At 62.4% G+C, this 43,726-nt stretch carries 35 protein-coding genes (1 of these 35 only partly in view); 13 read left to right on the top strand and 22 right to left on the bottom strand.

The features are described 5' to 3' along the window. Positions 1-107 precede the first annotated feature (107 nt). From GA615_RS16075 to GA615_RS16065, 3 genes are all read right to left on the bottom strand, one after another. Positions 108-1,472 (bottom strand): alpha-amylase family glycosyl hydrolase, encoded by a 1,365-nt coding sequence (locus GA615_RS16075; protein WP_152052330.1) that lies wholly within the window; start codon positions 1,470-1,472, stop codon positions 108-110. A gap of 67 nt (positions 1,473-1,539) precedes the next feature. Continuing rightward, entirely contained in the window at positions 1,540-2,271 is a 732-nt protein-coding gene (locus GA615_RS16070; protein ID WP_152052329.1) for an RNA polymerase sigma factor, read from the bottom strand. Positions 2,272-2,358: 87 nt separating this feature from the next. Beyond that, positions 2,359-3,816 carry a sulfatase-like hydrolase/transferase gene (locus tag GA615_RS16065; protein WP_152052328.1) on the bottom strand — a complete coding sequence of 486 codons (1,458 nt, stop codon included), beginning with the start codon at positions 3,814-3,816 and terminating at the stop codon, positions 2,359-2,361. A 199-nt stretch (positions 3,817-4,015) separates the two neighbouring features. On the opposite strand from GA615_RS16065, the gene GA615_RS16060 reads away from it, so the two are divergent. After that, entirely contained in the window at positions 4,016-4,444 is a 429-nt protein-coding gene (locus GA615_RS16060) for a nucleotide pyrophosphohydrolase (protein ID WP_152052327.1), read from the top strand. Between the two features lie 40 nt (positions 4,445-4,484). Here GA615_RS16060 and GA615_RS16055 read toward each other — a convergent pair whose 3' ends face one another. The 7 genes from GA615_RS16055 to GA615_RS16025 all read right to left on the bottom strand — a co-directional run bounded on the left by GA615_RS16055 (position 4,485) and on the right by GA615_RS16025 (position 12,538). Next, positions 4,485-5,426: a prenyltransferase/squalene oxidase repeat-containing protein gene (locus tag GA615_RS16055; RefSeq protein ID WP_235905507.1), complete on the bottom strand. Its 942-nt coding sequence runs from the start codon at positions 5,424-5,426 to the stop codon at positions 4,485-4,487. Positions 5,427-5,493: 67 nt separating this feature from the next. Next, positions 5,494-7,008: a sulfatase family protein gene (locus GA615_RS16050; protein ID WP_152052325.1), complete on the bottom strand. Its 1,515-nt coding sequence runs from the start codon at positions 7,006-7,008 to the stop codon at positions 5,494-5,496. Between the two features lie 52 nt (positions 7,009-7,060). Further along, the gene (locus GA615_RS16045; protein WP_235905499.1) at positions 7,061-9,214 is read right to left on the bottom strand and encodes a DUF1549 and DUF1553 domain-containing protein; all 2,154 of its coding nucleotides are present in this window, start codon (positions 9,212-9,214) and stop codon (positions 7,061-7,063) included. A 143-nt stretch (positions 9,215-9,357) separates the two neighbouring features. After that, on the bottom strand, positions 9,358-10,002 hold the full coding sequence (locus GA615_RS16040; protein WP_152052323.1) for a hypothetical protein: 645 nt from the start codon (positions 10,000-10,002) through the stop codon (positions 9,358-9,360). Positions 10,003-10,156: 154 nt separating this feature from the next. After that, the gene (locus GA615_RS16035) at positions 10,157-10,609 is read right to left on the bottom strand and encodes a HEAT repeat domain-containing protein (protein WP_161602375.1); all 453 of its coding nucleotides are present in this window, start codon (positions 10,607-10,609) and stop codon (positions 10,157-10,159) included. A 101-nt stretch (positions 10,610-10,710) separates the two neighbouring features. Then, complete coding sequence (locus GA615_RS16030; protein ID WP_152052321.1) at positions 10,711-11,025, bottom strand: hypothetical protein; 315 nt, start codon at positions 11,023-11,025, stop codon at positions 10,711-10,713. Between the two features lie 49 nt (positions 11,026-11,074). Then, positions 11,075-12,538: a DUF1501 domain-containing protein gene (locus GA615_RS16025; protein ID WP_152052320.1), complete on the bottom strand. Its 1,464-nt coding sequence runs from the start codon at positions 12,536-12,538 to the stop codon at positions 11,075-11,077. Positions 12,539-12,833: 295 nt separating this feature from the next. Between GA615_RS16025 and GA615_RS16020 the strand changes: the two genes are divergently transcribed. From GA615_RS16020 to GA615_RS16005, 4 genes are all read left to right on the top strand, one after another. Then, a complete protein-coding gene (locus GA615_RS16020) occupies positions 12,834-15,290 on the top strand; it encodes a DUF1549 and DUF1553 domain-containing protein (protein WP_235905497.1) in 2,457 nt (818 codons plus the stop codon). A gap of 80 nt (positions 15,291-15,370) precedes the next feature. Continuing rightward, entirely contained in the window at positions 15,371-16,693 is a 1,323-nt protein-coding gene (locus tag GA615_RS16015; protein ID WP_152052319.1) for a DUF1501 domain-containing protein, read from the top strand. A gap of 23 nt (positions 16,694-16,716) precedes the next feature. After that, positions 16,717-18,327, top strand: coding sequence for a PPC domain-containing protein (locus GA615_RS16010; protein ID WP_152052318.1), 1,611 nt, complete (start codon positions 16,717-16,719; stop codon positions 18,325-18,327). Between the two features lie 160 nt (positions 18,328-18,487). Beyond that, complete coding sequence (locus tag GA615_RS16005) at positions 18,488-20,539, top strand: alpha/beta hydrolase domain-containing protein (RefSeq protein WP_161602374.1); 2,052 nt, start codon at positions 18,488-18,490, stop codon at positions 20,537-20,539. 73 nt (positions 20,540-20,612) lie between these two features. Here GA615_RS16005 and GA615_RS16000 read toward each other — a convergent pair whose 3' ends face one another. Together GA615_RS16000 and GA615_RS15995 are read right to left on the bottom strand one after the other, a co-directional pair. After that, positions 20,613-22,067 carry a DUF1501 domain-containing protein gene (locus GA615_RS16000; protein WP_152052338.1) on the bottom strand — a complete coding sequence of 485 codons (1,455 nt, stop codon included), beginning with the start codon at positions 22,065-22,067 and terminating at the stop codon, positions 20,613-20,615. Positions 22,068-22,090: 23 nt separating this feature from the next. After that, positions 22,091-24,562 (bottom strand): PSD1 and planctomycete cytochrome C domain-containing protein, encoded by a 2,472-nt coding sequence (locus tag GA615_RS15995; protein WP_152052316.1) that lies wholly within the window; start codon positions 24,560-24,562, stop codon positions 22,091-22,093. A gap of 383 nt (positions 24,563-24,945) precedes the next feature. On the opposite strand from GA615_RS15995, the gene GA615_RS15990 reads away from it, so the two are divergent. From GA615_RS15990 to GA615_RS15980, 3 genes are all read left to right on the top strand, one after another. Next, complete coding sequence (locus tag GA615_RS15990; protein ID WP_152052315.1) at positions 24,946-26,190, top strand: GTPase; 1,245 nt, start codon at positions 24,946-24,948, stop codon at positions 26,188-26,190. 108 nt (positions 26,191-26,298) lie between these two features. Then, positions 26,299-27,765 (top strand): neutral/alkaline non-lysosomal ceramidase N-terminal domain-containing protein, encoded by a 1,467-nt coding sequence (locus GA615_RS15985; RefSeq protein WP_152052314.1) that lies wholly within the window; start codon positions 26,299-26,301, stop codon positions 27,763-27,765. Positions 27,766-27,898: 133 nt separating this feature from the next. Next, positions 27,899-29,839: a CocE/NonD family hydrolase gene (locus GA615_RS15980; protein WP_201750207.1), complete on the top strand. Its 1,941-nt coding sequence runs from the start codon at positions 27,899-27,901 to the stop codon at positions 29,837-29,839. A 13-nt stretch (positions 29,840-29,852) separates the two neighbouring features. Here GA615_RS15980 and GA615_RS15975 read toward each other — a convergent pair whose 3' ends face one another. From GA615_RS15975 to GA615_RS15965, 3 genes are read right to left on the bottom strand one after another with little or no spacing between them, the layout of a single operon-like run. Further along, positions 29,853-30,083 carry a hypothetical protein gene (locus GA615_RS15975; RefSeq protein WP_152052313.1) on the bottom strand — a complete coding sequence of 77 codons (231 nt, stop codon included), beginning with the start codon at positions 30,081-30,083 and terminating at the stop codon, positions 29,853-29,855. A 23-nt stretch (positions 30,084-30,106) separates the two neighbouring features. After that, positions 30,107-30,664, bottom strand: a complete 558-nt coding sequence (locus GA615_RS15970; protein ID WP_152052312.1) for a hypothetical protein — start codon at positions 30,662-30,664, stop codon at positions 30,107-30,109. 17 nt (positions 30,665-30,681) lie between these two features. Then, the gene (locus GA615_RS15965) at positions 30,682-30,954 is read right to left on the bottom strand and encodes a WXG100 family type VII secretion target (protein ID WP_152052311.1); all 273 of its coding nucleotides are present in this window, start codon (positions 30,952-30,954) and stop codon (positions 30,682-30,684) included. Positions 30,955-31,206: 252 nt separating this feature from the next. Here GA615_RS15965 and rpmA point away from each other — a divergent pair, with 252 nt between their 5' ends. From rpmA to GA615_RS15945, 4 genes are all read left to right on the top strand, one after another. Then, complete coding sequence (gene rpmA / locus GA615_RS15960; protein WP_152052310.1) at positions 31,207-31,479, top strand: 50S ribosomal protein L27; 273 nt, start codon at positions 31,207-31,209, stop codon at positions 31,477-31,479. A 119-nt stretch (positions 31,480-31,598) separates the two neighbouring features. Then, entirely contained in the window at positions 31,599-32,642 is a 1,044-nt protein-coding gene (obgE, locus tag GA615_RS15955; RefSeq protein WP_152052309.1) for a GTPase ObgE, read from the top strand. A 73-nt stretch (positions 32,643-32,715) separates the two neighbouring features. Then, the gene (locus tag GA615_RS15950; protein ID WP_152052308.1) at positions 32,716-33,498 is read left to right on the top strand and encodes a type III pantothenate kinase; all 783 of its coding nucleotides are present in this window, start codon (positions 32,716-32,718) and stop codon (positions 33,496-33,498) included. Between the two features lie 136 nt (positions 33,499-33,634). After that, positions 33,635-34,189 carry a YqgE/AlgH family protein gene (locus tag GA615_RS15945; protein ID WP_152052307.1) on the top strand — a complete coding sequence of 185 codons (555 nt, stop codon included), beginning with the start codon at positions 33,635-33,637 and terminating at the stop codon, positions 34,187-34,189. Positions 34,190-34,307: 118 nt separating this feature from the next. Here the strand turns inward: GA615_RS15945 and GA615_RS15940 are convergent, their stop codons facing one another. The 3 genes from GA615_RS15940 to GA615_RS15930 all read right to left on the bottom strand — a co-directional run bounded on the left by GA615_RS15940 (position 34,308) and on the right by GA615_RS15930 (position 38,097). Continuing rightward, positions 34,308-34,766 carry a response regulator gene (locus tag GA615_RS15940; RefSeq protein WP_152052306.1) on the bottom strand — a complete coding sequence of 153 codons (459 nt, stop codon included), beginning with the start codon at positions 34,764-34,766 and terminating at the stop codon, positions 34,308-34,310. Then, positions 34,756-36,843, bottom strand: coding sequence for a sensor histidine kinase (locus GA615_RS15935; RefSeq protein WP_161602373.1), 2,088 nt, complete (start codon positions 36,841-36,843; stop codon positions 34,756-34,758). The genes GA615_RS15940 and GA615_RS15935 overlap by 11 nt, the downstream gene beginning before the upstream one ends. A 123-nt stretch (positions 36,844-36,966) precedes the next feature. After that, on the bottom strand, positions 36,967-38,097 hold the full coding sequence (locus GA615_RS15930; RefSeq protein WP_152052304.1) for an ATP-binding response regulator: 1,131 nt from the start codon (positions 38,095-38,097) through the stop codon (positions 36,967-36,969). Between the two features lie 343 nt (positions 38,098-38,440). Between GA615_RS15930 and glgB the strand changes: the two genes are divergently transcribed. After that, positions 38,441-40,702 (top strand): 1,4-alpha-glucan branching protein GlgB, encoded by a 2,262-nt coding sequence (glgB, locus tag GA615_RS15925; protein ID WP_152052303.1) that lies wholly within the window; start codon positions 38,441-38,443, stop codon positions 40,700-40,702. A 218-nt stretch (positions 40,703-40,920) separates the two neighbouring features. Here glgB and GA615_RS15920 read toward each other — a convergent pair whose 3' ends face one another. The 4 genes from GA615_RS15920 to folK all read right to left on the bottom strand — a co-directional run. Then, on the bottom strand, positions 40,921-41,424 hold the full coding sequence (locus GA615_RS15920; protein WP_152052302.1) for a hypothetical protein: 504 nt from the start codon (positions 41,422-41,424) through the stop codon (positions 40,921-40,923). 165 nt (positions 41,425-41,589) lie between these two features. Continuing rightward, on the bottom strand, positions 41,590-42,675 hold the full coding sequence (locus GA615_RS15915) for a DnaA/Hda family protein (RefSeq protein WP_152052301.1): 1,086 nt from the start codon (positions 42,673-42,675) through the stop codon (positions 41,590-41,592). A 19-nt stretch (positions 42,676-42,694) separates the two neighbouring features. Continuing rightward, a complete protein-coding gene (gene smpB / locus GA615_RS15910; RefSeq protein ID WP_152052300.1) occupies positions 42,695-43,189 on the bottom strand; it encodes an SsrA-binding protein SmpB in 495 nt (164 codons plus the stop codon). 104 nt (positions 43,190-43,293) lie between these two features. After that, positions 43,294-43,726, bottom strand: the final stretch of a protein-coding gene (gene folK, locus GA615_RS15905; protein ID WP_152052299.1) for a 2-amino-4-hydroxy-6-hydroxymethyldihydropteridine diphosphokinase. The gene runs 584 nt beyond the window's last position; only the last 433 of its 1,017 coding nucleotides appear in the window; its start codon lies beyond the right edge, outside the window; it ends in the stop codon at positions 43,294-43,296.

Raw genomic sequence — 43,726 nt, 5'->3', positions numbered from 1 at the left:
TCACTTTTTGATCGGGTCGGCGCGAAAAAAAGGGACGATTGGGCCTGGCGAGCGGTGAGGATTGGAGCGGAATCCCTTCGCCGGGGCTGAGGCCACGCGCGTTCCCATCAACGTCGGGAGAGGATTCGACCCCAGCGAGGGGGGACGTCGAGGGTCAGGTGCCCATTGCGCACCGAGAAGAGAGCGCCGGGGGCGAGTTGATCCTCGAATTCTTCCCCCTCGGCGGCCGAGAGGGGTAGATCGAGCGTTGCCGAGGTTTCGGAGGCATTGGACGCGACGATCACGCGGTCGTTCTCAAGGGATCGCTCGAACGCCAGGTGTTCGGAGGCAACGAACACTTGCCGATAGGTGCCTTGGCGCAACGCGGGCAATCGCCGACGGATGGCGGCGAGCTGGGCGATGACCGGAGCGAGGTCGGGATGGCGGCCAAGGGCCTGGGCTGCCTCGGGAGTGGGCAAGGGAGGCCGAAGCGGCCGGTCGTCGCCGTGGACCCGAACCCCTTCGATCCCCCACTCGCTGCCCGCGTAAAGGGACGGTACGCCGGGCATGGTGAACAGCAACAGGTGAACAGGTTTCAGGTGCGCCGGTTCCCGGAGCGTGCTGGCGATGCGGTTGACATCGTGGTTATCGACGAAGTTGTAGGTCGTCAGATCTCGATAAAGGCCGCCGTCGCCAAACTGGCGGTCGAGGGAATGGGCGATCTCAAAGAGATTGCGGTCGTTGTGGCTAGAGTAGAGCCCCTTGTAGCACTCGTAGTTGGTGACGGCGTCGAGCAGGCCGGGGCCGGCGATGCGGCGGTAGTCGCCGTGAATGGCCTCGCCGAGCAACCAGAACTCGGAGTGGATCCCTCGGCAGAACTCGGCCAGAGCGCGGAGGAAGTCGGGATCGAGGGCGTAGGCGACATCGAGGCGGAGGCCGTCAATGGCGAAGCGATCGATCCAGGATCGGATGGTGTCGAACAGGTGGTCCCGCACGGCAGGGTTGGAGAGGTTGAGCTTGACCAGGTCGAAATGCCCCTCCCAGGCATCGTAGGAGAAGGGATCGCCGAGGGGGCTGCGCTGGGAGAAATCGACACCGGAGAACCAGTCGCGATAGGAGGATTGCTCGCCCTGCTGCTGGAGGTCGCGGAAGGCCCAGAAGTCTCGACCGACGTGGTGAAAGACGCCGTCGAGGATGACGCGGATGCCTTGGTCGTGAAGCGCGGCGGTCAGTCCAGCCAGGGTATCATCGGTGCCGAGGCGGCGATCGACGAGGCGGTAGTCGGCTGTGTCGTAGCCGTGCGAGGAGGACTCGAAGACCGGCCCGAGGTACAGCGCATCCACCCCGAGCCATTGGAAGTGGCCGATCCATTGTCGAAGCTGATCGAGGCGGGGATTCGGCGGGGATTGGAAGTCGTTGACCGGATCGGCTCCGCACTGGCCGAGGGGGTAGATGTGAGCGAAGACGGCATCCTGGGCCCAAGATCCTGGCATGATCGTCACCGTGGCAGCGGGGAAATCGGTGATAGGTCAGCAATTGCGATGCCGGACGCGGGAACGTTCACCGCGCGATCCGGGAATCGACGGGCACCAGGGCGGTGAACAGGTCTCTGAGTTCCTCATCAACGGTTGCAGGGTCATCGACGGTTGCGGCGATGAGGGCTCGGATGGCGTCTCGGTAGCGTTTGCGGAGGCGATGGGCGGCAACCTGAACGGCCCCCTCGCTCATGCCGAGGGATTCGGCCACCGCGAGGAAGCCGCCGGGAAGCGACTCGCCAGCGAGGGTCGGCTCCAGCCGGTCAAACAACTCGGTCTTGCCTGAACGGTGATAGTCGTCGCGGAGAGCGTTGAGGGCACCTTCCAGAATCGAGAGTGCCCATCGTCGGTCGAAGATCTGTTCGGGAGTCAGTGTGTCGGTCGGTTCGATGGTGTAGCGGCGTTCGGCGTCGATGGCGTCGATCGAGAAGGGGGCCGGACCTCGAACGGCCTTGTGGCGACGATCCTTGCAGAGGTAGTTTCGGCAGCAGGCGAGCAGGAACGAGCGAAATCGCCCGCGGGAGGGGTCAATCGATTGGAAATCGTTGCGGCGGAGGAGTTCGGTGAAGAAGCCCTGGGTCAGGTCGGCGGCGTCGTCGGGCGTGTGGCCCCAACGACGGATAAAGGTGTAAACGGGAAACCAGTAGGTTTTGCAGAGGGTGGCAAGGGCTTCCTCGGCCCGATCGGAATTGCTACCGGCGGCCAGGACGACACTCCAGCAGGTCGTCTCGAATCGAGGGTTGCCTTCAATCAGCATCGGTCAACCTCGGGAGAGGGCATTCGATCAATAAAAACGCACGCGAGATGGAGTGGCTGCTGGGATGGACAGCCTTTGTAAAGCTGTTCAAGGATGAGGATGAAAGGATGTTCCGAACACAGCGGTCAGATCGAGCGGGTCGTCGAGGGATTTCTGTTGGCGGAGGAGTGCGGTGTAGAGGGTGTTGAGCGTGTCGCGGTGATCGGGAGATGCGGCCAGATCGTGGAGTTGGTGCGGGTCATCGGAGAGGTGGTACAGGCGAGCGATGCGGGCATTGGGATAAAGAATGAGGGAGTAGCCGTTTTGGGTGATCGATCGCTGGAAGTTGATGTAAGCGCCATAAATTGCGCGGTCGGGGGAGGCGGGAGACGCTGAGTTTAGGAGGGGCAGGAGACTGGTAAAGCCCACGTGTTCGGGCACGGAGACGCCCGCCAGTTCGAGGGTTGTGGGCATGATGTCTTGAAGATAAATGGGAGTGGATCGTTGAGCGCCCGAGGGGATTCCGGGGCCGGTGAGGACGAAGGGAACGCGGGTGCTGTGTTCGTAGAGGTTTTGTTTGCCCAGGAATCCGTGGCGGCCGACCGCGAGGCCGTGGTCGGCGGTGAAGATGATGAGCGTGTTGTCGGCCTTGCCGGAGGCTTCGAGGGCGTCGAGGATGCGGCCGATTTGCTGATCCATGTGCGCGATCAGGGCGAAGTATTCTCCCCGGTGGACCTTGACCGCGTGTTCGGTGCGAGGGAAGGGCGCGAGGGCTTCATCGCGGAGTTTCGGGTCGCAGCCGATGGCATCCTTGTAGGGGTATTCGGGCAAGAAATTCTCAGGGAGCGCGACGCGATCGGGGGGGAAGCGATCGACGAACTCCTGGGGAGACTGACGGGGGTCGTGGGGAGCATTGAAGGCGACATACATGAAGAAGGGCGCGTCTCGACCGGAGGCGCGTTCGAGATAATCGAGGGCGTCGTTGGCGGTGACTTCGCTCCAGTGAGTGCCGCCTTCCCAGAAGCCGCCGAAGCGAGGGTCGGAGGGGTCCCAGGGGTCGTCGCCGTTGGGGAGCGGGCGGTTGTAGCCCTGAGGGGTCTGGGCGGGCATGCCGGGTCGGACGTGTCGGGCCACGTCGAAGACCTCGTCGGCCTGGGCGCGGATGTGCCATTTGCCGGTGAAATAGGTTTCGTATCCGGCCTGCTTTAGGAGAAGGGGCCAGAGGCGACCCTCCTGGCCTTCCTGGGCGGTCGATTCGTAGATGGACCGAGCGTCCCAGAGGGTTCGGCCGGTGATGAGCATGCAACGGCTCGCCACGCAAATCGCGCCGTTCCAGCCCCCCATGTTATAGGCGCGGTCGAAGGAGGTTCCTTGCTCGTAGAGGCGGTCGATGTTCGGGGTTTCCACGTCGAGGAGGCCACGGGCGCCGATGGCTTCAAACGAGTGATCATCTGCGAACAGGAATAAAATGTTTGGAGGTTCGCTTGAAGGGTTGCCCCAGGAGCGTTCCCCAAAGGTGATGAGCAAGGTGGCGGTGATCAGAGCGGAAAGCCAGGAGCGATGCATGCCGAAAACCCCGGTTCGAGTGCGAAAGGAGAGGCGGGTTTCGACTGTTACTCTATCGCAGGACGTCCCTTGACTGAACATGGTTTCGCAACGATTCTTGAATCTCTTCAGGAGATGCCGGGGCCGAGGCGGATCGTCTCGGGGGAGGGCAAGCGAGTCTGCCGTTGCTCCTGTCGTCATCAAGGTGGGTCATTTTTTGATGGATGATCGTTCGACAACGGTTCGGGAGTTGATGGATCTCGTCCTCCACTTTTCGAGGGATCGAGACTGGGAACAGTTTCACCACCCCAAGGACCTGGGGCTTTGCCTGGCCATTGAGGTGGGGGAGGTTCTGGAACACTTTCGGTTTCGGACGGATGAGGCGATTCGCAACGATCTGAACGACCCGGAACGCAAACGGGCCATTGCCCATGAGCTGGCGGATAGCCTCTGGGCCTTGCTTCGGCTAGCGGATGTTTGCGAGATCGACCTGGCCGCGGCGCTCAAAGAAAAAATCGGGCTCGCCGCCGAGAAATATCCGGTCGATCGCTCCTCTGGGCGAGCGGATAAGTACACCGCCTATGTTCGTGCCGGCGAGAATGACGCAACCGAGCGGAGCAGATCGCAGGATACTGGTCCGAAGAAATGACCGCGTAAGGATGTCAGATTGGAGATGAGGATTCGGGCTGTCATTGCTTCGTTGCGAGCAGCGCGAGGGTGGCCCAGGCGGTGGTGGAATAGTGCTGCGCGTCGCTTTCGCTGCCGGACGGTCGGGTGGTTTCGGGCCAGCCGCCGGAGGGAAGCTGGGTGGCGATGAGGTAGGAACGACCGCGCTGCAGGTGTTCTCGGGTGTCCGTTGAGGGGGCGGCTGCAAGGGCAAGGACCGCCAGGGCCGTGTCGAAGACCTCGGGAGGGGAGGTTTCGTAGGGGCCCCAACCGCCGTCGGGGGATTGAGCGCGGAGGAGGAGGTCGAGGGCCTGGCGACGGCGATCGGGAGAGGTTTCTGTTCCCAGGTCATGCTCATGAAGGAGCGCAACGGAGGCGTCGAGCGTGGTGCGGATGGGACGAGCGCGGAGCCAGTGATCGGCGGCGGCGATCGGGTCGCGGTAGCGGTCGGGGTCGGTCGTGGCCAGGATCCGACGGGCGGTGAGGGCGGTGAGGGACCAGCCGTACGTGGCGGGAGATCCGAGGGTGTCGGGGCCGTCGATCGGCCAGGAGCCGTCGGGCTGCTGATCGGCCGCCAGTTGATCGGCGGCGGTGGTCAGGGCGGATCGGGGATTCGGTGCGAGGTCGGCCGCGACCGCCTCGGTGAGTGCCCTGGCGAACTGAAGGCGGGCCAGGCGTTTATCGCTGAAGGTGCCCTGGCCGCCGTTGTCGTCCCAGAGGTCAGGCTGAAGGAGCCATTGAATGGAGTCGGTCGTGGCCTCCGGCGGAACCTCGAACCCGAGGGAGGCGGCGCGGAATAGAGCGTGCGCGCCGTCGCCGTTGTGATGACACGAGGCGCAGCCGTTCTCAGGACGCCAGCGGGGGACCTCCTGAGCGAGGTAGCGGATGGCACGCACTTCAGGAGGATCGGCCGGCGCGGGGGCGGTCGGGGCGAGGAGAAGGGCGAGAACCGAAAGGGGAATCATGGCCACGGGTCGCACTCAATCAATAGGGTTTGAAGGGTCCGCGCCGGATTGGGATTGCAACGTCGTCTCAGGAGCCGCGGGACAGGAACGAGGGCCGGGGGAGCCGCGGGCGCTGGCGGTTGGGTAACGGGGTGCCGGTTTCTCGATCGAATTCATCACCGCTGAGAACGGCGGGGGAGAGATCGTTGGTCTGTTGCTTCCAGGTCTTCAGGGTGTCCCGCATCGCTTGAAGCAGGGGTTCATGCTGAGGATTGGATGCAAGATTGTTCAGTTCGTGGGGATCGGTTTGCAGGTCATACAATTCTTCGGTGGGCTTTGGCGCGGTGAAGCAGGCGAGTTGATGGGGGGTGAGCTGACCCGCGTCGCGGAGGCGTTTCATGGCGTCGAAGGTGGGGCTGCGAACGGCGTCGGCGGGGGGAGTCAGCGGCATGGGGGCGTCTTCGTTAAGGATGTACTTGTAGCGATCGGAGCGAACGGCACGCTTGCGGGCGGCGTAGTCGTGCCAGTTGTGCTCGGCAAAGGCGTGGGAGCGGGGTGTCGCCTGCGGTTTCTGAAAAAGGATCGAAATGTCGACACCTTGAAAGGATGGCCCCGGCTCGATGCCTGCGAGGGAAAGGAACGTGGGGGCCAGGTCGATCGAACTGACGAGCGATGCGGTGACGCTGCCGGGAGCGATCCGGCCGGGCCATCGGGCAATCAGGGGGGTGCGGATGCCGTCGTCGTAGACGGTAGTCTTGCAGCGGGGGAAGGGACGGCCGTTGTCGCTCATGAAGAGGACGAGGGTCTGGTCGGCGACCCCCTGGCGTTCCAGTTCGTCGAGAACGAGGCCGACGAAGTGGTCGAGGCGGGTGACCTCGTCGGCGTAGCGGGCCAGGTCGGCGCGGACCTCGGGGCAGTCGGGCAGGAAGGGGGGGACGACCATGGCGGCGGGGTCGTGCGGATCGGGGATGGTGTCATCCTGGTAGTCGCGGTGGGGGTCGAGGGCGGCGAGCCAGAGGAAGAAGGGGCGATCGCGCGGGCGGTCTTGCAGGACGGGGACCCATTGATCGCAGCCGGCCTGGGCGGCTCCGGCTCCTTCAAAGGCGAGAGCGTTTGGATCAACCTTCTCTGCCTCGTCGCCTGAGGGGAGCTGAAAGCCGCGGGGGTTGGCCTCGCGGACCTCGTCGAAGCGGTCCTTGACGGCGTTGCCGAGGTGCCACTTGCCGGCGGCAGCGGTGTAATAGCCTGCTTGCTTGAGCAATTCCACAAAGGTGATTTGATCGGCGGGGAGGGGCCAGTGCAGTTCCTCGGCGCCGGTGTTGTGGGGGTAGCGGCCGGTGATGAGGCTCGACCGGCTGGGGCTGCACGAGCTGCAGGTCAGGAAGGCGCGATCGAACCGCATGCCTTCGCGGGCGAGGCGGTCGAGGTTCGGCGTGCGGATGGTCGGGTGGCCGTAGGGGCCGGTGTCGTCCCAGGAGAGGTCATCGGCGATCATCAGGACGATGTTCGGGGGGGAAGGGGTGTCGTCGGGGGGGCTTGCGAATGCCGGAGCGGCGAGCAGCACGGGGAGGACCAGCGGAAGGCATCGAACGCGCCGGATCATGACGGATGTCTCTCGATGGGGTTCCGGTGAGCGGGAGAGGTCTCGATCGGATTCAATCAAGGAACACGAATTCGTTGAGGTTAAGCAAGGCGAGGCAGAAGGAGTGCCAGGCTGCCTCATTGTGATCGTTCACATAACGCGATGCCAGTTCGCGTTCCGAAGGGGCGGGCTCGCGGCCGAGGGTGAGCAGGAAGGCGAGGCGGATGCGAGCTGCGGGATCGGGCCCGGTGCTGCGATCGAGGCGCTCTGCCAGGGCTGAGGCGGCGTCGTGCGCCAGGCGATCATTGAGCAGGGCGAGGGCCTGGGGGGCGATGGTGGTGACGTCGCGGCGGGGGCAAGAGGCGTTGGTGTCGGGACGATCGAAGGCCTCGAAGAACGGATAGCGGAGATTGCGGCGGATGAAAACGTAAAGGCTTCGGCGGTTACGCTCGTCGGGCGTAGGGGAGACGGGCCAGATGGCCCCCTGGCTGCTGAGCTTGGTCAGTTCCTCGGGAAGCTCGGGGAAGATGGGGGGGCCGCCCTGGGCGGGGTTGAGCAGTCCGGAGGAGGAAAGCAGGGCGTCGCGGATGGCCTCGCCGTCGAGGCGGCGGCGGTTCTGGCGCCAGAAGAGTTCGTTGTCGGGGTCGATGGCGTGGGAGTCGGGGTCGAATTGCGAGGACATCCGGTAGGCCGCGCTGGTGACGATCAGGCGCTGCATGCGTTTGATGCTCCACCCCTGGTTCGGAAGCTCGGTGGCGAGCCAGTCGAGCAGTTCCGGGTGGGAGGGGTACGTCCCCATGACGCCGAAGTCGCTGGGGGTGGCGACGATGCCGCGGCCGAAGTGGAGCTGCCAGAGGCGGTTGACGAACACGCGGGCGGTGAGGGGGTGGTCGGGTTGCGTCAGCCAGGCAGCCAGGGCCGAGCGGCGGCCGGTGGAGTGGTCGGTGGGATTGATGCGGGGAGCGTTCGGGTCGAGTTGGCTCGGGAAACCGGGTTCGACTTCGGGGCCGGGCTTACCGTACTGGCCGCGGAGGAGGAGGTGGGTGGGGGCGGCGTCGGGGCTGTCCTCGACCAGGACGCGGGCGACGGGCAGGGGGGGAGGGCCGGCGTCGTTGAGGGCGTCGAGTTGGGTGCGGAGGGTGTTGCGCTCGGCGAGGCGATCCGGGCCGAGGGCGGCGTCGAGCTGGTCGGGGTCGATCCGGGGGTCCTTGGCGAGGGCGTCGTAGACAATGCGAATCTGATCGGGGGTGCGGTCCTCGGCGGGGGTGGCGAAGGCGTTTTGGGTGTTGGGCCTCGGGTCGCGGGGGGGGCCGGGGGCGAGTGTTTCGCGGGGGTCGGCTTCGAGCCGGAGGATAGCCGCGCGGAGTGCGGCGAGTTCGCCTTGCCAGGAGCGGACGGCGGCGTCGTGGCTGCGTTCCTGGGCGGGGGTGGAGACGGGGTAGGCGTCGTCGAAGCGAGCGGGAGTGAAGAAGGCCTGGAGGCGGTAGAAATCGACCTGGGAGAGGGGGTCGAACTTGTGGTCGTGGCAGCGGGCGCAGCCGATCGTGAGGCCGAGGACGGCGAGGCCGGTCGTCTCGGTGATGTCGTCGAGGGCGATCTGGCGCCGCTCGCCCTGGTCGTTCATGTCGACCATGTCGGGGTAGCAACGGTGGAAGCCGGTGGCGACGGCGGCGGCGGGGTTGTCGGGCTCCAGCTCGTCGGCGGCCATCTGGAGGGCGAGGAAGCGGTCGTAAGGGAGGTCGTCGTTGAAGGCCGAGACGACCCAGTCGCGGTAGCGCCACATGTCGGGCCGGGTGTGGTCGAACTCGAAGCCGTCGGTGTCGGCGTAGCGGGCCAGGTCGAGCCAGTGCTGGGCCATCCGCTCGCCGTACCGGGGGGAGGCGAGGAGGCGGTCGACCTGGGCTTCGTAGGCGAAGGGGGACGGGTCGTCGAGGAACGCCTCGACCTCCTCGGGCGTCGGCGGCAGGCCGGTCAGGTCGAACGTCAGGCGGCGGAGGAGGGTGGCGCGATCGGCCTCGGGGGCGGGCGGGATGTCGAACGCCTCCAGCTCGGCGAGGAGGAAGTGGTCGATCGGGTTGCGGGGCCAGGAGGCGTCGGCGACGGCGGGGATTTCGGGGCGAGTGGGGGGGAGGAAGGACCAGTGATCCGTTTCATCGGCGGCGGTAATTGCCGAGAAGGAGGAGAATGCCATGAGGATCGCGGCGAGGTGCGTTGCTGGCCTAAGCATGAGACGTCCTCTCCGAATCAATGGCCGGGGTGGGCTGAAGTGATTCATTGGGCGAAGGGAAGGCGCGAGGAGCAACGGAGTATGACTTGCCAGGAGTGCGTCAGACGAGTGTAAAGATATAGATTTATATGAATGTTAATGGGTCATGTGATCCGTTGTATCACACTGTAGTTATTGTCGTCTCGCCATGCTTCCACCCAAGGCTCGGAGTCCGCAAAAGTCCAAACGATGAGTTGTTTCTCTACCATCTCGTCCCAATCGCCCTCGGGCCACGGCATATGCCACCCACCCAATACGGCGTAGGCATCGCCGCTGAAAAGCGGCAGTTGGCTCTGATATTTACGCTCATATATGCCTGTGGCAGTGCGGTCGGGAAAGTTATCGTTGTAGCCCCATTCGGGCTCCCAGTTGTTCGATGTTAGCCAACGCCTTACTTCAGATGAGCCGAACTTGAAGACGGCCTCAAGTGGGGGTAGCGAGGAGTCGGGATGGGCATACAACCTAAGACCTTCGGAGGCTTCAGAGAGAATCCGTTCGTCATCGATAGCCACAATGCCCGACGTGCAGTCGTCCTCATTCGTGTAGATGCTGAGACAGCCCGGAGACTTGCTCCTGCCGTCTGGGATGTACTGAGTGCCGATGCTGAGCCAGTGGCGATACGGGCCGTCTCCGCACGGGATAATCCCGTCGCCTCCCCAGATGCCTGCGAGATGTTCGCCCGTCGAGCGGAGGTACACACAGGGCCGGGCCAATCGCCGCCCTTCGTCGATCAGTTGGTCACCAGTCATCTTATCTGTCCCTGTCCACCTGCAAGGTCAACTCTGCCAACTGAAAATCATGACATCGAGCTTTCAGTCGTATAGGGTGTGTCGAATCCACGAAGACGCACCCTATCTCCTACCCACTCGCCGGTGCGTCTTCGCGGACTCGACGCACCCTACATCACTCACGTTGTGAGATTGCTACTATCGCGTCCGTGGCCGCTTGTCGGAGCTCCTCCTCCCCATGCTCGATGATCATGTTCAGTGCTGGGACCGCAACCTTTGCCTCAGGCCCGAGCAATTCGAGTGTGTGCACAGAATTGAGTCGAACTTGGGGTGAATCATCTTCCAAGGCATCAACAAGAGGAATCACGGTTTGCTTTAATAGGAGATGTAAGCTTTTGTCGAATGCGAGATCATAGAGAGCATGGGCCGCGAGTGCTCGGGTACGCCAATAATTGTCTCTCAATGCCTCAATGAAGAGAGGAATCGTATCAATCGGGGGAAGATTGTGCCGCAACGCATCAATCGCTTGCCACCTGATCTCTCCGTCAGGATGTTGCAGCATCTCCACCCAATGAGAGGTTGGCTGACCGTTCCATAAGGGATCCGTATTTCCCATATTCTTCTCCATGATTTTGTTTTTGGCGCTGTGTCCTGAGAATCTCGTTTGGCTCCGTGGAACCCAGGCGGGCCGCCTGGGGCCAAGATGGCCCCAGCCACCCCGGGGAGGGATCATCGCCACTGCGAAGGCAGCGGCATGATTGGGATGGGCATCGTCGCGACGGGTAAGTTGCCCCGAATCAGCATGGGGTCCAGGTCGCCCGGGACAAGGATGGGCATTCCATCAATTGCGGAAACCTCGATCTCGCCCCGGTGCGGCTGGGGGGCAATGGGGAAAACCGGGTCGTTCGCCGCCAGGGCGGTTCGTGACGAAGGAGAGGGGGCTTCGGCGTCAGGAGGCATCGCTTCCTGAACCGGGACCCCTGCGACCATCGGCAACGGGATCAGGATTCCCAGGCAGGCGACGAGTCTGAGGTGACGTGACACGGGAGGGTCCTCCACGAAGAGAAGGTGTCATTGTTTCCCCGTTGGCCGATCACGCCAGGATGGGCGTGACGACGGTGCCGGCGACGTCGGTCAGGCGGTGCTCGCGGCCGTTGTGGAAGTAGGTGAGGCGGGTGTGGTCGAGGCCGAGGAGGTGGAGGATCGTGGCGTGCAGGTCGTGGACGTGCACGCGGTCCTGCTCGGCGCGGAGGCCGACGGGGTCGGTGGTGCCGAGGAGGGTGCCGCCCTTGATGCCGCCGCCGGCGAGCCAGGTGGTGAAGCCGTGGGGGTTGTGGTCGCGGCCGGTGCCGCTCTCGGACATGGGCATGCGGCCGAACTCGCCGCCCCAGATGACGAGCGTGCGCTCGAGCAGGCCGCGGCGCTTCAGGTCGGTGAGCAGGGCGGCGACGGGTTTGTCGGTTTTGGCGCACATGGAGGCGTGGTTCGTTTCGACGTCGTTGTGGGCATCCCAGCCGGTGAAGTCGCCGGAGTAGAGCTGGACGAAGCGGACCCCGCGCTCGACGAGGCGGCGGGCGAGGAGGCATCGGGTGCCGAAGTCGGCGGTGACGGGGTCGTCGAGGCCGTAGAGGCGGCGGGTGGCGGTGGTCTCTCGGGAGAGGTCGACGGCCTCGGGGGCGGCGGATTGCATCCGGTAGGCGAGTTCGTACGTCTGGATGCGGGCGGCGAGGTCGGAGTCGTCGGCGCGGGGTTCGAGGTGGCGGGCGTTGAGGGCGCCGATCAGGTCGAGCATCCGGCGCTGTTCGGATCGGGTGAGGGTGCCCTCGGGGGGGCGGAGGTTGAGCAAGGGGTCGTCGCCGGATCGGACGACGGTCCCCTGATAACTCGCGGGAAGGAAGCCGTTGCCGTAGGCGGGGGGACCCCCTTTGAGGCCGCCGGCGGGGTCGGGCATGACGACGAAGGCGGGGAGGTCGCGGTTCTCGGAGCCCAATCCGTAGCCGACCCACGAGCCGAGGCTGGGCCGGCCCATGAGGATCGAGCCGGTGTTCATCTGGTAGACGGCCTGCGGGTGGTTGACGCTGTCGGCCCAGCAGGAGCGGACGACGGCGAGGTCGTCGACGCATCGGGCGGTGTGGGGCAAAAAGTCGGAGACGGGGATGCCGCTGTCGCCGTGCGGGCGGAAGGTCCGCTTCGTGCCGAGCAGGGGGTTCTGGCCGACCTTGCGGCGGGTGGCGACGGGGCCGAAGCTCTCGGGGAGGGGATTACCGTGCAGGCGCTGGAGGTCGGGCTTGGGGTCGAAGGTTTCGAGGTGGCTCGGGCCGCCGTGCATGAAGAGATAGATGACGGCATCGGCCTTCGGGGAGAAGTGGGGGGCTTTCGGGGCGAGGGGGTCGGGAGAGGGGTCGGAATTCGCCTGCGCGAGGTCCTGTTGCAGCATCCAGGCCAGGGCGAGGAGGCCGAATCCGCCGCCGGAGTCGCGGAGGAAGGCGCGGCGGGAGGTGGCGGGGGCGATCGGGATCGGATTCGCGTTTGCGTTCGCGCCGAAAGGCCGGATCATGGCGGACCTCGTCGAGAGGAGAGGAACAAGAGGCGAAGGACGGGCGACCGCTTCGAATCACGTTACCAGGTGGTTTGACGAGGGGACATCATCTTTTTGAGCCGAAGCCGCGATCGGGCGATGGCTTTCGGGAGCGGATTTTGAGGGCCGGATCGCGCCAGGCAGCCCATTTCAGGACCGATCTCGTTTGATTGTTGTTGGATTTCGGTTGCCAACTGGTTAAGATCATGGTGTGGCATTCGGCCCACGCTCGTTGTTGCTTTTTGACGACCGAAAGAAGAAGAGGGGCGATCTCGTGAGGGTACGACGATCGATTATCGCGGTCATCGCCGTGATCACGATGGGGTGGAGTGGGATCGCCCTCGCGGAAACTCGGACGATCACCGATCTTCGGATCGTTCCGGACACCATCACGCTCAACGACGCCAGCGCCCGGCAACGTCTCGTGGTGATGGGGACGGTTGACGGCCGTTCGGTCGATTTGACCCGAGAGGCGGAGATCGAGGTTGGTGACTCGGCTCTCGTGACGGTCACGCGCGACCGCGTGGCCCGACCGCAAGCGAATGGTGAGACGAACCTTGTCGCCGTGGTGGACGGGCAGAAGGCCAGCGCGACCGTTCGCGTGTCCGGAATGGAGGCTGAGCGGCCGATCACGTTTGAGCACGATGTGATGCCGATGCTGACCCGGTTCGGTTGCAACTCGGGCCCTTGCCACGGGAAACAGCGGGGGCAGAACGGCTTTCAGCTCTCGCTGCTCGGGTTTGATCCGAATTTCGACCACAACGCCATGACCAAGGAGGCCAGGGGGCGTCGCGTGTTCCCGGCCGCTCCGGAACAAAGTCTCTTGCTGCTGAAGGCGACCGCCACGCTCCCCCACGGCGGCGGCAAGCCGATCGAGGCGGGCAGCGAGGAGTACGAGGTACTTAGGCGCTGGATTGCCGAGGGAATGGCCCGCGATCCGGAAGGGTCCCCCTCGGTCGTCGGCCTGGAGATCTCGCCGACCGAGCGGAGCATCGCGGCCGGAGATCAGCAGCAAGCGATCGTGACGGCGCATTATTCCGACGGATCGACCGCCGATGTGACCCATCTGGCCGATTTCCAGTCGAACGAATCGGCAGTGGTCGCGGTGGATGAGTCGGGCCTGATTCAGGCAGGCGACCGACCCGGCGAGGCGGCGATTAGTGCCCGGTTCGAGGGGCAGTTTGCGACCTGCGGCGTGACGATTCCGCTGGAAGGATCGGTGCCGTCCGAACTCTATGAGAACCTTCCCCGATCAAACGTCATCGACGGTCTGGTCTGGAACAAGCTCCAAAAGTTGGGGTTGACTCCTTCGACCCCGACGGATGATGCCACGTTCCTCCGACGTGCCCATCTCGACATCATTGGTCGGTTGCCGACCCCCGAGGAGTCGCGGGCGTTTCTCGATGATCCGTCTCCGGAGAAGCGGACCGTCTTGATTGATCGCTTGCTGGAGCGTCCGGAATACGCGGACCACTGGGCCACGAAGTGGATGGACCTGCTCCGGCCGAACCCGTACCGGGTGGGGATCAAGGCGGTCTGGAATCTGGATGCCTGGATTCGGCGGGCCTTCCGCGAGAATATGCCGTACGACGAGTTCGTTCGGACGATCGTTGCGGCCGAGGGGAGCACCTTTCAGGAAGGACCGGCCACTATTTTCCGCGATCGTCGCGATCCGGAAGAACTGACGACGATGGTGAGCCAGCTTTTCCTCGGCATTCGGCTCGATTGCGCGCGGTGTCACCACCACCCGTTCGAGGTCTGGGGGCAGGAGGATTTCTACGGCTTTGCTGCCTATTTCGCCGAGGTTGGCCGCAAAGGGACCGGCCTCTCGCCGCCGATCAGCGGAGGGGAGGAAATCATCTTCGCCTCGGGTAAGGGGTCGGTCGCTCACCCCTTGACCGGAGAGACGATGAAGCCGGCTCCGCTGTTCGGTGAGGCGCCGGAAGCCGAGAACGATCCCCGAGAATCGCTCGCGTACTGGATGACCGACGCGGACAATCCGTACTTCGCGCAGGTGATCGCCAACCGGGTCTGGGCGGACCTGATGGGGATCGGCCTGGTGGAGCCGGTCGACGACCTGCGGGCGACGAATCCGCCGACCAACCCGGAATTGCTCGATGCGTTGGCGAAGGAGTTCGTCGCGGGTGGATATGACCTGAAACACTTGATCCGGACGATCATGACCTCTCAGGTGTATGGGCTCGACGCGCGGCCGAATGACCGCAATGTGGTGGATGTGAGAAACTACGCCCGCCATTATCGCAAGCGGCTCGGTGCCGAGGTCTTGCTCGACGCGGTCTGTGACATCACGGAAGTTCCCGAGTCGTACGATGCCGCCGCTCCCGGAACGCGGGCCTCGCAGATCTGGACGCACCGGGTTCCCTCGACCTTCCTTGACACCTTCGGAAGGCCGGACCCGAATCAGGACCCCCCTTGCGAGCGGGTTCCGGATACATCGGTCACTCAGGTCTTGCACCTGATGAATGCCCCGGCGCTGCACTCCAAGATTACCAACGACGACGGGGTCGCCGCCAAACTGGCCGCGAGCGACCGCTCGGATGAGGAGATTGTGGAGGAGCTTTACCTTCGCGTCTTCTGCCGATTGCCGTCGGAGGAGGAGAAGGCCATCGCGCTGGCGGTCTTCAACGAGCCGGAAGTTGATCGACGCAAGGCGACCGAGGATGTTCTCTGGGCCTTGATCAACTCGGCGGAATTCATTTTTATCAACTGATTTTGACCGGACGGGACATCGATTTTCCGCCGGTCACGCCGTGGCGAGGCCGGCCCGTACCAGACCGAGGAGCTTTGAACATGAGCCGATCCCGGAACTGCGAGGGGACGACCCGACGCGATTGCCTGAAGCTGGGGCTGACGAGCTTGATCGGCGGTGGTCTGGTCGATGCCTTGAGGCTGCGAGGCCAGTCGGCGATGTCCTCTCCCGGGCGACCGACCAGCTGCATCCTGGTCTGGATGGACGGCGGTCCGAGCCATTACGAGACGTTCGACCCTAAGCCCGACGCCCCCGCGGAGATTCGAGGCGATTACGACCCAATCGCCACGAGCGTGCCGGGGATGCATTTCTCCAAGCACATGACCGAGATGGCGAAGATCGCCGATCGGCTCGCGGTTGTTCGATCGATCCAGCACAACCAGGGGAACCACGGGGCCGGCAATCACTACATGATGACCGGCGCACCGACCCGAATTCCCGTCGGCTGTGGTGCCTTCGTCAGCTTCCACCCGAGTCTCGGTTCGGTCACGGCGTACGAGCGGGGAACGCAAGGGGGCTTGCCCCCGTACTTCTCGATCCCCCGGATGTCTCGCTCGGGAGGACCGAACTTCCTGGGTGCCCGGTACGCCCCGTTCGTTGTGCCCGACGATCCGAACCGCGACAACTTCCGGGTCCGGGACGTCTCGCCGCCCCGCGATCTGGACCTCGGCCGGTTCGACAACCGGAAGGACCTTCGGGCCCAGCTCGATCGGCTCGAGCGGATTTCTCATGAAGCCGCCGGCGATCCCGTCCGATCGCTCGATGAATATTATGAGCAAGGGTACGACCTGATGTCCTCTCGGGACGCGCAACGCGCCTTCGAGGTTCAGGCCGAACCGGACGCGATCCGGGACCTGTATGGTCGGAATCGGTTCGGGCAGAGCTGCCTGCTGGCCCGTCGGCTGGTCGAGGCGGGGGTCCCCTTCATTACGCTGTATGAGGGCGGGTGGGATCACCACGTCGAGATCTTTGACGCTCTGGATAAGAAGTTGCCACCGTTCGACAGGGCTCTGGCGGCCTTGATCCTCGACCTGGAACAGCGCGGGTTGCTGGAATCGACGCTGGTGATTGCCCTCGGGGAGTTCGGGCGAACGCCGAAGATCAACGGTCGAGGCGGGCGCGACCACTGGTCGAACGCCATGTCCGTGGTCTTCGCCGGCTGCGGCACGCCGGGAGGCCAGGTGGTGGGGGCGACCGACGCCCGCGGTTATGCGGCCGTCGATCGCATTCTCTCGCCGGAGAACTTCGCGTCGACCGTGTATCGGAAGCTCGGCATTGATCCGAATACGATCTACTACACGCCGCAAGGACGCCCGGCCCACCTGGTGAGCGACCCGAACCCGATCGCCGAACTGATGGGCTGAACCTCTCCCCTGGATTTGCTTCGATGCGACACCTCCGCCCTACCAAGTTGATCGTGGCCTTGCTCCTGCTTCCGACCTGGGCGCAGGCCGATCCGCCGAAGGTCTCCTCCTTTTTTCCAGGAGGAGGCCGGCTGGGCGAATCGGTTCGGGTCGAGGCCAAGGGGACCTTCAAACCCTGGCCGGTTCAGATTCAGGTCGATCGGCCAGGGATCTGCTTCACTCCTGAGGAAGAGGAAGGGGTCTTCACCGTCTCGATCGCGGACGATGCGGCCCCTGGCCTCGCCTGGGTGCGGTTGTTCAACGAAGAAGGGGCCGCGACGCTCCGGCCGTTCCAGATCGGTACGGTGTCGGAAGTCGTGGAGGTCGAGCCCAACAACGCGGACCACCAGGCTCAGGAGGTTGATCCGCAAGGGGTCGTAGTGAATGGTCGGCTGGAACGATCGGGCGATGTCGATTCGTTCGCGGTTACCCTGGAATCGGGACAAACGCTGGTGGTCGCCCTGGAAGCGAACAACCGGCTCGGCTCGCCCATGGACGGCAAGATTCAGGTTGTTTCGCCGGAAGGCTTTGTGGTGGATCATGCTGATGATTCGCCATTGCTTGATCCCAGTCTGGCGTTCACGGCCCCGACCTCCGGGACGTACGTGGTGCGTGCTTTCGCCTTTCCGGCACAGCCGGATAGCTCGATCCGATTTTCGGGAAGTGATGATTATGTGTATCGCCTGACTCTGACGACCGGCGGCTACGTCGACCTGGCGCACCCGTCGGTCGTCAATCTAGAACCCGAAACGGAGGTCGCCGCCGCCGGCTGGAACGTGCCGGGGGAGGGTGTCCGGCTCCGTGTGTCCCCTGGTCCCGAGCGGTCGGTGGTGGCCTGGAATCCTGATCTGGCTGGCGCTGTCGAGGTGGAAGCGGCTGAGCTTCCGGTCGTCCTGGCCTCCGCACTTTCGGAACAACCTGCGAGCCTGCCGGCCTTGATCTGTGGTCAACTGGGAGAGGATGGGGAGGCGGATCGATTCCCGATCAAGGCCGAGCCGGGAACCTCCATCATGCTTCGAATGGAAGCCCGAGCGTTCGGCTCGCCCCTGGATGGGGTGATCACGGTGGAGGACTCCTCGGGGAAGCAACTGGTCGAGATGGATGATTTGCGTCGGGAACTCGACCCTGAATTGACGGTGAAGGTTCCGGATGATGGGATGCTCCAGGTTCAGGTGCGCGACCTGCACCGTCGTGGAGGCTCCCGGTTTCTCTATCGGGTCGAGGCCCGAGAACCGAGCCCGGTGGTGAGACTGACGGTTTCGGCCGATCATTTTGAGCTTGATCGGGAAAAACCGTTGTCGATTGAGGTCGAGGTGGATCGACAGGGGGGATACAAGAACCCCTTGACCATCACCGCGGAAGGGCTCCCGGACGGAGTGACGGTCGAGCCGGTCGTCTCCGAGTCTGAGGGGGATTCCTCCAAGAAGGTGACGCTTCAGATCACGGCGACCGAAGCCGCTGCGGTCTGGTCTGGCCCGATCCGGATTCTCGGCACCGCCGAAGGGGCTGAGGACTCCGCCGCGTCGGCCACTGCCGAACGGGTGGGTGGTTCTCGAACCGAGTCGCTCTGGCTGACGGTTCCTCCGTCCTCCTGAGCTGCTTGGTCCGCGGCATCGCGGACGGATACCTCCGGACCGAGCCAGGACGGCCTTGCGATCCGGCCCTTCGCCTGAGACAACGGGGCGTCAGACTAGAACGCCCCGGTTTGCTCCAGGAAAGGACCGACGTATGTGGATGCGCGCAAGGCGTGGGGAATTGACGAGCGCTGCCAAATGCTCCGGGTTCGGAGTTCTGGTTTGCCTCTTCGCCATGATCGCCCAGGTTGCAACGGTCGAGGCGGGGGTGGTCCGCCTGGAGATCGAGCAACGGGAACCGTTCGCCGACGGGCACGAGTTTGGCTCGGTCGGTGCTTATGAGCGAATCCAAGGGCGTGTGATGCTTGAGGTTGATCCCGACGATCCGTCGAATCAGGCGATTCACGACCTCAAGCTCGCCCCTCGAAACGATCGCGGCGTGGTGGAATTCTCGACCGAGTTCGACTTGCTTGCCCCCGTTGATCCGAAGCGGGGGAACCGTCGCATTCTGTTCGAGGTCAACAACCGGGGGAACAAGCTCGCGCCCGGCGCCTTTCTCGATCGCGGTGGGAACGAATTCAGGACCCTTGACGACGCGGGGAATGGGTTCCTCTTTCGCGAGGGGTATCACCTGCTCTGGTGTGGTTGGAATGGGGATGTTCGTCCGGGAGAAGGCCGCCTGACGATGGAACTCCCCATCGCTCAATCGGCTGAAGGACCGATTGAAGGGCGCATTTATGCAGAGATTTGCGTGGATGCCCCCAGCCGATCGGAACCGCTCGCCTGGGGGAACTCAGACCCTTACCCGGTGATCGACCCCGAGCAGGCGGTGGTCACCATGCGGCCGACCCGTGATGCTCCCGCCGAGGTCGTTCCCAAGGATCGGAGGGCATTTGCTCGCCTTGAGGGAGATCGGGTCGTTGCTGACCCCACTCACCTGTTTCTGGAAGATGGGTTTCGGCCCGGCTGGATCTACGAGGTGGTTTATACGACGCGGAATCCCCGGGTCACGGGGCTCGGATTTGCCGCGGTTCGAGACGTGGTCTCCTTCTTCAGAAACGAGGAATCCCCTGCGAATCCGCTGGCCGGCGCGGTGGACGGAGTGCTTGCGTTCGGGATCTCCCAGTCGGGGCGGTTCCTTCACGATCTCGTGTATCAGGGGTTCAATGCCGACGAGCAGGGGCAAGCGGTCTTCGACGGCGTGTTCGCCCACGTTCCGGGAGCGGGAAAAGGGATGTTCAACGGTCGGTTCGTTCAGACGACCCGGCACGGCAGCCCGCATCAGGACCGGCTCTTTGTCTCCGAGTCGTTCCCGATGACCACCGCTCCCTCGACCGATCCCCAAACCGGCCGAACGGGGGATACCCTGGAGCGTGCCAGGGAGGCGGGAGTGGTGCCAAAAATGATCTTTACCAATACGTCTGCCGAATACTGGACACGAGCTGCCTCGCTCTTGCATACAGATGTTGATGGAACGATTGACGTGGGGCACGATCCGAACGTGCGCATCTATTTCATCGCAGGCGGTCAACATGGGGTTTCGACTGGAAGGAGTCGGGGAATCTACCTGAATTTGATCAACACGCTCGACTATCGAGGGGTGCTTCGTGCCTTGCTTGTGGCGCTGGACGACTGGGCGACTCGTGACGTGGAGCCTCCGCCGAGCCGATACCCAAGAATCGACGACGGAACCTTGATCCGAGCGGAAACGTACCATCGGACGTTTCCCGAGTTGCCGGGCGTCGCCTTGCCGCGGGCGCATTACGTACCGACGCGGCTCGATTTCGGCCCTCGGTGGGAATCGGAGGGGATCATCGATAAGGTTCCGGCCGTGGTTGGTGAGCCGTTCCGGACCCTCGTTCCTGCGCCCGATACGGATGGGAATGATCGCGCAGGCATTCGATTGCCGCAGCTTGCCGTTCCCATCGCCACCTTCACCGGATGGAATCTTCGCAGTGCGGAAGCGGGGGCGGCCGGTCAGCTCGCCAAATTCAACGGGTCCTTCTTGCCGTTCCCGGTAGACGAGCAGCAACGGATCGACTCGGGCGACCCAAGGCCGTCGGTGCTTGAGCGTTACCCGACATTTGAGCACTACCTGGGACGATTCTCGGAGGAACTGCTTGAACTCGAATCGCAGCGCTTTCTGCTGGATGAAGACGTGGTGGGATTGCTTCGGGCTGCTGAAGCATCTCGGACGCTGTGGGAGGTGGAGGACTCCGCACCTGTCCGCTGAAGACCCGAGGAGCAAGGACACCAGGGTTTGACTTGTACTGGTGCCCTTGCTTCTCGGATGAACATGCGAGGGATCAGGCGATGAGGGAGGAGACGACTCGTCCACCGACGTCGGTGAGGCGGAAATCGCGCCCCTGGAAGCGGTAGGTCAGCCGGGTGTGATCGAGGCCGAGCAAGTGGAGAATGGTGGCCTGAAGGTCGTGGACGTGGATCGGATCTTCGGCGACGGAGAAGCCGAACTCATCGCTTGCGCCGAAGGTCAGGCCGGGCTTCACGCCACCCCCCGCCATCCACATGGTGAAGGCATCGGGGTGGTGGTTGCGACCGGTCTTTTCTCGGACCTCGCCCATGGGGGTGCGGCCGAATTCTCCTCCCCAGATAACCAGCGTGTCTTCGAGGAGGCCGCGGGCCTTGAGGTCGGTGATGAGGGCGGCACAGGCGCGATCGACGTCGAGACAGACGGTATCGAGTGAGTCTTCGAGATTCTCGGTGGGGCCGCCGTGGTGGTCCCAGTTGGTGTGGTAGAGCTGGACGAACCGCGTGCCCCGCTCCACGAGTCGTCGAGCGAGCAGGCAGTTGCTGGCGAAGGTGGGGACTCCCGGATCGATGCCGTAGAGGTCGAGGGTGGCCTGTGACTCACCCGCCAGGTCGATCAATTCAGGGGCGCTGGATTGCATCCGAAAGGCCATCTCGTAGGAGGCGATTCGGGTAGCGATCTCGGGGTCTCCCGTGGTGTCGAGCCGATGGCGGTTCAGATCACCGATCGCGTTGAGGGTCGCTTGCTGATTCGCTTCGGAAACCTCGGGTGGTCGAGACAGGTCGAGAATGGGCTCGGCGCCGCTCCGGAAGGGGACGCCCTGGTAGGCGGTTGGCAGGAAGCCACTCCCCCAGAGCACCGCGCCTCCTCGAGGGCCTCGGGGGCCGGACTGGAGGACGACGAACCCGGGCAGGTTGTCGGCCTCGCTGCCGATGCCGTAGGTGATCCAGGCCCCCATGCTGGGGCGGCCAAACTGTGTGGTCCCCGCGTTGAAGAACAGTTTGGCCGGCGCGTGGTTGACCGGCTCGGTCCAGACCGACTTGAGGAAGGTCAGATCATCCACGACCCGAGCGGTGTGAGGCAAGCATTCCGAAACCCACGCGCCGCTCTCACCGTGTCGGGCAAATTTCCGTCGTGTGCCGAGAAGTTTGGGTGGTTCCTTGTTGAAGGTGTCCATGAAGGCGAAACGCTTGCCTTCAAGGTACGATGAGGGAATGGGCTGGCCGTTGTAGCGCTGAAGGCCGGGTTTGTGATCAAACAGCTCGAACTGGCTTGGTCCGCCCGCCATGAACAGGAAGATCACGTTCTTGGCTTTGGGGGCGTGATGACCGGTCCTTGGAGCGAGCGGATTCGCGGAGGGAGCCGAATCGGCGGCGAGACTGCTCGGGCCATTGCCGAGCAAGGAGGTCAGCGCCATCGAGCCCAGACCGATTCCGCAGCGTTCAAAAAAATGCCGACGGGTCGATTGGAGCAGCGGGGGGATCTCGTTCATCATGATTCTCCCGTCGGTTGCCATTATTCGCGTGTAATGAACTCGTCCAGATTGAGCAGAACCCTGGCGATTGCTGTCCAGGCGGCTCGATCGGGGTGCCTGGACTCCGCGGAATCTTCCCCTTCCGACCCGGACTGAAGGCGTCGTTGCGCGTCGAGGAACGACATGAGCCGATCCAACTCGATGGGGTCGGGGCTTCGGGCCAGGCAGAGCCGAAAGACGAGGTCGAGTTTGCCAGCGTCGTCGGGAGGCCCTTCGGCCAGGACGCGATCAGCGAGGGCCTGCGCGAACTCGTAAAAGGCCTGATCATTCAAGAGCATCAGGGCTTGAAGGGGAGTGTTCGAGCGTGTCCGTCGCGTGCAGGCAAAGGTGGCGTCGGGGGCATCGAAGCCGACGAGCAAGGGATGCGGAGTGGCTCGCCAGAAGAAGGTGTAGAGACCTCGTCGGAAGCGGTTGGGGCCGGTGTCGGCGACCCAGGCTCGATTCATCTGGCCGAGGCTCATGACGCCATCAGGTTGAGGGGGGAAGACGCTTGGGCCGCCGACGGTTTCGGTGAGGAGTCCGCTGGCGACGAGGGCCGAATCGCGAATCAATTCCGCGTCGAGCCGCAGGCGAGACTGACGAGCGAGGCGACGGTTTGTGGGGTCGCGGGCCACCAGATCCGGGCGAAGCTGCGACGATTGGCGATAGGTTGCCGAGGTGAGGATCAACCGGTGCATGGTCTTGAGGCTCCAGCCTCGGTCGATCAACTCCACCGCGAGCCAGTCGAGCAGGTCGGGATGCGAGGGCACGGTGCCCTGAGTGCCGAAATCCTCGTCAGTTTCGACGATGCCTCGTCCGAAGTAGGCCTGCCAGAGCCGATTGACGGCGACCCTTGCCGTGAGCGGGTTCTGGGGATCAACCAGCCAGTGGGCCAGGTCGAGCCGGTTCGGACGGGCGTCCGAGTTGCTGGTTAAGGGAGGGAGCACGGACGGTACGTCGGGCTGGACCGGGTCGCCCGGCCTCGTGAAGTCGCCGGCCATGAGGAAATGAGTGGTTCGAGGGTCCTTCTGTTCTCGAACGACCATGGTCGTCGGGATCGTGGGAAGATCCTTCTTGATGCTTGCGATTGCATTGCGATGAGGGGTGACGATCGGGTCGTCCGACTGATCGATAAAGGCCGCGAAGACGACGCGATTGCGCTCTGCTGGGCGTTTGTCGAAGGGAAGGTCGAAGGCTTCCCTGACTTCCTGCGATTGCTTTTGCCGGCCAGCACCATCGAGCCCGATTTCCCAGGCATGCTGTCGTTTGAGGAGGTCGGGGTCACGTTCGATGCCGGCAAGGTAGTCGTTGACGGCCTGGTTGACCTCGTCCCGTCGGGCCACATCTTCGGCGGAGGCCACGGGAATCGTCGGCTCGTCCACCGTATTCAGGAATGCAAAGAACTGGAAGTAGTCGAGCTGAGAGATCGGATCATACTTGTGGTCGTGGCACTGGGCGCAGCCGATGGTCAAACCCATCCAGACCGAGCCGGTGGTGTTGACGCGGTCAATCACCGACTCGATCCGGAACTGTTCGCGGTCGATTCCGCCTTCCTGATTGATCGGGGTGTTGCGATGGAATCCGGTCGCGACGAGCTGAGCCATCGAGGCATTCGGGCGAAGGTCGCCGGCGAGCTGGTCGATGGTGAATTCGTCGAATGGGAGGTCGCGGTTCAGGGCGTCGATGACCCAGTCGCGGTAGAGCCAGATCTCACGAGGAGCATCGATGCTGTATCCGTTGGAGTCGGCGTAGCGGGCGTTGTCGAGCCAGCGCCGCCCCCAACGTTCCCCGAAGTGAGGGCTGGAGAGGAGGCGATCGATCAGGTGCTCGTACGCGTCGGGGCGTTCGTCGGCCAGAAAGGCCTCGACTTCCTCCGGGGTCGGCGGCAACCCGATCACGTCGAGACTGGCCCGACGGATCAAGGTTGCCCGATCCGCCTCGACGGAGGGGGCGATTCCGTCCTGTTCGAGCGGAGCCAGAATGAAGGCGTCAATCGAGTTGCGGACCCAGGAGGAGTCCTGTACCGGAGGAACCGGAGGCCGTTTGGGAGGAGTGAAGGCCCAGTGTTCCTCCCAGGGGGCTCCCTGCGCGATCCACTGGCGAATCAACTCGATCTGCTCGGCCGAGAGCGACTTGCCCGAATCGGCGGGGGGCATCCGGAAGTCTGCGACCTCCTCGGCGATTCTCAGATAAAGCTCACTCTCTTCGGGCTTCCCGGGCACAATTGCCGCGTAACCGCCGAGGTCGGCCAGGGCACCTTCCGCAGTATCGAGCCGAAGGTCGGCCGCCCGCTGAGAGGCATCGGGACCATGGCAGCGGACACAGGTGTCTGACAGAATGGGCCGGATCTCGGTCGCGAAGTCGATCGACCGCGTGTCCTCGGCCTTTCCATTGCTCGGGAGGACAAGGTGGCCGATGATGAAGAAGGAGGTCCACCAGACGGCCAGTGTCCGGGGCGGTCGCAGATGCGTCATCGTCTCGGGGCTCCGGTCTCGGGGACCGATCATTCACACGCGAAGGGGATCAAACGGCACCGGAGAAATCTCAGGCACCTGGAGCGGCCCAATGGCTTGCGTGCGGCAAGGGGTTTAACCTAGGTTTAGCCTAAACGATCCTCGCACTCATTCGCAACCGATTCGAGCGTCCAGAGACGCGGGTTACGACCGTTGTGCCTGGAAGAATTGACAGAGGTCGGAAGGGTGGTCGTTCGGAATCGGATCCGATCGCCGGGTTCTCGGATCTTGAGGCCCAGGAATTTGGGGAGGAGTGGCGTGTCGTTCCGACTTCATGGCCAATCACTCGGTCAGAATGTCCTCGCGGGAGCGTGAGGACACAACCACTTCATTCAGACGAACTCATGAACGACGTGACCGGAGACGAGGTGCCCAATCCGGGTCCACGGGGATCGACCTGGCCCGATTCGCAAGCCTCGAATCACGAGGTTGTGCCTCGACGCGGGCCGTTTCTCAGTCTCCTCACGTCGCCAGCTCGGGGGGCGATTGCGGTACTTCGAGTCTGGGGTGAGGGGGCGGTTGAGGCTGCGGACCGGGTCTTTCGACCCCATCGAGGTGTGCGGCTTGCGGAGTCATCGGCGAGACGGCCACGCGTGGGGAGGGTGGGACGAGGGACCGGAGATGAGGTGGTCGCGTTGATCCTCAAGGACAACAGCCGCCTCGATGAGGTGGAGTTTCAGTGTCACGGAGGGCCTGCGGCCGTGGCGATGGTCGTGGAAGCTCTGGAACAGGTCGGGGTCTGCCAACGATCGGCCGACGATTGGGTCAGGGTTCAACAGTCGTCCCTGGTCAGAGCCCTTGCACATCATGATCTGGCGCACGCGGAAACTGATCGCGTGGCGCGGCATCTGCTTGCTCAGGCGCAAGGCGCTCTCGACGAGGCACTGGACGCGATCCGCAGCCGGCTGAGCGATGATCCCTCCGAGGCGATCGAGCGGCTGAACATGCTGATCGATCGTGCCGAGGTGGGGTGTCATCTCGTCTCTGGGTGGCGTGTTGCCCTGGCGGGTCGGCCGAATGTGGGGAAGAGTCGGCTCCTGAATGCCCTGGCGGGCTATGGTCGAGCGATTGTGTCTTCGACTCCGGGAACAACGCGCGATGTGGTGACTGCCCGAATTGCCATTGATGGCTGGCCGGTTGAGGTCGCGGATACGGCTGGGCTGCGCGTGACTCAGGACCCGATTGAAGCTGGGGGAGTTTCCCTGGCCCGATCTCGGCATGGAGGGGCCGATCTGGTTCTTTTGATCCTTGATCAATCCGAGCCATTCACCGAAACCGATCGAGGATTAATCAAAGACTATGAGAATGCATTGATTGTGTGTAACAAACGGGATCTCGTTGCCGTCTGGGAGCCGGATGCGTCGTGGGGGGAAGTGAAGCGGATCTCTGCGGAGCGTGGGGATGGACTCGAATCCTTGGTGGCAACGATTTCCAGACGGCTTGTCCCCGATCCACCACAGGCCGGAGAGGCGATTCCGTTTCGAGAACCACAGCGGCAGCATCTGATCGAGGTGCGTCGACTCCTTCAGGCAGGGTGTCTGGAGCAGGCCCGAACGACGCTCGATCAGCTTCAAGCTGGTGCAAGCTGATCGGGAGGCGAGGCCGAGGTCTTGCGGTTGAGAATCGGCCAACGCATGATCAAGAGATTCGACCGATCCCTGAACCCTCGATCGAGAATTGGACCGGAGGATTCACGCATGACGAATCAATTCGTACGATCCCTTCGAATGAGCCTGACTCTCTCGCTCATGGTCTGGGGGGTAATCTCGGTTTCGATCGGAGCCGCCTCGGAGGAGAGTGAGCGTGTCTTCCAAGCAGGGGCGGCGACGAGCAATATTACCCCTCCCCTGGGAGAACCGATTGTTGGCAACTGGAATTCTCCTCCGGCAACTCATATCCACGACGATTTGCACGCTCGATGCCTGGTGCTCGATGATGGCGAAACCAGGATTGCCATTGTGCTTTGCGATAATGTCGGGATCGCCCGAGACGTGCTGGACGTGGCTCGAACACTGGCCGAGGAGGCGATTGGGATTCCCGAGCAACAGATACTGATTGCCTCGACGCATACCCATTCAGCAACCCCAGCCAGGGGACTCGATCGCCTGGCGCCTCTTGACGACCTGAGTGGCTATCCATCCTTCCTTGCGCGTCGGATTGCCGATGGAATTGTCCGAGCCGCGGCAAACCTCGAACCCGCGAAGATTGCCTGGGGACGAACCGAGGTCCCGGGACAGGTTTTCAACCGACGATGGTTTCTCAAGCCGGATCGTGAACTGCCGAACCCGTTCGGAGGGACCGACCGCGTGAAGATGAATCCTCCCCGAGGGAATCCTGATCTGGTCGAACCGGCAGGCCCGACCGACCCGGAAGTCGCGTTCCTCTCGGTTCAGGCGGTTGATGGTCGGCCGATTGCGCTGCTGGCCAACTATTCGCTGCATTATGTCGGGGGAGTGCCCTCGGGGCATGTCTCCGCCGATTATTTCGGGGCGTTTGCCGAGCGAATTGAGCAGTTGCTCGAAGCGGATCGGGTTGACCCGCCGTTTGTCGGCATGATGAGCAATGGGACAAGCGGAGACATCAACAATATTGACTTCCGCTCTTCCGGTCAACGGATGGAACCGTATGAGAAGATCCATCAGGTGGCCGATGAGGTGGCACAGGCCGTCATTGAGGCGCACCAGGGACTCACGTTCCACTCGTGGGTGCCGGTGGGGGCCGCGGCTCAGGAGTTGACGCTGGCGGCTCGTGTTCCCAATGAGGAACTCCTGGAGTTCGCCCACCGAACGCTGGCGAAGCCCGAGGATGCCCCGCTCGGTCACCCTCTGGAACGGATTTACGCCGAGCGCGTGCTTCGGGCGGTCGATGCGCCGAGCGAAGTGTCGATCTTCCTACAGGCTTTGCGCATTGGTGACGTTGGGATTGCGGCCATTCCGTTCGAGGTGTTCGTCGAAACCGGGCTCGAACTGAAAGCACGCAGTCCGTTCGAACAGACGTTTACCATCGAGCTAGCGAATGGGTCGTACGGCTATCTTCCCACTCCTCGCCATCACGATCTCGGAGGTTATGAAACCTGGTTCGGCACCAATCGGGTTGAACGAGACGCATCGGAAAAGATTCGAGACGTGATGCTTGAACTCTTTGACACCTTGCACACTCGTTGAGACTCGGGGTTGGCTCCGTGAAACTCAAACAAGACCCCACCTGTCCGAAGAAATGCATACACTTCGGAGAGGTGGGGTCATGGATTGCTTCGTTGACTCCTGGCCGTGACCACTCAGACGGACAACACCTTTCATGAATATGCATCGCATCGCGTTGCTGCGTTTGCGGCTTCTGGTCCTTTCGAGCGTACTCGCCGGCCTTCCGGTGGTCGCAACTGCGCAACAAGCCGTGGTTGCCGAGCCGATTCCTGTCGAGGAACGCTATGAGAAGTCAGAGCATCTGATCCCGATGCGCGACGGTGTTCACCTTTTCACGGCCATCTATCGGCCGCGAGACGCTTCCGCGGAGAATCCGTATCCGATCTTGCTGAGCCGGACACCGTATAGCTGTAGCCCCTACGGCGAGGACGAGTACCGCCCCCTGGTCGGTCCGTCCAGGACGATGATGGAGGACGGGTACATTGTCGTCTATCAGGATGTTCGAGGGCGTTTTCGGTCGGAGGGATCGTATGACAACATGAGGCCACATGTGCCCGGCGATGCGGAGATCGATGAGAGTTCCGACACGTATGATACGATCGAGTGGTTGCTGGATAACGTTACGGGGCACAATGGGCGGGTTGGCATGTGGGGGATTTCGTATCCAGGGTTTTACACCGCCGCGGCCTTGCCCGAGGCTCACCCGGCGCTAGTGGCGGCGTCGCCTCAGGCTCCCATCGCCGACTTTTTCTTTGATGACTTTCATCATAACGGAGCCTATACGCTTGCCTACTTTTTGATCACGCCAGTCTTTGGTTATCAGAAAGACGGGCCACAGGAATCGCGATGGTTTGACATCGTCGATCCGGGCACTCGTGACGGCTACAAGTTTTATCTGGAGCTTGGCCCGCTGAAGAACGCCTCGCGCTATTACGGCCCAGACAATTTCTTCTGGAGGGAGCTTGTCGAGCATCCGAATTATGACGAGTTCTGGCAGCGTCGCGCCATTCTTCCACATCTCAAGGGGCTTTCGACCGCGGTCATGACCGTGGGAGGCTGGTTCGATGCGGAGGATTTGTACGGACCATTATCCATTTATCAGACCATTGAGCGTGAGAATCCTGAGACCTTTAATATGATGGTCATGGGACCCTGGGGTCATGGTGACTGGGCTCGCAACGGAGATGGTCCCCAGGTGACCGGGAAAATTCCTTTCGGCGAAGGGCTCTCGTCCGCGTATCAGGACGACGTCGAGGCCCGCTTCTTCCGCCATTTCCTGAAGGAAGGGAATGATCCGGCAGACCCCGGTCCTGATCTGCCCGAGGCGCTCACCTTCGACACGGGGCGGAAGCGTTGGGAAGAATTTGAGCAATGGCCTCCCGCAAACGTCGAGACCGTGCAGCTCTATTTCGGCAATGACCGGACGCTCTCCGCCAATTCACCGGACGCGGAAGACCGTCAGCCCTTCTCCGAGTTCATCAGTGATCCGAGTACACCGGTTCCCGACTCGGGGGAGATTCAGATCGTCATGACGCCACGAGCCTACATGACCGATGATCAGCGCTTTGCCAGCCGACGTCCTGATGTGCTTTCGTTTCGTTCTCAGGTGCTCGAATCCGACGTGACGCTGGCCGGCCCGATGATCGCCCGGCTCTTTGTCTCGACCACCGGGACCGATGCCGACTGGGTCGTGAAGCTGATCGACGAGTATCCGGGCGACCATCCGACTGAGGAACACGCTCCCGAGGGAGTCGAATTCGGCGATTACGAGCAGCTTGTTCGAGGAGAGATCATCCGAGGACGGTTCCGCAACAGTTTTGAATCGCCAGAGCCGTTCGTTCCCGGCGAAGTCACCCCGATTGATCTGCCCCTTCAAGATGTTTTCCACACGTTCAAGAAGGGTCATCGAATTCTGGTCCACGTTCAGAGTAGCTGGTTCCCACTCTTTGATCGGAACCCTCAGACGTTTGTTCCGAACATCTTCGAAGCGGACGAGGACGACTTCACTCGTCAGACGCATCGGGTCTATCATTCGCCCGAATTCCCGAGCCATCTGGAGATCTCGTTGCTACCGAAGGCTCCCGAGGCGGATTAAGGGAGCTTCGGCCTCACTCGTCGGGCCCGATGTCCTTGATCATTCGGGAAAGGAACTGGTGCAGGTCGTCGATGCCGTGAATGGCCTGGGCGACGGCCTGTTCCAGGGGGACCAGTTGCTTGGCCTCGAAATCGCGGCTGACCGCGTCATCCCACTCGTCCCGCGTCTGGTCCCATCGGGCCCGAAGCGCCTTCAGGTCGTGCTGAAGTTTCGCGCCTCCCGCCGTGATGTTTGAGGGTCGCATGGGGATCGAGGCTCCGGTGACGGTCAGGTGGTCGATTCAGGAGGGTTGGGAGTCTGCTCGGCCGGGGGCCTGACGGGCGGTTGGGAAGGCTCGCGGGGAGCAGCTGTGCTGACGTAGGCTTCAAGCGCGGCGATCATGCGGTCGAGCATGGCCAGCATTCGGGCGATGTCGATGGAGGAAGCGTCGGACAGGCTCCGGGTTCGTCCTTGATATTCCGAGAGGGCGTGCTGAAATTGAGGAACCCACCGTCGGATGGAGGCCAGCTTGCGTTCGGCCTGCTCGAGCCGCATTTTGCAGAGGCGGAGCGCTTCTTTCTCCTGGGATACGTCGGGCACAAAGCCGTCGGTTCGCTGGAGGTTTTTTCGGTGCAAGGCCGCGCGGGCCTCGGCCATGCGCTGATCCCAGAGCTTGATTTGCCCTTTCCAGTAGCGCGGCTGTTCGTGTTCCAGCCAGTCCCGGACGCGGCGAAGCTCGATGTCGATTCCGCCGAGGGCGTTGCGCGCACCGTCTCCGAATTCGGCCACCGCGGCTCGAAAGCGACTGAGGGCCTCGATCGACTGGACGCGGGCTTGCTCGGCCATCGACGCCGGCTCCTGCGTTAGCGCTGCTGGAGATAGTCTTCGATCTTCTCGGCTTTTTTCATCAGGAAGGGAACGTGAGCCTCGGAGAGCTGGATGAATCGAGACACGACGTTCATCGTCTGGCGGAACTCCTCGGCGAACTTGTCATGCTCGCGGTCTCTCCAGGTGGAGCCGAGGTTGTTTAACTGACCGTTCAGCACAGTCATTCGACTCTGGAGATCGTTGTTGAATTGCTTGAGGCTCTGGGCAAACCGGCGCAGTTCGGCCGGATCGACGTGGGCTTGCGGCATGGTGGCGGGCTCCGAGACGGGAGCAAGAGAGGGTCCCCAGTGCTCCACACTACCGAGCGGTTTGAGACGCTGTAAAGGCGTAGGTTTGCTCTGGCTTCGAGAGCCCATCTTGCCCGAAGCCCCTTCCGTTGGGTAGAATTCAAGGCTCTGGCGGGGCCATCTCGGTTCGCCCCGCGCCGATCACTGCAGAAGTCGGGTGGTCGGAGCCAGGCGTTTCGAAAACGTCGAGAGAGAAAGCAAGGTCTTACCGCGATGGCTCACAAGAAAGGTCAGGGCTCCAGCCGCAACGGTCGCGATTCAAATGCCCAGCGGCTGGGAATCAAGCTCTTTGGTGGTCAGCTCGCCAAGCCTGGCGCCATTATTTGCCGACAGCACGGCACGAAGTGGCGACCGGGCAAGAACGTGGGAGTCGGTCGCGACTGGACCATCTTCGCGCTGACCGAAGGGAAGGTCTACTTTGACCAGAATGGCCGTCGAATCAACGTGATTCCGGCCACGAACGGTCAGGTTGAGGCCCACGCCTGAGTGTTGGCCGGCAGATTGAGCAGGTTGAACTGAGTTCTGCTGGACCACGATTCGATGCCCGGCGGCCGGTCCCTTGAGGGGAGCGAGGACGCCGGGCGTCTTGCGTCTCTGAGGGGCGAATGTTTGTCGATCGGGTGACGCTTCACGTCAAGGGTGGCGATGGTGGGAACGGTTGCCTCAGCTTCCGCCGAGAGAAGTACGTCCCTCGGGGCGGACCCAACGGAGGAGATGGCGGCCACGGCGCGCATGTGATCGTCCGCGCGGTGGAAGGCTTGACGAACCTGGCCCACCTTTCCGGGATGCGTCACTTCCGGGGCGAGCGTGGTCAGCACGGCATGGGGAGTAGTCGGGACGGGAAAAGCGCCGAGACGGTCTATATCGACGTTCCGGCGGGAACGATTGTCCGAGATCACAATCAGGGTCATATTCTTCGGGACCTGAAGCTCCCGGGCGATTACGTGGTCGTGGCCCGAGGAGGCAAGGGGGGACACGGGAACGAGCATTTCAAATCCTCGATCAACCGTGCTCCTCGTCAGGTCGAGCCCGGCCAGCCGGGTGAGGAACGTTCGATCGACCTCGAACTGAAGGTGATCGCCGACGTCGGCCTGATCGGATTGCCGAACGCCGGGAAATCGACCTTGCTCTCCCGGATCAGTCGGGCCCATCCCGAGATCGCCGACTACCCCTTCACGACCAAGTATCCGAATCTTGGGGCGGTGATCGTCGACGATGACTCATTCATCGTTGCGGACATCCCCGGATTGATTGAAGGGGCACACCAGGGGCACGGCCTCGGGCACGAGTTTCTCCGACACGTCGAGCGGACCAAACTTCTGGTCCATCTGGTTGAGGCGGTCCCGATCGACGGCTCCGATCCGGTTGAGAACTATCGAACGATTCGGAATGAGTTGGAACAGTACAGCCCTGCGCTGGCGAATCGGCCGGAAATCCTCGTGCTTTCGAAGCTTGATGTGACCGGTGCCGATGAGGTGGTCGATCGGATTGCCCACGAGTTGTGTCGGGAACCACTGACCCTCTCCGCCGTCACGGGACGGGGGATCCCCCAACTGATCAGTCGGATTCTCGAAGTGCTCCAGCGGGTCCGTGCCGAGTCGGACGAGGAGGAGGCACCCTCCCCTTCGGACGTTGTCGAGGAATCTTGAGCATCCTCGACGATGGACCGGGACGGATTCTGTGCATGACCGTTCGTCGTCTCGCTTGTGCCTGGAGGGCGCGGTGTCCCTCGACCGCCTTGTGATTGATGTCGGGAATACGCGGCTCAAGTGGGGGCGTCTCGACTCCAACGGGCGGATTGTCGATTCGATTGCGACGGTGCTGGACGATCAAGGAGTCTGGAAGACCTCGATCGATCGGCTCATCGCGGGACCGCTCCCCGTTGCCGCGGCGATCTCCTCGGTGAATCCGCCCGTTGCCGACCGGCTTGGATGCTGGCTTGAGCGTTCCGGGATCGGCCCGATTCGGTGGTTCCGATCGGCGGCAGAGGTCTCGCTGAACCATCGGCTCGACGCTCCCGAGCGGACCGGGGCGGATAGAGCGCTCTCGGTGCTGGCTGCGTACCACCTGGCCGGGCAGCCGGGACCGGGAATTGTGGTTCAGTGCGGCACGGCCATTACGGTCGAGCGCCTCGACGCTGACGGATGCTGGCTTGGCGGTGCCATTGCGATCGGTCCGGCTCTTGCGTCGAGGGCGCTGCAATCGGGAACCGCGCAACTGCCCGGAGTGTCCGCGCTAGGTTCGGATCGAGAGCCGCCGGCCTGGGGAGCTTCGACGATCCCGGCTCTGGAAGCCGGATTGTTCTGGGGAACGGTCGGTGCGATCCGGGAGCTGATTAGTCGCCAGGGGGAGGGACTCGAACCTCGGCCGTGGGTGATCTGGACGGGAGGAGACGCTCCGAAGCTGGGCCCTCGGGTTTCGGGAGCTGGGGTGCGCATCGAGCCCGACCTGGTGTTGATGGGGGTGGCGATGGCGGGTTTCGGGGCTCCTCGCCCCTTCCCCTGAGCAACCAATCGACTCGACCGCAATCAGCCGTTAGAATCGCCCTTCCGCACGCAGGGAACGTGGCGCCCTCCGGTTTCGCCGGGGCCACGCTTCGCCGCCTCCTTCTCTCCTCCTTGGCACTTGGGATCTGAAGGCGATGACGAGCCTCAAAGGAACCTTCCTCATCGCATCGAATTCCCTGGCCGATCCGAACTTCGTTCGGACTGTCTTGTTGATGGTCGAGCATTCCGAAACCGGAGCCGCCGGGGTGATCCTGAACCGACCGACCGGCGCGACCATCGCCGAGATTTCTCGAAAGGTGTTCAACGAGCCGGATGATTGGGACAAGCCGATTTTCCTGGGAGGCCCCGTGCCTGGTCCTCTGATGGTGCTGCATTCGGTCGAGGAACTCTCGGATCAATGCATCATTGAGGGGCTTTATTCCACGATCGACCCGGACAAGATCCAGGAGTTGATTCAACGTCGCGTCGAGCCCTCCATGTTTCTGGCCAACTATGCCGGCTGGGGTGCCGGCCAGCTTGAGATGGAACTGGCTCAGGACTCCTGGCGGGTGATCCCGGCCGAAACACCTCTGGCCCTGGAAGGGGGGGATGCCACGCTCTGGGAAACCTTGATGCGACGCGTTTCGGCCAACTTGCTCGCCGGAGCGCTGGGGCTGGCGGATCTGCCGAACGATCCGAGTCTGAATTGAGAGACGTTCGTCCGTGGGGGGATCGGTGGAGGATCGCCCGCATGCCGTCGTTGGAGACTGCGGAACGCAGGGACGACCTCATTAAGCCTCCGATCCGATTCGTTCGACTCCTGATCAATCACCGATCACCGATCGGCGGTCGGCGCGGGGGGCGAATGGCAGTCTCCTCCCAGTAACGACGAAACGATGCCGCCAGCTCTCGGAAGCGCTGAAAATCACCCGGCTTCTGGATGAACGTGTTGGCGCCGGCCTGGTAGCTCTGCCAGACGTCCTCGTCACGGCCGGAGGTTGTCATGACGACGACGGGAATGGCACGAAGCAGAGGATCGTTTTTGAGCCGGGCCAGGATCTGGGCACCGTTCGGGCCTGGAAGGTTCAGATCGAGAAGAACGAGATCGGGGACCAGGTCTGGGGGACAGTTGAGGTCGCTCAGACGATCAAGGTACTTCATCGCCGCCTCGCCATCGGAAAGGACGGTCAAGCGGTGCCTGAAGCCGACATCGTCGAGGGCCCGTCGCAGAATGAGAACATCGGGAACGCTGTCCTCAACCAGAAGCAGATGAAACTCAGCGGACATGGATCGCGGAGTCCGGAGATGAGACCGACCGATTGTTCTCGGAGACGGGGAGCCCCGAGTTCAAAGAGGCGGGAACCATCGGAAGATCGACGAAAAAAGTTGATCCGGCTCCGGGATGACTTTCGACCCAGAGCCGGCCACCATGGGCACGGGCGATTTTCTGGCAGATCGCCAGGCCGGCTCCCGTCCCTTCATAGCGGTCCCGAGGATGAAGGCGCCGGAACATCTGGAAGATCGTTTCGTGATATTGAGGATCGATACCGATTCCGTTATCGCGAATCAGGATGGTCACACGATGCTCGCGTTTCGGCATTGGACCGACGTAAACTCCGACCTCGACTCGGGGGGAGCATGATTCATTATATTTTAGCCCATTGCCAATCAAGTTCCCAAGAAGCTGTCCAATTCGGGTCCGGTCGCCCCAGACCGTTGGCAAGGTGCCCAGGACCCGGACCTCGGCATTTCGACTGCGGATCAGCTCGGCAAAGTCGATTCGAAGCGTTGCGAGCACGTCCTCCAGGGAGACGGGCTGGAACTCCGAGGTGGCCTGGCCTGCTCTTGAAAGCTCCAGGAGATCGCGGATCAGGGTCCGCATCCGAGTCGAAGCCTCGGTGAGATAGTTGAGGAACTCGCGGGCCTGATCGTCGAGTCGATCCGCATAATCTTGCTTCAGAAACCCGGAGAAGGCAATCAGGGTTCGGATCGGCTCTTGCAGATCGTGAGAGATCACATAGGAAAACTCGTCGAGTTCCGTATTTTTTCGGGACAGCTCGTCATTGATGCGCGCGAGTCGTTCATTGTTGCGCCGTAACTCAGCTTCGAGGAGTTTCCGGGCCGTGATGTCCTGCGCCACGCTTCTTGAATGAATCAAGCGGCCTTCGGAGTCCCGCACGGCCACGGCGGTGACGAAGACGTCGATCAGGCGACCATCCCGAGTCCGCCATTGGCTCTCAACCTCAATTCGACCGGACGTGAGAAACTGGGCAAAACGGCTTCGAAACGAAGGCCGAAGCTCCTCGGGAAGCAGATCGACGTAAGGTCGATTCAGGAGTTCACGGCGCGAGTAACCGAGCGTTTTCAGGAGCGTCTCATTGCAGACCAGAATGTGGCCTTCGCGGTTCAGGCTGAAATACATAGCCGGAGCATTTTGATAGAGGTCGCTGTAGCGGTCTTTCAGGTCGGCCAGGGCTTGATTAGTCAGTTGAAGGGTCCGATTCAGCTGCTGAAGTTCCTCGGTACGCTTGCGTTCTTTGCGACGGGCTCGAATCCGATGGGTAATGTCAGTGACATGGCATCGGAGGTAAACCACCGACCCTTCGGCATCGTATCGGGTCGAGACATTCAGTTCGACCACCCGGCGATTCCCGCCCAGAGTGGAGAGCCGGTAAATCAGGCCGAGAGCTTCACCCTTGCCGGAGGCGTTTCTGAGGGCTTGGGCCGCGGGAACTCGGTCGTCTGGGTGAAGCAGATCGAGAATCGAGAGTCGCCGGAGCCGATCCAAGCCGGCTCCCAGGAAGGTTTGTAACCTGGGGCTCACCTCGGTCCATCGGAGTGATTCCGGCTCCAGGCGTCCGACCATGTCTCGGGTTTCGAAGGTCGCCGACGAACCCTCGAGGCCATCGACTTCCGAAGGAGGATCGAACAGCCCACTCCGCGTGAGCGCTTCGCGAGCAGGACTGGAGGGAGCCGTCGCTGGCGTGCGTCGCATCCGCGGAGTTGACCCATCGAATTGGCCGATGGTTCGGTGGAGTTCGAACAGCGCAGGAGGAACGTGGACCCCGATCGTTGCTGAGGAGGTGGTTCGGCCGTGTTCGATTCCCTCGATCTGAGCGGTCAGGCGCTCATTCAGCATGAGCACTGGGTGAAGCCAGCGGCTTCGCTCGACGAACAGCCCCCAACCCAGGCCGATGGGCAGAACCAGCGCGGCCCCGGTCAGCACTCCCACGACAAACGGCGGAGCCCCCCAGACTGTTCCGGCGAGTGCGAGAAGGAGGATCAAACTGATTCCCAACGCCATCGCCGCCACCACGCGCAGGCGTCTGGTGGCAAGGTTCCGACCGTTTCCGGTCCAGGTCATGCGATCGCCTCGAACGGTCAGGAACTCGGATGGATCGGCCCGAAGAACACGAGCCCTTGAATTCGAATTTCGGAGGGATCGGCCTCGCGAACAACCCTCTGAGGGCATCGGATTTCGCTTCAGCTAGGACAATTCCGCCGAGCGGTTCTGTGCAGGGGGCGACGTGGCTCCTGCGGTCGAATCGGGCAGCCAGAGCAAGAAACAGGCACCTCCTTCGGGGGAGTTCTCGACGGAGAGCCGTCCGCCGTGCTCCCGAAGAATCTCGGCGGAGAGGTAAAGCCCATAACCGGTGCCGGTGTCCTTGGTCGTAAAGAAGGGCTCGAAGATGCGGGGCATCACGTCTTCGGGAATTCCCGGCCCACTGTCGAGGACCTCGATACAAATTCCCGGACGATCGGCCTCGGATCGTGGAACGAGGCGAAGTCGGATCGTGCCTTCCGAGGCGTTCGAGAGAATCGCTTCCCGAGCGTTGGTCATCAAATTGAGCAAGACCTGAAGCAGGCGGCCGGCGTCGGCTCGAACGGTCGGCATGCCCTCCGGCGCCGGTTCCACAAGGAGTTCGACATGTCCCTGTTTCGGGTCGGAGCCTTTGCGAAAATAGTCGATCGCCTCGCGGAGCAAGGGTTCGAGTTCCAGGGGGCGCAGCACGGGAGGACCGCCCCGAACGGTCGCCATCAGATGTTCGAGACGAACTTGCAGGAGCTGAACGCTTCGGATGATCGGGTCGGCGAATCGAATGGCCGGGTCGTCTGCCTGCAATTGCATCCGCATGAGTTCGGCGTTGCCTCGAATCACGCCAAGCGGCCCCCGAATCTCATGTACGATTCCAGCCAGAAGCCGCCCGATCTGGGCCATTTGCTCGTTGAGCAGGGAGGTATTGGCCATCTGCCGGTAACGGCAGAGGCGGCGCACCCGGGCCAGAATCACCTCAGGAGCGGCATCCTTGGCGACGTAGTCGTCAGCCCCTGCTTCAAGTCCGGCAAGGACATCAGCCTCGTGATCTCGAACTGTGAGCATCAAGACCGGGATGCCGCTGATCATCGGGTCGGCCCGGAGTGCCCGGCAGACGCGATGCCCGTCAATATCCGGCAGGTTGATGTCGAGGATCACCGCATGGGGCCGGATCGTTTGTGCCGCGGCGAGGGCCTGACTGCCCGTTTCGACTTCATAGACGCGAAAGTCGGCCCGCCGCAGAAGGGTCCGGAAATACGCTCGGTCCGTCGGGCTGTCGTCGACGATCAGTACGTCGCTCATTCCATTGCGTCCGCGAGCCGGTCTTCAAACCCAAGCCATCGGGAGAACTGCTGGAACCCGTCGTTCTGGACTTCCTGAAACCACTGCGTCACCGGCTTGATGCGCGGTGTCGAGAATCCGGAGCAACGAACCGAATCGGCACCCTCAGGGCCAGAGTCTCCCGTCCGGAGCGATCATTCCCATCATGGCATAGCGGCCACTTACGATCAATCGTCCGTCCGAGACGGTTCTTGGCATTGAGGTTGCAGCCCTCCGTCGGGATGACTAGCCTACTGACGAGCTAGCCTGGCCAAACTCCGAGGACGACGGATCGTTACGGACCCTACTAAACCTTGAAGAAATCATGAGCACGACGACCCATCCGAACTCTCCCTCCGTTTCGACACCGACCTTGCACACGTCCGATATTGAGCAACTGATTGATGCCAGGCACTGGGATCCCTTCGGAGTGCTTGGCCCTCATGTCATCGACGTCAATGGGCGGACCCATCTGGCCATTCGAGCCTTGCTTCCCGATGCGGCCCGCGCCTGGGTAGTCGATTTGACCGGAGGAGAACCCGGCACTCCGATTGCCATGAATCGGTTGCACCCGGAAGGGCTCTTCGAGCTGGTCATTCCGGATCGATCCTCGGTAATCCCATATCGGCTGGCGATCGAAAACGGCGAGGGGCATCGCTGGCAACTGGTCGACCCGTATCGTTTCGGGCAGGTGCTCTCAGATTTCGATATTTATCTGCTCGGTGAAGGGAACCATTTGCGTTCCTACGAGAAGCTCGGAGCGCACGTTCGAGAAATCGATGGCATCCGAGGGGTTCACTTTGCCGTCTGGGCTCCCAATGCCCAGCGAGTCAGTGTGGTCGGAAACTTCAACCACTGGGACGGCCGTCGCCACCCGATGCGCAACCTCGGACCGACGGGGCTCTGGGAAATGTTTATCCCGGACCTCCAGCCCGGAGAGGTCTACAAGTACGAGATCAAGAGCCGATACAACAATTACCTTGTTGCAAAGGCTGACCCCTACGGTTTTTATGCCGAACGCCGACCCCAGACCGCCTCGATAGTCTGGGATGTCGACCACTTCCGCTGGAACGACGCCGAGTGGATGGGGCAGAGGACCCAGAAGCAAGGGCTCGATGCGCCCATCTCGGTCTACGAGGTTCACCTCGGCTCGTGGAAGCGCCGGGCTGAACAGAACGGCGAGTATCTCTCATATAAGGAGTTAGCGGAGCAACTCGCTCAATACGTCACCGAGATGGGGTTCACGCACGTCGAGCTACTGCCGATCAACGAACACCCGTTTGACGGGTCCTGGGGCTATCAACCGGTCGGACTGTACGCGCCCACCTCCCGGTTCGGCTCTCCCGATGACTTTGCCCTGTTCGTTGACACGATGCACCGCCACGGGATTGGCGTGATCATCGATTGGGTGCCAGCCCACTTCCCCAGAGACCTGCACGGCCTGGGCTATTTCGACGGCACGCACCTGTACGAGCACGAAGATCCGAGGCTGGGGGAGCACCGCGACTGGGGGACGAAGATCTACAATTTCGGACGCTCCGAGGTCCGGAATTACCTGCTCGCAAATGCCCTCTTCTGGCTGGATAAGTATCACATCGACGGCCTTCGAGTCGATGCGGTCGCGTCGATGCTCTATCTCGACTACAGCCGAAACCCCGGCGAGTGGGTTCCCAACGCGTTCGGTGGCAACGAGAACCTCGAAGCGATCGATTTCCTCAAGAAGTTCAACGAGGCGGCCCACGCTCAGTTTCCCGGGGTTCTGACCATCGCCGAGGAGTCGACCGCGTTTCCGGGAGTCTCCCGTCCGACGTACGTCGGCGGACTCGGGTTCAGCCTCAAGTGGAACATGGGCTGGATGAATGACACGCTTCGATATATTTCCAAAGACCCCGTCTATCGCAAGTACGAACATGGCGTGCTGACGTTTAGTCTCGTATATGCGTTCAGCGAGAATTTTATGCTTCCGCTTTCGCACGACGAGGTTGTGCACGGGAAGCGATCGTTGCTCGACAAGATGCCCGGTGATCTGTGGCAAAAGGTGGCCAACCTCCGGCTCTTGCTCTCCTATCAGTGGACGCATCCTGGCAAGAAACTCCTCTTTATGGGAGGAGAGTTTGGCCAGTGGCGCGAGTGGAACGAGTCGGAAAGTCTCGACTGGCACCTGCTCCAGTGGGCCGACCATCAAGGACTCCAGCGGATGGTCGCTGACCTGAACCGCATTTATCAGTCCGAGGGAGCCCTGCACGAAATTGACTTTGATTGGCAAGGGTTTGACTGGCTGGAATTGCACGACTGGGAAAACAGCGTTCTGGCCTTCCTTCGGAAAGGGAAACAGCCCAGCGACGAACTGGTTGTTGTGTGCAACTTCACCCCTTGTCTGCGGGAGAACTACCGGATTGGCGTTCCGCGCGGTGGTGGCTATCGCGAGGTCTTTAACTCGGATTCGTCCCTCTACGGGGGTTCGAACGCCGGCAATAGCGGGTATCTCGAAGCCATCAATGAACACCACGCCGGCCGCCCGTTCTTCCTGAACCTGACCCTGCCTCCGCTGGCCGTGGTCATTCTCAAGCCCGAGCAGACGGGCTGAGCCGATCTCGCAAACCGTTGTCGACGCTCAACCTGGCGATCGGTTCCCCACGCTTACGATTGGGGAACCGATCGTTTTGTCGTTGGTGATCGAGGTCACTGAGTTCGCTGGCTGACAACCAACCGAAACGACAACGACCCGGCACCTCGTTCGGAGGGTGCCGGGTCGTTCGAAGGGGCTTCTCGAATAATCGGGGGCAAGTTCTCAGGACAGTGGCCTCAATACCCGATTCCTCCCCGATAACCACCACCCATGCCAGGTCCGTACGTGCCCATTTGAGCCGGACCGTACCCAACCGGTGCTCCGTAGCTCATGCCGCTCCCGTATGCTCCCGGCGCTCCGTAGCCCATGCCGCCACGACTATAGCCGCTGGGCATCGCCTGGCCCAGGCCGCGCATCACGCGTGCGGGAGCGTTGATGAACTGGCCCATCATTCCTTGACCCATTCCGTATCCGGTCGGAGCGGGCATGGCCGAGTAAGGGCTGGGTGCCACCCCGTAGGCTCCCTGGTGGCTGGGCATCGGAACGGAGTAGTACCCACCGTGGGAGGTCCCATAGGTGACGGGAGCAGTCGCACAACCGTAGGCCATGGTGGTGGTTGTACGCGTTTTGGCCTTGCGTTTGTGGCAGGCGGACGCAGGGTCGGAACTGAAAAGGACGAGCGCCGTGGCGATCGCGGTGGTCCGGAGGGCAAGAGAAACGGTGCGTCGAGTCGTAATCATGGTGTCGCTCCTTGGCAGGCTCATGAATGGGTCGCGACGGAGAGGCCACCATCGCTTGAAGGTGGTCGCCGTTGCAATCGATGCAGGCTTCCAGGTCTGCGAATTCGATACCGATGACGCGGGTGTTTCTAAGCTCCTGCAGCGTCGAGTCGAGTTGCGGGCCAGTTAGGTCGAACTGGGACCTGGGACTTCAGAGCGCCACTGACTGCGGATTGCTTCGGCAACACTTGCGAGTGCAGGATCGTTCGAGAGTCGTTGCGTGGTGGCGAGGCAGGCATGGCGGATCGTTTTGGGATCACGACCGCCAAAGGCCTTGCCGATCTCGGCATAACTGGACCCGGTCAGTTCTCGGGAAAGCAGAATCGCCAGGTGCCTTGCCTCGACCAGAGTGGCTCGTCGGCTGGCTGATCGAAGGTCTCGCGGTCGAAGCCCGAAGGACCGGGCGACGACCGGAATGATCTGGGCGATCGAGACGGCCGAGGTCGCCGAACGGTCGTCATGGATCAAGGCATGAACGAGTTCCAGATCGATGGGACGACGTTCCACGCGAGCCATCAGTGAAATGCGGGCAAGCCAGCCGTCGATCAGCCGGTAACCCTCTGCAGCCTCGGCCAGCGCATCGAGGGCCTCGGCGGTTCCGGTCAGTCCGAGCTGGCGTGCCCGATCGAGCAGATAGCGGCGTCGGGTCGCGGGTCCGGGAAGTTCCAGCCGCACGATGAGGCCCACTCGGAGCCGATCGGCCAGGCGGCGAGGCCATCCGGCCCAGCGTCCCGGATCGTTCCGAACGGAGACCGCAACCGAGGCCCCGGCGGCATCGAGCGCATCGAGGGTCGGTTCGAGTTCCGCCAGTGCGAGCGGAGAACGAGCCATTCCGTGCAGATCGTCGATCGCGAGCAAATCGACATCCCGAAAGGTCCGACGTAATTCGGCCCAGTCTGCCGGAGTCTCTCGATCCGCAGCCCAATGGCACGCATCGGCAAAGCCCTCGGCCGTGATGAGGGAGACGGAGGCCTCAGGCCTTCGAGCGATGCGATCGGCAATCAACTCCTCAAGCAATCGGGTTTTTCCCGATCCCGAGGGGCCGATGAGTACCAAGGGCGAAGCGTCGTTCACCCCTCGCGCAAGTTCCCGAACCGCGGCCTGAGCCAGTTCGTTTTCCGGGCCGACCAGGTAGCCGTCCCAGGGCCCCGATCGAGGGGAATCGAATGCCGAGCGATCGAGGTTGTCGAGAGGGGGCGGCGACTTTTTCATCCGTCCGGCCTCGAACCGCTCAGGATCGCTCACGAAGGGCGCGATTGATGTCTCGCTTGGTTTCCCGAGATTTGATCGCCTCGCGCTTGTCGTGCAGCTTGCGCCCGCGGGCAATGGCGATCTCAACCTTGGCGATGCCGTTCTTGAAATAGAGTTGCAACGGGACGATGGTCAGCCCTTTTTCGCTGGCCTTGGCCTTCAGGCGGTCGATTTCCCGACGGTGAAGGAGAAGCTTCCGGGGACGCTTGGGGACATGGTTCATGCGGTTGGCTTCGACGTATTCGGGGATGTCAACGCCGTAGAGCCATGCCTCGCCCCGATCGAGCGCGGCGTAGGATTCCTCCAGGCTTGCCTTGCCGTTGCGGAGGCTTTTGACTTCCGTTCCTTTCAAGACAATCCCCGCCTCAACCTTTTCCAGGAGGTCGAACTCATACCGGGCGCGACGGTTCCGGGCGACGACCTGGATGCCGTCTGCCTTGGCGTCTTTTGTCTTGCCGCCGCCCTTCTTCGCCATCGAAGCGTCCTTCTCATCGAGCGTCCGGAAAGCCCGAACCAAAGCAATCGAGTGTGATCGAATTGTAAAGGCCCTGTCCGAGTTCGGGCAAGGTGCGTCGGGCCTTACGCGCCGAATCCGGCCCGAGATGCCTCACAAGCGGCCCGGATCTCAGAGGCGATTTCCTCCGGGCGTCCAACCTCGGGGCGTAGCAGGGGGAGTGGCCGACCGTTCCTGGCCAGATCCGCTACGGAACGGTCATCATTGATCGAGACCACAAACGTCGGAGTGGGAGCGTCACGGACCATCCTGAGGACCGAATCCAGGCGATCGACGAACCCGCCATTCGGACCATCCTCGAACCCGATTCTGGCAGCGAGTTCTGATTGAAGCCATTTCCGGAGCGCGCTGACCTCCCTTTCGAGATCAAACGATGAGACGAGCCAGGAGTCACGCGACGAACGCTTCATTTGATCGGCTGCGGCGATCAACGCATTGGTCGACTCAGCAATTCCATCAAGAAGCTGAATCGGTGAGCTATCTGCCTGGTGGTTGGGA

It is taken from the genome of Tautonia marina (assembly GCF_009177065.1).
Taxonomy (GTDB): Bacteria; Planctomycetota; Planctomycetia; order Isosphaerales; family Isosphaeraceae; genus Tautonia; species Tautonia marina.
This window is presented reverse-complemented; position numbering and strand designations above follow the sequence as displayed.

Bases quoted from the DNA above. Each gene is read 5' to 3' on its own strand.
- GA615_RS16075 (WP_152052330.1), bottom strand. From the start codon at position 1,472: ATGCCAGGATCTTGGGCCCAGGATGCCGTCTTCGCTCACATCTACCCC.
- GA615_RS16070 (WP_152052329.1), bottom strand. From the start codon at position 2,271: ATGCTGATTGAAGGCAACCCTCGATTCGAGACGACCTGCTGGAGTGTC.
- GA615_RS16065 (WP_152052328.1), bottom strand. From the start codon at position 3,816: ATGCATCGCTCCTGGCTTTCCGCTCTGATCACCGCCACCTTGCTCATC.
- GA615_RS16060 (WP_152052327.1), top strand. From the start codon at position 4,016: ATGGATGATCGTTCGACAACGGTTCGGGAGTTGATGGATCTCGTCCTC.
- GA615_RS16055 (WP_235905507.1), bottom strand. From the start codon at position 5,426: ATGATTCCCCTTTCGGTTCTCGCCCTTCTCCTCGCCCCGACCGCCCCC.
- GA615_RS16050 (WP_152052325.1), bottom strand. From the start codon at position 7,008: ATGATCCGGCGCGTTCGATGCCTTCCGCTGGTCCTCCCCGTGCTGCTC.
- GA615_RS16045 (WP_235905499.1), bottom strand. From the start codon at position 9,214: ATGCTTAGGCCAGCAACGCACCTCGCCGCGATCCTCATGGCATTCTCC.
- GA615_RS16040 (WP_152052323.1), bottom strand. From the start codon at position 10,002: ATGACTGGTGACCAACTGATCGACGAAGGGCGGCGATTGGCCCGGCCC.
- GA615_RS16035 (WP_161602375.1), bottom strand. From the start codon at position 10,609: ATGGAGAAGAATATGGGAAATACGGATCCCTTATGGAACGGTCAGCCA.
- GA615_RS16025 (WP_152052320.1), bottom strand. From the start codon at position 12,538: ATGATCCGGCCTTTCGGCGCGAACGCAAACGCGAATCCGATCCCGATC.
- GA615_RS16015 (WP_152052319.1), top strand. From the start codon at position 15,371: ATGAGCCGATCCCGGAACTGCGAGGGGACGACCCGACGCGATTGCCTG.
- GA615_RS16010 (WP_152052318.1), top strand. From the start codon at position 16,717: ATGCGACACCTCCGCCCTACCAAGTTGATCGTGGCCTTGCTCCTGCTT.
- GA615_RS16000 (WP_152052338.1), bottom strand. From the start codon at position 22,067: ATGAACGAGATCCCCCCGCTGCTCCAATCGACCCGTCGGCATTTTTTT.
- GA615_RS15995 (WP_152052316.1), bottom strand. From the start codon at position 24,562: ATGACGCATCTGCGACCGCCCCGGACACTGGCCGTCTGGTGGACCTCC.
- GA615_RS15990 (WP_152052315.1), top strand. From the start codon at position 24,946: ATGAACGACGTGACCGGAGACGAGGTGCCCAATCCGGGTCCACGGGGA.
- GA615_RS15985 (WP_152052314.1), top strand. From the start codon at position 26,299: ATGACGAATCAATTCGTACGATCCCTTCGAATGAGCCTGACTCTCTCG.
- GA615_RS15980 (WP_201750207.1), top strand. From the start codon at position 27,899: ATGAATATGCATCGCATCGCGTTGCTGCGTTTGCGGCTTCTGGTCCTT.
- GA615_RS15975 (WP_152052313.1), bottom strand. From the start codon at position 30,083: ATGCGACCCTCAAACATCACGGCGGGAGGCGCGAAACTTCAGCACGAC.
- GA615_RS15970 (WP_152052312.1), bottom strand. From the start codon at position 30,664: ATGGCCGAGCAAGCCCGCGTCCAGTCGATCGAGGCCCTCAGTCGCTTT.
- GA615_RS15965 (WP_152052311.1), bottom strand. From the start codon at position 30,954: ATGCCGCAAGCCCACGTCGATCCGGCCGAACTGCGCCGGTTTGCCCAG.
- rpmA (WP_152052310.1), top strand. From the start codon at position 31,207: ATGGCTCACAAGAAAGGTCAGGGCTCCAGCCGCAACGGTCGCGATTCA.
- obgE (WP_152052309.1), top strand. From the start codon at position 31,599: ATGTTTGTCGATCGGGTGACGCTTCACGTCAAGGGTGGCGATGGTGGG.
- GA615_RS15945 (WP_152052307.1), top strand. From the start codon at position 33,635: ATGACGAGCCTCAAAGGAACCTTCCTCATCGCATCGAATTCCCTGGCC.
- GA615_RS15940 (WP_152052306.1), bottom strand. From the start codon at position 34,766: ATGTCCGCTGAGTTTCATCTGCTTCTGGTTGAGGACAGCGTTCCCGAT.
- GA615_RS15935 (WP_161602373.1), bottom strand. From the start codon at position 36,843: ATGACCTGGACCGGAAACGGTCGGAACCTTGCCACCAGACGCCTGCGC.
- GA615_RS15930 (WP_152052304.1), bottom strand. From the start codon at position 38,097: ATGAGCGACGTACTGATCGTCGACGACAGCCCGACGGACCGAGCGTAT.
- glgB (WP_152052303.1), top strand. From the start codon at position 38,441: ATGAGCACGACGACCCATCCGAACTCTCCCTCCGTTTCGACACCGACC.
- GA615_RS15920 (WP_152052302.1), bottom strand. From the start codon at position 41,424: ATGATTACGACTCGACGCACCGTTTCTCTTGCCCTCCGGACCACCGCG.
- GA615_RS15915 (WP_152052301.1), bottom strand. From the start codon at position 42,675: ATGAAAAAGTCGCCGCCCCCTCTCGACAACCTCGATCGCTCGGCATTC.
- smpB (WP_152052300.1), bottom strand. From the start codon at position 43,189: ATGGCGAAGAAGGGCGGCGGCAAGACAAAAGACGCCAAGGCAGACGGC.